We start from the raw sequence: 57671 nt of genomic DNA on the forward strand, positions 1-57671 counted from the left end.
GATAAAAATGGTGAATTTTTAGAGATAATCGAACATAAAAATGCAAGCGCAGAAGAGAAAAACATAAAGCTTTGTAATTCAGGTATTATGGCTTTCAGTAGCGAAATTTTAAATAAATACTTACCTTTATTTGCTACTAATACTAACGGTCATAAGGAAGTTTATTTAACTGAAATAGTAAAAATATGTAAAAATCACGGTGAAAAAGTTTCATATTTATTATCTACTGATCATGATTTAATTGTTGGTGTTAATACTAAAAATGAGCTAGAAGAAGCTAATAATATTTTTTCTCAGAATAAGTCTTAGCTTTGTCGTATGGATACCCGAGTCGTCATTGCAAGCGACTAAAGGCTTTGTGGCATAGATTGTTTTATGTCATTCCAGCGAGAAACCGGGAATCCAGTAAAACCTATAAAAACAAGTTTTTTATAGGTTTATTTTTTGGGATCCTCACTTCCGCTGGGATGATATCGAGTAGGCTTTTTACTCTATGCAACAACATCAATACCTTGTGAGAATGACATAGGAAGCCATACAGACAATGCTAAAAATTTGGGAGAGATGGCCGAGTGGTTTAAGGCGCACGCCTGGAAAGCGTGTTCACGGCAACGTGTCGGGGGTTCGAATCCCCCTCTCTCCGCCAGCTCAGTTTATGGTATACTCGCATGATTTCAAGAATTGAATTTGTTATCAAATGGTGAGTGTGTACAGTTTATACTTAATAAGTGAGTACGTGAATTCATGCAGATAACAAAGAGCAATTCTTAAAAGCAGAAGAGTATGTTATGCTCGTTTATTTTCTTTATAATACTTAGTATATTTATAAAGGAACATGTGCAGTTGCTGCGTCTGATTTAAAAAATTCTACGCTCTCTTTACTTAAAGAAATGGTTACTTTTACTAAATCATCTTTTAATAAAAGTTCTCTAGGGTGCGGCAAGAAATCTTTTACTATTTTTACTTCCCCTATTTCCCCATCAGTGTATTTTATTCTCTTGCTCATAAATTCTCTTACCTTTGCGCCAGTATCCTGCTCTAAAAATTCTTATATGATTATCTCGGAATGTAAAACGGACTGTTAAAATATTACCATCAACTTTACCTAAACAAAAATATCTTTTTTCTGTAATACTAACTTACCACGCTCTAGTCTGGACAGTTAGCCAATTTTTGTAGTTTATCGAACCGGAAAGCCAAATAGTAATCAAGGTTTCCACTGTCGAGTATTTAAAAGTTTCATATGCATTTGTTATTACAGTTATAAAGTCTAAAAGCTTTTTACAAAGCTTATCGTTTACTAATTACCTCATATTGATAGTCTTTTAATTTCTATTTTTACTTTTATAATAAAAATAGTTGTATATTTATATTGTTTTTTTATTACAGCTGTAATTTTATAAGTTACAATTATATACCTAAGAATCAATTAATTTATATTAAGTTATGGCTCATAAAGATTTATCACATTTAACAGAAGAACAAATCAAAGATTTAATAAAACGTTATTATAACTATGAGAAAATAGCTAATTTATTAGAAGTAATGTTAATGTATCTCCCAATAGTTTAGTTAGTTTATTTCCGCTTGTTACGCATCATAAATTATTCTGTAAATACTACCGAGATACAAATTGAGTTATTAAGCTAAAGAGTAGAAATTATTATAGCTATGTTTATGGAGAAACGAGTTTTGCTCTATTGGGTCCTATATGTAATCATAACAATAACTCTAGTTGTTCATGTGATAATTGTAAGAAATCTATAAAACAGCAAAAACAAACTGAAGAAGAAACAAAAAGACGTATTTTAATAGATACATTTTTGTATAAAAATATTAAAGCTCCGCCAATTGAAGAATTAACTCTAAAAGATGCTTTATATTTATTAAGTGTAGTAGAACATTCTGCTTCTGAAGACCTTGAATTTGTAAAGCCATATTTAAAAGGATATTCTGTACCGAGTTTAGCACCGGACGAAGATTTAAATGATCATATTGTAGGACATCTAGGTCGTAAAGATTTTGTATTATTTAACAAGCAGTCTTGATGCCTTCAAATTCAATCAAGAAAAAGCATTAACAGACTATTATCCAAACAAAGTTTTATGGGATCTTTTGCCTAATATGGATATTGAAGAAAAAAAAGAATATTTAAATTCTGTACGAAATATAGTTAAAGGCGAATGGTCTTCATCATGGAAAAAAGAAGTCAGTGATATATGGCATCAAATTGCTAAATATGAATATATTATATCTCATTGAAAGACGATGTGCAGATAACATCGTTAGTATAATTATAAATAATATACATAAAAAAGTAAGTAAAGCACTTGAGGAGAAGTGGACAATAAAAAATTCTAAAATAGAGTATTGCCATTTACAAAGTGCAGTTAGCTCTACTTTTTTTGATTTGTTTTTAGGAATAAGGGATGAATATTTTGAGCGTATTATGCCACTTGAGTAAATAATAAATTTCTTAAAAATCTTAAAGAGATCATCTTTGAGTGATAGTTTAATTCGTTGTATATCCTTTTAATTCTTCTGTAAAAATATTCCAATCCTCTTGCCAGTCTTCTAAACTAAGCGGCGATGGTAAAATCATGCTCGGCTTAATGGGAAAATACGAGAGCTTAAACCCCCATTTGATACCGTCTATAACTTTTATTGTTTTACGCTCATGATCAATTTTAATGGCATAAACGTGACCGATCCAGTAAGATAAAGGTTTAGAGAAAAGTGTGTAGTACCATAAAGGAGAATCATAAAAATCTTGTTCTAAAGTGTAAAATGGGTAATTGAGTTTTATATCACCGTCTATAAACTCTTGTAATTCCTTATCCGAGCAAATCAGTGCGAACTATGTAAAGCCAAGTATTATGTTTTGCATCTGTTTTAGTATGAATAATAGGGAAAGATGGATTAAAACAGTCTTTTTCAGCATTTGGGGTATAGGAAATATTAAATGCTATTCCCATAGAATTAACCTGTAGGCTTTTATGAGCATTTTTATATAAACAAATTCCTATATCATCAGCTACTTCATTATTTACGTCGGGATTATGCCAATGCAAAGCAAAATTTACTCCGTATAAAGTAAGTAACAATATACTAAGAAAGATTATTAATTTAAGAATGCTTTTAGGGTTTAACATTTTTAGTTATCTCTTTTGCTTCTTTCCAAAGCTTCAGCATCAATTCTACGGATTGTCCTTGCAGATTTGGCAGGTTATGCTTTTTGGTAAGCATTTTTATTGCTCTCATACGTTTCTCAAATTTTTCATTTGTCTTGCTAAGCGTTGTCTCAACATCCAACCCTGAAAAAATACACAACGAAATCGCCGTATGGAGCAAATCCCCTATTTCTTCTTGTACTCTTTCCGGTGGTTCGGCATCGTCAATAGCTTCTTTTATCTCTCTACATTCATCTATTGCCTGCTCTAAAATCATCTCATGATCCGGCCAATCAAAACCATAGCCCCCCGTGCGTCTTGCTCAAGCAGAATTAAATTTTGTAGAGGATTGTTAGATTCTAGATTCTTAACCATATACACCATATTAAATTCATAGTTTTGTGGCTTTAAATTAAATAATGGTTTAAAACCGCAAGCTTCATTGTATATTTACCGAATCCCTGGTTTTGATAAGGCCTATCTACTGCAAGTGACCTTAGTGCCAATTCATTTTCATTGAAAAATTCTATATGAGCAGTTGCAACGATTTTAACTCTTTTATATAACACAAAATGATAATGATTCTCTGCCGTTATAGTTGGATGGTTAGAATCATATTTTACGTTTATAGTATCAAAGATTTGTTCAGCTCGTATGCGATGGTATTCTTTCCACTCGCTATAATGTGTGCAACGCATAAGCCTAATGGAGTTATTACTTAAGTGCATAATATATAGTGAAGTTAAAATTTTAAATGATTTTATGAAAATATTTAATAGTTATCGTGATTCAATTTTCATCAAAGATCATGTTAAATCGAAGCATATTATAGATAAAGAAAAAGAACAATTACGTTATGAAATACTTGAAAAGAACATATTTGGCTTTTAGATAAGGAACTTGAAGAAAGATTTAAAAGTAAATAAACTACTTTGATAAGTTTATACATAAATATATTTTTTCTAAAAATTACTTGTGGGACGATTTATTATATCATAATTGAGATTAGTTAAATATGAATCAAGTTATAATAATCAACGGTCCGTCCTTCTTGTGCAGGTAAAACAACAATAGCCAAAGAAATTTGTAGACAATCTAATAATAAATTTATTCATTTACAAATTGATAAAGTCGGAGCGTTTTATAGTACGATTTTTCCTACAGAATTTAAGTTTGCAGAAAATGAAGCCGGCACTGAAAACAATGATGATAGACTAAAAGGTCGTTTTAATAATAATAGGTTAGCAAGAAGAAAAATTGTTGCGTTGATATTGCTTACAACCGCAAAAGCATTATTAGATAAAAATTTTAATATTGTAATCGATACGGCACTAGATGGTCTGGATGCTCAAGAACTTGCTAAATTTTATCTTAAATATCTACATGGTTACAAAATAACCTTTTTAAGGCATCTTGTGTCCGGTTGAAGAACGATTAAAAAGATTAAAAACTAGAACTGACAACCTCTTCTTAACGGAAGATTTTGTAAGATTACAGAGTGGACAATATGATGTTTTTGAATCTTGTAGAAACTTCTATAATACTTGGTTCGATAGCTCAAAGTTAGGGGCTATAGAAATTGCCTCTAAAATATTATCTATTTAATAGGAAAGCCCAGGACGGGTAAATATACTATAGCGAAAGAGCTTATGTTATATATGATAATAAGTTAATTAATAATCCTATTTTTGCTTTGCTTGGATATGACGGTTTTAAGAAGATTCCAGAATTTGTATGGGATACAATCGGACGTATTAGAGATCATATTTTTGAGTTTATCGTGCAAGAACCTTTTAATAGAATAGTTTGTGACAACGAGGTTGTATCAAAGAGTTGTTGCCGCTAGGCAACCATCTATGTCACTAGATGAACCTAAGAGTATGAATAAAGAGACTCAAAATGAAATATTTACCGATTGTAAGACATGTGAAAGTTAAAATGGATACTACAATATATGATCCGGCATATAAGAAATATTTTGAAAAGCGTGAACCGACTCAAAAGAAACTCATCACATGTGCATTAAGGTTTGAGCTGTGTGCGGGAAAACCAGCATACACGATTCTTAGGAGAGTGGCAATTGCTGCTTATCTGATTTTACATTTATTAGGTGTCAGAAGAGATTAACATTAGACAATATTACTATTTTCACCCTTTTCATCCTGCACGTAAAAATCGTTTTTTTCATTCAATATATCATCACGGTTTGTATATAAAGATTCAATAAATAAAATAGAGTCCTTTAAAGCTAGTTGCACAGCTATATTATCCTGATCATGTCTTTCTATAGCTTTAGAAAGCCCAAATTCTTTAACTACATTACCTAATTCTTTTATATTAGCTCTAGTAGAATCAGAATTTGATATAGGTGTTTTTGAGAGATTTATTATTTCGTTTCTACGTTCTTGTGTTTTAATAATAACTATTTTCTTTAAGTTATCGTCTAAATCTTCCATTCCAATTTTATTGCGAATAATATCGTTTATACTCATTACTTTATTTCCATGCTTTCTCTCATGCCTTGCTGCTACTATACTGCAAGCCAAATCTGTTAATATATCTATTAAGAAACTTTGCGTTATTAAATCTATACCTTTTACTAATATTTTTATTATACCCTCTTGCTTATTTTAGTTTCAGCAATACAGCAAGCATTTATGATATTTTTATATTCCAATAAAATGCATTACAGTAATCGTATAATAATGGGCTTTCTTGTACTAAACTTTCAATTTCTCTAAAGATTTCTGCTTTTTGTATTGTTCCACTATAGTGTTTTATTGTGGCTATCTATCTTAATTTCATAGGCATCTAATCTTTTATTTGCCCCGGCATCTAGTAATTTAAAATTACTGGTTTTCAACCTTATTTTTGCATCTTATTATCTGTTAACTGATTTTTTAAATAACATGCGGCTAAAAATTCTTGAATAGTTAAGTGAATAAATTGATAATTACTTCCTTTGCTTTTTAATCATCCTTGTTCTATAACTTCAGCTTCAGTTTTATTTTTATATTTTGTTTTTTTCTATATGCCTATTATTAAGCCAGTTTATTACTTCACTATATAAACGACTTATATTCAAATCTTCATCGCTGTTTTTGTGCAACTGATCCCTTATATCTTGATCACTCCAAACCAAACATATTAATGCAGTATTGATAGGAACTTCACATATTTCTTTTATTTGGCTATGAGTATCCAAAAAGCTTTTTAATTGCACTCCTAGCTCTTTATCATACTCAAAATTTTTATGTACATATTGCTCTATTCCCTCACTATCCCAGCCTGTCCTGTATTGTCTACTTTCCGCGCAAACCTGTTTTACGCATTTCTTCTACAACCACATTAGGTCTAGAACTCATTATTACGTTTTGATATTCTAATATTTTATCTATTAACTTTTTACATCTCGAGTATTTAGATGTGCTACTTCGTCATACCCGTCAAGTAATAACAACATCTTATCTTTATTTTGGATATCCATTATTTCCTTAACACTTAAGGTACTTTCACTACTGCCTAAACAATAATGGATAAAACAATTAAGCTTACTTTGAGATAAATTATTAATATCAAAATACCCACTATAACCGTCTTTCTAACTTTCATTTAATAATTCTTTTAACTCTAAAAACATAATCAAACTTATCGCTCCATAACTCCCCTTTTCCCCATTTATAAGATATATAATGCATTAACGTGGTTTTACCTATTCCTGCACTACCGAGTAACAGTACTTTACCGACATCTGCTTTTATTCTGTTTACTTGCTCAATTATATTTTTTATTTCTGATTCACTTTTATTAGGTAGATTTCTGCGAAGTATCTCAAACTTATGTTCTTCATTTATGACTTAACTATATTATCAATTTTTTCTTCTTGAACTTGATAATTTTTATTAAACAGCTCTCTTATCTTTCCGTATCTATGGCTTTAAAAATATTCTCTATTTCTATCGATCTCTTTTCTCCGACAACTTTATCGCGTAATGCTGCTTTAGCTGCTTCATCGTCTTCACTAAATAATATCTGTAATTTTACTTAATATTCATCTAAAGACCGAGCTTTTTTTTCGTATCTTCTATTAGCTTTGGTAAAGTATCGTGAGAACTATATAAGGTTCTTAACTTGTCAGTTAATGATTTTGAAGTAGAAGGCTTCATATTTTTACTTAATGGTAGAAAGTATATTTTTATTAGAAAACCTAATTAGATTAAAACAATTATAGGTGTGAGTTTAAGAATTTAATTTTATTTAAGCAATTTAAAATTGATTAACCAAAATAATTTATTTTTTTATTTATTGCAACTATTAATTATTAATGTATAAGACATTATACACTCAACAAAATTAGCACTTATAGTTATGAAATATTAGCCATAGGAATTTTAATAGCCGGTAATAATATATTTGCACAGGATACGAAGCCTGCTAAAGAATAAGAACAAAGAAGGATTATTAGAACTAAGCTGTAGAGGGCTTTAGCAACTATAGGGTTTTCAAATGCACTACGTACAATCTCATCATGTTTAGGCTTTTTTTTGTATAATATAATTTTACGAAGAAAATAATTTTAATTAGAGGTAGTATTAAAGTGCAATATTATATATAAGTTTGTTGATAAAAAATGATTTATTTACTAATATTTATATTTCCATAAATAATATTAGTTTTATATGCTACTGCTACTTCCTGAAATAACTTTGACTTTAATAGCACTTTTAGGGCAGTTTTTTGCCGTAATGATCCCAAATAAAAATAGAATTATTTCTAATATCATTATTTTACTATGCATATTATCAATTTTTCTTACCTTTAAGTACTCAAGTTATGAAGGAGTATGGTACTCATTTGCTACCGGAATAAATATCGGTATTAGTAAAAGCATAGTGCTACTATTCACTATTATCTCCATGATTATATACCGTGATTACTCTATTCTTGTTGCTGATGAATTAAAGTTTGAATTTATTACTTTAATGTTATTATCGGTTGTAGGTATTTTTGTTGCAATTTCATCACGGAATTTTCTATTATTATTCTGCGGTATGGAGCTTACTGCTTTAACTTCATATGCACTTGCAGGATTCAAATTAAATGATATGAAATCATCGGAAGGTGCTTTAAAATATTTTATCTTAGGTAGTTTAGTTAGTTGTTTATCATTATTCGGTATTTCTTTTATATACGGATTCGGCGGAAGCCTACAATTTGAGGATATCTTATATAAACTAAATGATAATTCCGGAATGAATCTTGGTTTAATAATCGGTATTATACTATTTTTAAGTAGTATTTTCTTTAAACTCTCAAGTGTTCCACTCCATTTTTGGGTCCCTGACGTATATGAAGGATCACCGATTACTTCGGTTACTTATTTCAACGCTGCCTCAAAAATAGGTATGGTTATTGTTTTATTAAATATCAGCAAATTAATTATAGGTAATTACTATCCTATTAATTATAATTTAATAAAGATAATTGCTATATTATCTATGCTGTTTGGAGCTTTTGGAGCCATTCGTCAAACTTCTCTAAAAAGATTAATGGCTTATAGTACTATTTTAAATATCGGTTATGTATTAATCGGCGTTCTTCTGCATAATCAAGAAGGATATAAAGCAGCTCTACTATATATTCTAATATATGCGGTAGGGAGTATAGGATTTTTTACTTGCTTAATTATACTGCTCGGTAAAGACGTCGATAAAGCTAGTTTTAAAACTATACAAGGAATTGCAGAGTATCATAAAACTATAGCTGCCGTAATTAGCATAGTTATGTTTTCAATGATTGGAATCCCTCCTCTTACAGGATTTTTCGGTAAATATTACCTTTTTTACCAAGCAATTAATCAAGAAGAATTCGCATTAGCTTATTGTGGTATTTTTACCAGCGTAGTTGCTGCGTTTTATTATCTTAAAGTAGTAAAAGCCATGTATTTTTCTAAAAAGATTGAGATAATTAAGCTGCCGATGCAATATGGGCTTTTACTGATTAATTACTTAGTTGTAGGCTTCTTGTTGCTTGGTTCATTTATTATCTCGTTTTAGCCGGTGTAGACTTTTTATTAACAACACTAACTGCAGTAGTTTGAGTAGGCTTCATAACCTTTTCTTTTAGATTCTTTATATGTTTTAGATTTTCTTCATCTAATTTTAATAAATCTTGGTCTTTTTGTTTAGCTTTTTTAGCTAGACCTAATTGACTTGGAGTAACACTAACAATATCATCCGTTCCAACTTCTTTCTTAAATTTTTCTAGAGCATCTACATATTCTCTGTTTGCATATATATTTGTCTTTACCAATTTTTGTTTTGGTTCTTTCTTTATTTTATCAGAAGAACCAGCTAAATTTCTTTCATCTTTAATATCTTCATTTAAACTTTTTATTGTCTTTATTAAATGTTTTTTCGCACTATCTCTAATACCAAGTATTTCTAAAATTCTTGCAAAATTAGTAGTAATTTTATTTCTTAATTTAAGTTTTTGTCCTCCTTTTTTTCTTTCTTCATAATTAAGAATTTTCGCAAAATAATCAGGATACTCTTTCATTAATGTTTTTAATCCTTGCTCTTTCACTTCGTAATAAGGAAAACTATATTTTTTAGAAATTAAACTATTTACTTTAATTTCTAAGCCGTATTCCTTTAAGGATTCTTGCCTTTTTTTCATTGTATCTATTAAACTAGCCTTAATTTCTTCAGGCGTTATTTCTTTAGATTGTTTATTATTAAATTGCTTTGGCATCGCTTGTTTTGCAAATTCTGCAATTGCTTCATTACTATAATATTTAGTTAATGCATCAAAACTTTTATCAATAGTTTTGCTTAAATCAATTTTAGAAACTGCAAGTAAGCTATCGGCAAAATTAGGATTTTTTGTTCTTAAATTAGAAGGAAATTCTCTAAAATGGTTAGTGGGACCGAATCCAGGCAAATGTTTGGCTCTTGAATGCGGACATATATTATTTGTTAAATTATCAAAACTACCAGCAAAATCAATTCTTACTAATTTAGGTAAAGTTTTTGGATTTTTTTGATCTCTGATAACTCCTATATTTCCAACATGTATATCAAAATCGCCGATCAATAAACTTGCCGGCATAATGTTTTCAAAGTTCTGATACTTAATTTCCTTAAAAGCATTTTCTAAGGTTCTAAATAATTTATTTCTAGCCCCCATAAAAAGTGGTCTACCGCCGTCCTTTCTAAACCAAGAACTCGGTTTAGTTTTAGCAGACATATGTTTATCCATGTCCACATACATATCACTACTATAATTCTCAAAAAATTCAGATTTGACATATATTTGCAAATCAACGGCTTTAGATTTATTAAAATCATCAGGAGCAATTAAATTAACCTTTGCTCCATTTCCAGGACTTATAGCTTCAAAAATTTGAGATCCTAAAAACTCGGCTATATTTTTTGAGCTTGAAGCCTCTTTTTTTATCATCGCCGTAATTTTACCGTCTAAGCTTTGATATACTCCGCCATGCTCTCCTACCTCATTAGCTCCGCCTTCTTTAGGCTTTAAAAAATTCCAACCTTTAAATACTGATTTCTTATTTTGCGTCATCTTCGCCTCTTTATAATGATTTACACCACATTGATAATTTTGATATAATTATAAAACATATTATTTATTTTATATCAGAAGCCGTTTTCTACTTAATTTTATTGTTCTTTAATATTTCAGCTACTTCAAGAGCTGCATAGGTAAATATACCTGTGGCACCGGCACGTTTAAAACTAATTAATGACTCCATCAAAGCTCTCTCCCAATCCATTGCCCCTGCTTCTGCTGCAAATTTTAACATTGCATATTCTCCACTAACCTGATATGCAAAAATTTTAGCATTTAAATTATTTGCCGCTTCACGAATAACATCCAAAAACGGCATACCAGGCTTCACCATTACCATATCGGCTCCCTCTGCTATATCATGCTCAATCTCAAGCATTGCTTCCTTAATATTACGTACATCCATTTGATAGCTTGATTTATCTAAATAATTCTTTTTATTACTCTTAACAGCATCGCGAAACGGACCGTAAAAACTTGAAGCATATTTAGCGGCATAAGCAAGAATTCCAACATTTATAAATCCCTCTTTGTCAAGATATTCCCTTATAGCCCTGATTCTTCCATCCATCATATCGGAAGGTGCAACAATATCTACTCCAGCTTTTGCTAGCACTAATGCCTGATTACACAAAGCTCTTACTGATCTATCATTATCAACTTCCCCATGATGCACAATACCATCATGACCATGTGTAGTATAAGGATCAAGTGCTACATCGCATATTATACCAATATCGATATTAGCGTTTTTGATGCTTCTAATAGTTCTACATATTAAATTATCTAAATTATAAGCCTCATCGGCATTTTCACTTTTTAGACTTTGATCAATACTCGGAAATAATGCAATAACATTAATACCCAGCTCTGCTGCTTCTTTTGCCGTTTCTACTATTTGATCAATCGATAAACGATATATACCAGGCATAGTTTTAATTTCTTGCCTTTCATTATGTCCTTCAACAACAAATAAAGGCAACACTAAATCACTAACCGATAAATTACTTTCGGATATTAACTCTCTAAGCCAAAAAGCTTTTCTATTTCTTCTAAGTCTAATATGGGGGTACATAAAATTCATATCTCATTTTAGTTAATAACTTGGATTCTAATATATAAAATATATAACCTAACTATCTTATAGTAAAAATATTGCATTACAAAAAGAAATTTTGCTTGCAATTTATAAAAAATTTAAGCAAGCTGTTTAATTATGTAAATAAACATAGGAGCTTAATATGGCACAAGATAATATTCCAAAATCAGTAAAAGATAGAATACAAGAGTGGGAAAAAAATCAAAAAATATGTCAAATAACCCACCAAAAAATACAAAACCGGCTGTTCCTCCAAAACCCACTTCTGAGCAAATAAAGGCATGGAACGAGGCACATAAAAAACAGACTGACTTAACTACACATTCCCAAGCACTTGATATATTTGTTGACACCCCATCTCCGCAAGTTGAAACCCAAAAGCCTATTATTTTTTCAAAACCGGCTCCAGAACAAACAAAAGTACCGGAAACAACACCTAAAAAACAATCCAATTTAACCGTAAAAGAGAAAATAGAGCAATTTTTTAAAGATCATAATATTGATACTAAAGATGCTTTGATTCCGGAATTTAGCCACTATATAGCATTAAGCGGTTCTATGGCAGGGAAGCGTCTTGATGTTACTATTAAAGCTTATGAACAATCATTAGGACGGCTAATAAAACAAGTAGGAGTACCTCAAAAAGAGTTTGTTTCTTTTATAGAAGATGATCTAATCAAGAATCATCCACACAAAGATAAATTTGAAAAAATCAATCAACATTATAAATTACCTGAACCACCTACACTATCTGATATAATTGATAATCTGAGAGAATTAGTAAACAATGATGATATAATAGCTCATTTGAAACAAAGTAGAAAACACATTGAATTTAAAGAAAAAGTAAATAATATTATTCAGATTTATGATGATAATAAACATAATCCAGCTGCTATAGCTAAAGTTGAAGCAAAACTGCAAGAGGTAGGTAAATGGTGTGAAGAAACTACAAAAATGGATAATAATCCTATTTGGAAAAATATTGGTAATTTTATAAAATATTCTTTTACTGGAGATAAAGCTAAAGCTGCTTTTTATAAAGATGCTATAAAAATTCTACTCAAAATACTAAAAAAGCTATAGCAGAAATACAAAAATCTCTTACCAATCCTTCTCCTCATTCATCTAATGTTCCACCGTCGAAGAATCAAGGAGAAAGATATAGAAGCTAATAAAAACTTTTAGGATCGATATCTATTTTTAGATGGCAAAAAGAAGGAATTTTTATAAGGCTTAGCCAAAATTTTAAATATTTCTGCAAATTAAATTTCTTATCGGCTATAATAAGTATTCGGTAACGATATTTACCAGCGAGCTTTGACATTAATGAGCTTGCCGGTCCTAAAATTTTCACGTTTGCTTTTGGTGCAACTCGGACCATATCCCTAGCAATTTCTAGAATTTTAGCCTCACTGGAACCTGACAAAATTACCGATGCTGTTTTGGAAAATGGCGGCATATCTGCTGATTTTCTTATTTCAAGTTCATTTGCAAAAAAACTATCTTCATCACCGGCTTTAACATAACTAAAAATTGTATTATCAGGATAATAGCTTTGTAAATATACTACACCTTTACTATCTCCTCTACCCGCTCTACCACCTACCTGATGTAGTAGCTGAAAAGTTCGCTCAGATGCTCTAAGATCGGCATTATTGCTTCCAAGATCGGCATCTATTACTCCAACTAAAGTAAGATTCGGAAAGTGATAACCTTTTGTTATTATTTGTGTGCCTATTAAAATATCAATTTCTAAATTTTCCATTTGATGTAGAAGCTGTGCTATTTTTTCCGGGCTTTTAGCATGATCTTTACTTATCACCGCAATTTTACTCTCAGGAAAAAGTGCTTTTGCTTCTTCCTCTATTCTCTCTATACCTGGACCACAGATAGTTAATGTTTCATCCTCTAGACATTCAGGACAAGAACTAAAAATTTTACTTTGATAACCGCAATGGTGACATTCAAGTTTTTTAGTCGCTTTATGTACTACCATCCAAGAAGAGCAGAATTTACAGGTCAATCTGTGACCGCAAGCTTTGCATAGCATGAGCGGAGCATAACCACGCCTATTAAGAAATAATAAGACTTGCTTTTTATTATCTAAATTACCTTTGATAGCTTCTATAAGAAGCTTGGATAAATAGGAATGCTTAGATAGCTTTTCTTTAGTCATGTCGATTATTTCTATATTTGGCAAATCGACATTTTTGTATCTATTAACCAATGTAACCAATTGATATTTACCAATTTCTATATTATGTATCGTTTCAATAGACGGTGTTGCCGAACACAAAACAATTTGTGCTTTATCAAATGTACCTCTTACGATAGCCGTATCCCTAGCATTATATAATATACCGTCATCTTGTTTATAGGAATCGTCATGTTCCTCATCTATAACTATTAAACCGAGATTTTTAAAAGGTAAAAACAAACTACTTCTAGCCCCAATTACTACTTTAACTTTATCGCTTAATATACCTCTTAAAATCATTTTCTTGTGAGCTTTGGTAACGCTTGAGTTCCATATGATAGGCTCAAAACCGAATCGCTCTATAAAACGATTAATAATTTGTGTACTTAAAGCAATTTCAGGCAACATAACAAGCACTTGTTTGCCTTTTGCTAAGTAATCTGCTATTAGATGAAAATATATTTCTGTTTTACCTGATCCCGTAACACCTTTAACAAGTGTTGGCTTATTACTTTCATTTAAAATTGTTACTGCTTGTTTCTGCTCTTCCGACAAATCAGGTAGCACAAAGTTATTATTGACTTTCTGCTCCTTAACTTTAATCGGTTTTTCAGCAATATCCATAGGTAATACTAACTTGGCTATGCTCCCAAGCTCTGACATATAGTAGCTACTCATCCATTTAATTAATTCTAAAACTTCTGAAGTAATATTTAAGTTTAACGGTACTTTCGCTCTAATAGTTTTTATTTTTTTTGCCTCGGAATTTGAAACAAGCTCCCATACTATGCCGGTTAATTCCTTATTTCTAAAAGGCACTACAACAAGGTCACCTATGTTTAGCTCTAAATCTTCAGGTATTAAATAATCTAGCGGAAATAATTTTGCTACCGGTAATAATATTTTTGCTATTCGCATATATAATGTATTTTATAATTTTTTTTTTATTATATACTAAACTGATAAATTATAGAAACCTAGATGAATAAAGAAACAAAAATTGTTATAGCAATTTCTGGAGCTTCAGGAGCAATATACGGTATTCGTTTGCTTGAAGTACTAAAGCAACAAAATATCGAAACTCATTTGGTTATTTCAGAGGGAGCAGCTCTTACTATAAAGCTCGAAACTAAATATTCTATAGATAAAGTTAAACTACTGGCTAATTATTATTATAACGATAAAGATTTAGGTGCTACTATTTCAAGCGGCTCTTTTAAAACTTCAGGCATGATAATAGCCCCTTGTAGTATGAAGACCTTAGCAAGTATTGCTCACTCAATGGAAGATAATTTAATTAGTAGAGCGGCAGGTGTTGTACTTAAAGACAGAAGGAAACTTATTTTAATGACCCGTGAAACTCCTTTGCATATCGGACATTTAGAAAATATGTTAAAAGTAGCGAGTTACGGCGGCATTATATCGCCGCCCGTGCCGGCTTTTTATAATAACCCTGTAAGTATAGATGATATAGTGAATCATTCTATTACTAGAGTTTTAGATTTTTTCGATATCGAAACTAATTTAATTAAACGCTGGGATAGTTATGAGCAATAAAGTATCAACTTTACTATTAAAACTTGCATTTAAAAAAGCCTGTAATATCATTAATAAATATTTTTCACCGGAAGAAAGTTTAGTAGATAAATTAATCGCTGAACGTAGAAATGAAGCAAAGAATGAATAATGTAAAATGTTCTGTTTTGGGCTTTGTTGTGTGGATCGGTTTTAACGTCATTGCGAGGAAATTACATAAGTAATTGACGAAGCAATCCAGTAAAAATTCTGATTTACAGAATTTTTTTATCACCACGCAGCCTACGGCTGCTTGCAATGACGACTCGGTATCCACGCAACAATACCTCGTGGGAATGACATACAGGGCTTCTTTTTTCAAACCATATAATAATTTAACAAACAACAATGGCACGTAATAAAATAAATAACGAAACAAATATATTAGCTGATAACGAAGATAATTTACCTATACCAAGGGTTTTACCTTCAAATGTTCAAGCAGAGCAAATGCTACTTGGAGCGATTTTAACCAATAACGAATTACTAAATTACGTATCGGAATTTTTACGTGATGAACATTTTTTTGAACCTATTCATCAAAAAATCTATAAGGCAATTGAGAAAATTACTGAAAAAGGGCTGACAGCTACACCTATTACTTTACGTAGTATGTTAACTCAAGATGAACTATTTCAAGAAGTAGAAGGAGCGGAGTATTTAGCAAAATTGATAACTATGTCAATGATGGTAATAAATCCGCTTGATTATGGTAAAATAATATATGATTTAGCAATAAAGCGTAATTTAATAAATATCGGTGAAGAAGTAGTAAATAATGCCTATAATTCTTCATTAGAAGTTGAAGCAAAGGAACAGATTGAACATGCCGAAGCTAAACTTTACGATTTAGCTAGCGAAGGCTTGAATGAAAAAAGTTTTACCAAAATCGGTATATCTATTTCAGAATCACTAGCTAGTATTAATAGGGCTATGAAAAATAATGATCATATAATCGGTATATCTACCGGTTTGATTGATCTAGATAATAAATTATGCGGCTTTCATAATTCCGATCTTATAATTCTTGCAGGACGTCCGTCTATGGGTAAAACGGCATTTGCTATAAATCTTGCACTTAATGCCTGTAATAATATGCGTCTTAAAAATATTAGAGATAATCAAGAAATTCAGTCAGTAGGTTTTTTCTCTTTAGAAATGTCCTCAGAACAGCTAACCACACGTCTACTTTCAATGTGTGCAGAAATTGATTCTACTTCTCTTCGTACGGGGATTCTAGGTGAAGAAAAATATAACCGTCTTCGCAAGGAAGCAAATACTTTATCGGAATTACAATTTTTTATCGATGATACCCCTGCTCTATCTATTTCCGCTATAAGAACAAGAGCTAGAAGAATGAAACGCAAGCATAATCTCGGTATATTATTTATTGATTATTTACAATTAATTAGAGGAGTAAGTAAATCCGAAAATAGAGTTAGCGAGATTTCAGAAATAACCCAAGGTTTAAAAGCAATAGCAAAAGAGTTAAATATTCCGGTTATTGCGTTATCTCAGCTTTCAAGAGCGGTAGAACTACGTGAGGACAAAAAACCTATGCTATCCGATCTTCGAGAATCGGGAACTATAGAACAGGATGCTGATATAGTAATGTTTATTTATCGTGAAGAATATTATTTAACTAGAAAAGAACCGGCAGCAGGCGATGCTAAACATGCCGCATGGTTAGATAAGCTCAACAAAGTATATAATATTGCCGATATAATTGTTGCAAAACATCGTAACGGACCAGTTGGAAATGTTCCGCTTTATTATGATAGTCAATTTTCTAAATTTGGTAATTTGGAGACAAGAACTTTTAACTCTAATTAAATCAGAATTGTTTTACGTCATTATTGCGTGGATACCAAATCGTCATTGCGAGCGAACGTTAGTGAGCGTGGCAATCTCAGGAATTTTTCCTGAGATTGCTTCGTCAGTTACTGCGTACCTTCCTCGCAATGATGATGTTTATCTTTTATTTTTTTCTGTTTATCCTATTGCTTTATCAAACACCTCATTATTATTGTTCCTATAAAGCCACATCTCATTATAAGGAATGAACTTACCGGGCTTTATTATTATAGTACCGTCACTTGATGTTAAAACTTGTATCTGTTTTCCTGCATATTTTTTCCCCACGGATATTTGCCCGTTATTTCTTACATGTTTGATTGTTTCTATATTATTTCCTATTATCATAATATTTATATTTACAAAATTCCTATTTTTCAATATTATTAGTATATTTAATAATAAATAACCTTATTATTTAGTTACTATATTAACAAGTTCATAGCCCATTATAAGCATTTCAACAATTACACATATAATAATTAGATATTGTTTTTGTAATTCAAGATAATAAATTATTTATCTTTGCTTTATATAACAGATAAACCGGTAATAAAATTGCAATAATTACGAGAATCATACCAGCAAATCCTAAAATTATAATAAAAGCATTAGGTACTACTGCTACAATATAAACTGGTAATATAGTAACGATAGAAGCGGTCATATTACGCATTACTACATTCGGTATCGAATTCATAAACATAGTTTTAAGGGAATCACATAGCCCTACTCCTACTCCGAGTATTGATGTAACGATAGCAAGAGTTGAAATTATCCAAACTAATAATTGTACGAACGGCCATTTTGCTATATTACTTAATTCCTTAAATCTCCGACTTCTACATTACTGGTAATCATTTGTTGATAAAATGTTGGATTATTATGATGTACTACAATAAGAATACTACAAGTCCAAATTATATATACTATTGCAGGAATTAAGCTTCCAAATAAAAACGCCGTCTTTAGCATTTTTGTTACAATAATTAGTTAAGGTATGGAAGATTACTTGGAAACTAAATGAAGTAAAAACTACCGGAGTGACTATACTCCATATAGATATTTCTTTTAGAGGTAATAATAATACACCATGCTCCTATATAAGTTATACTTGTATTTAAAGCTAATAACTTCTGTAATATTGAAGAGCCTCCGTATATAAATACTGCAAGTAAAGCATATGAAAGGAGCTTAAGGCTTACAGTACCGATGATTTGAGCAGTATGTCCTGAAAAATATTTTCCCAATGCCCAAGTGTTAAGCCTTTACCCGCTTGAAGATTAAGCTCTAGGTTAATTAAAGAAGTATAATAAATTATAAACCAAATTACAAACATCAATATTATACTAGAGGTATTATAACCTAATTTTGCTAATACCATGGGTAGTGCTATCATACCGCTACCTATACAAGTACCTGAAATTAACATGATTGAACCAATAAGTTTTTGCATAATTTAATGAAGTTTAGATTAAAGCAAAGGACTTAATTTTTGTTAAAAAGAAAATCAGCTAAAAAAAGACGATAAGAATTTTAAAGAATAAAAAGTTTTGATAAGTAAAATTAACATTCGTATAATTTTGTTAAAACATATGTAGCGGTATAGTATAATTATATTAATAATTTATGTAAAATTATTAATATTGCTTTTTAAGGGTATTTTTATATATTCTTATTAGACCTCTTCCCAAACCAACTTATAGAGAGGAATTTAACGGAGACACGGGACACAGCACCACAGCATATATAGAAATACGTGAAGATGCGAGTACCGAATCGACGTATAAATTATCTCTAGAAACGACGCTTGGGAAGAGGTCTATTGAAAATTACTATATTTAAAAATGCATAGATTAGCTAAAATAATTAGTAATGCAGGAGTTTGTTCTAGGCGTGATGCTGAAAAGCTAATAGTTGAAGGACAGGTAAAAGTAGACGGCATTACAATTTTATCACCAACTACAAATGTTGATATTAGTAATCAAATTGAAGTATCAGGCACATTAATCAATAATATACACAAACCAAGGCTTTGGATTTATTACAAACCTGTTGGTTTAATTACCACTCATAAAGATCCTTTATCTCGTAAAACGGTGTTTGAACAGCTAACCGGTTTACCTCGTGTTATTTCAATAGGTAGGCTGGATTTAAATAGCGAAGGTTTATTATTACTAACTAATAGCGGTGATTTAGCTCGTCAGTTTGAGCTCCCCTCAAGTAGGTTAAAGCGAGTATATCATGTTAGGGCGTATGGGAAGTCTGATATTCTACTAAAAAGCAATTATAAAAATTTAGAAATTGACGGGATATTTTATAACCCTCATTCGATAAAATTACTTAAGCAAAATAAAACTAATTGTTGGTTTGAAGTAGTTTTATTTGAAGGAAAAAATCGTGAAATTAGAAGAATATTCGAGTATTGTGGACTAAAAGTTAACAAATTAATTAGGATTCAATATGGTAGTTTTACAATAGATAATCTAAAACCCGGAGATTATAAAGAAATAAATAATAAAATACTGGAAAATAATTAGTAATGTGTTATTATTAATACATTTTAACTAATCATATAGAATACATATGACAAATCTTAATATATATAAATGTGCAGAAAAAGACCTAAACGATTACCTTGGTTATATAAAAGATACCCCTAGTGTCTCGCTAAATGATTTTATCAAAAATAAATATTTCGCTGAAGATAATGATAACATTATCATTACTAGTTTAGAAAATATGGAAATTAACGCAGATTTAGCCAATGCTAATTTCCAAGGTACAATACTAACAGATGCCGTATTTAATAATTGTGACTTAACAAATACCATATTATGTGATTCAGATTTAACAAATGTAAAATTTAATGATTGTACATTTATCGGTACCGACTTTAGAGGAGCAAATCTTCATTATACAGATTTTAATTATAAAGATTATGATTATGATAACTATAAAATCCCCAATCTCAAAGATAAAATACGAGATATAAAACTATCTTTTTCAGATCTTGAAAGATTAAATCAATATATAGATAAAGATTTAGAAAAAGAACATATCAAAGAAATAGTTATAGATGAAGCTACGAAGACAAAGAAATATATTTTGGCTGGAGAAGACGAAAAAACTTTATGGGACATCAAATCAAAAGAACTAAAGACTAAGCAAGAAGAGTTAGAAACTCTAAAGCAAAATTTAGATAATCCTGGGATTGCTACCAATCTTTTAAATGCTTTTTGGAATAGTGCAGAAACTATTGCTAGAAACCGACAAAACGAACTAAAAAAAATCAACAAGTTACAGCATGAAGTAAACAAATTAGAAACTGAAGTATATGCTTTAGATAATCTTAGAATGTTCTGCGGTAAGGGTTTAGATGGTATTTTTGAGCAGTTAAAAGACGAAGAAATACAAATAACACTAGACCCATCATATATTATAGGTTCGACTGCCACAGAACGAGATATACCGAAAGAATATATAAAATTAACTTCTGCCGAATTTGATCTATATTTAGCTAAAGCAGCAAAACAATCCAATACAAAATTATCTCTTACCGAATTTGTTAGAAAGCAAAAAAATCTTTCAGAAGATTTAAATATAGTTCCTGATCTTTCAGCGATTAATTTATCAGGTAAAACTCTTACTAATCTTAACCTGAAGAATACATTATTTGCTTCAGCCAACTTAGAGAATGTCAAAATCTCAAATTGTAATTTAGATTTTACTAATTTTGAAGGAGCTAATTTACAAAATGCCGTTTTTCAAAACGTTACGGCTCGTAACGCAGGATTTCTTTTTGCTGATCTTAAAAAGAGCAAAATTGAAAATAGTGATATGTCGAGAGCTTACATGCCTAAAGTAGATTTATCTGAAGTAGAGGTAACAAATAGCAAATTTAATGCGGTTATGATGGTTAATGCCGATGCCGAAAAGTTAATTATTAAAGATTCAGAATGGAAAAATTCTAATCTTACCGGTATATCGCTTGCCTATGCAGATATGCAAAGAGTTCAAATGCAGGGGGTAGTTTTAAATAATGCACTTCTAGATCAAGCAAATATCGTTTCTACTAATCTTGAAAATGTTTTTATGAATAAAACACATGCATTAGAAGCAAAATTTAAAGAGCAATGTAACATGCAAGGCATAACTGCAAGAAATGCCTATTTTAGCGATGCTGAGTTTGAAAATATACTATCTTTAAAAGAAGCTGACTTAAGAGAAGCTATAATGCAGCGTGTTAAACTTAAGAACGCTGATTTAACAAAAGCACAGCTTGATAAAGCAAATCTTGAATATGCCGATCTTACAAACGCTACGCTTACTAATGCAACTGCACAATTTGCTAAGTTAAGTAATGCTACTTTAGAAAAAGCAGAAGCCGAGGGATTAAATATTTCGGATGCTATTGCTAAAAATATTAATGCTAAGGAAGCTAACTTTAAAAATGCAATTATGCAGCGTGCCGATCTTACTAAAGCCAATTTCACTAAAGCAGTGTTGGAAAATGCCGATATGCAAGCAGTGGAAGCAGCCGAGGCTATATTTAAAGAAGCAAATCTAAAACAAGCGAATCTAAAAGCAGCAAATCTAGCTGGAATTAATAAAGAAGGAGCAGATTTTGATAAAGCAAAAATCAACGATGCTACAAAGATGCATGATACTAAAGGTGAGGCTAAAGGGAATTTAGATCATCAAGATAAAGACGGTAAAAAAACATCTGTCAATGTTAACGAACATGCTAAATTACAAGATAAAATTCATGCAAGAGAGAAAAGCGGTTGGTTTCTGAAAACCGGAGTAGGACAGCTTTGTACAAAACTTGCTAAAAGTACTACATCAGGAATTAGCCGCGTAACAAATTTTTTAGCAAGTAAAAAATTTTTAGTAGGACTTGCCGTAGTAGCCGGTCTTGCAGTAGCAGCTGCACCTTTCGTAGCAATGCCTGTGTTATTGGTCACCGGCACGGCCCTTACTACTAAAGCTGTCATTCTAGGAGCAGGTATTTTGGCCGGAGGGCTAGTCGCTACCGGAACTTATAAACTCACTCAAAAACCTTTACGCAATCTTCAGAAGTCATTTGAAAACTTAACTAGTAGTATAGATAAATATATCTCACCGCCTCCTAAAAATATTGATGAATTAGTAACAGCAAAACAACAAGCAAGACAAAAAGCTGAGACAGAAAAATCTAAAGAAAGGGAAGAAAATTTAAATAATGTAAATAATAATATTGATAAAGCTAAAGAACAAGATCTTTTAAAACAAGCACAAAATAATTTAAACCAAGCAACGCCAAAAGTAGAAATCAAAGAAAAGCAAGATAAAACTGTAGAAAAACAACAAGCAAAATCTAATACATTCGCAGCAAAATTTAAGCCTAACACTAAAGGCAAAGGATTTGCCACAAAAATAAAAGACGAAAAAAAATCACGCTCAATAAAAGAAGCATATAACTAAATAAGTGTTAAAAATAATATCCGGTAAATATAGAAACCAAATTATACCTACCGCTAAAAATATCAAATATCGACCTTCCACCGGTAAGCTCAAAGAGGCAATATTTAGTATATTAACCTCCGGTGAGTTTACCGGTAATAAATTATTTAACGAAAATACTCACATTCTCGATTTATTTGCCGGTAGCGGTAGCCTTGCTTTTGAGAGCCTATCAAGAGGAGCAGGTTTTGCTACCTTAATTGATATTGATACATCCTCATTAAAAATAGCAGAAGGATTTGCTAAATCTCTAAACATTGAAAATAATGTTAATTTCGTTAATATTAATGCTTTAAATCTACCGAAAGCTACTAGACATCTTTTTAAACCAGCTTATAGAGAGGGATCTAAAGGAGACACGGAACACAGCACCGCAGCGTACACACTAGTACGTGAGGATGCGAGTACCGGATCGACGTCTAAATTACCTCTAGAAGCGAAGTTTGGGAAGATATCTAATAAATCATTTGATCTTGTCTTTATAGACCCCCCTTATCATAAAAATATAGTGCCTAAAGTAATGAAACTGCTGATAAAAAATAATTGGCTCAAAGACGGTGCTATTATAGTTATTGAGATGGCTAAAACAGATGATTATATTTTAGATGAAAATATTGAAATTATACGTGAAAAACTATATGGTAAGAGTAAGCTGTTGGTTTTGAGCTTTACCGTCATTCCCGCGAAGGCGGGAATCCAGTAAAACATATAAAATATAAAAACTTGTTTTTATATTTTTATTTTATTAATAGTATGTAATTTTGTACCTGTATTAAGGTTATTTTTTCTGGATTCCCGCTTTCGTGGGAATGACATAGAACCGTGTAACAAGACATTAAAAACAAACATGACCAAAAAACATTACATATGTTCTAACTGTGGAAATATTAGTCCTAAATGGTCAGGGCAGTGCTTTGATTGCGGTGTATGGGGTAGTATTGTCGAAGAGATAATAAGTACAAATCAAGCAATTGTTAAAGTCGGTAGTAAGCAAGACTTCGATAAGCTTTCAGGGCATGTAACCGAGCAGTTACGCATCCCTACCCCTATAGGTGAATTCAATAGAGTACTAGGCGGCGGTTTAGTACTTGGTTCTGCTATATTAATAGGAGGAGACCCTGGTATAGGCAAATCTACTTTGTTACTACAGCTAGCAGCAAGTAACTTTGCATCAAAGATGAATTGCTTATATATAACGGGCGAAGAATCGTTAGACCAAATAAAATTAAGGGCCATAAGGCTAAACCTAACTAACTATAATACCGATATTTTAGCAGCTACTAATTTGGAAGATATTATTGCGAGTATAGAAGCTAATAAAAATAATATTGATTTAATAGTGATTGATTCTATTCAAACAATTACCACAAAAGAATTATCATCGCCTCCAGGCACTGTTTCGCAAATTCGTACATGTGCAAATGAGCTTGTTAATTATGCTAAGCAAAACAATATAATTATTTTATTAAGCTGTCACGTCACTAAAGACGGACAACTAGCAGGTCCTAAGATACTTGAACATTTAGTTGATACCGTGCTATATTTTGAGGGAGATCATAATAATCATTTCCGTATTTTACGCTCATATAAAAATCGTTTTGGCGGTGTGGGTGAAATAGGAGTATTTGAGATGAGCGGCAGCGGGCTTATTGAAGTAACAAACCCGTCTGAACTATTTTTAATGCAGCGAGAACAGAACGTTATAGGTACGTCTATTTTTGCAGGAATCGAAGGTTCAAGACCGTTACTTATGGAAGTACAAGCCCTTATAGTACCCTCAAATATGGTAACTCCTAGACGCTCTGCGGTGGGCTGGGATGCTAATAGGTTATCAATGATACTTGCCGTGCTTAGTAGTAGGATAGGACTGAATCTTGCTAACTATGAGGTATATTTAAGCATTGCGGGGGGACTTAAAATTGCCGATCCTGCTTCTGATTTAGCAGTAACAGCGAGCTTAATATCTGCTGCAACCGGCAACCCTGTACCCGAACATAGCGTCTTTTTCGGCGAAATAAGCTTATCGGGTGAAATAAGAAAAACCGCAAAAGCAGAAACAAGAATAAAAGAAGCCGTAAAACTTGGATTTAATAAGATTATCTGCTCTAAATTTGAAAATTTAACGTATGACTTCATATCTTCCGTCTCACATTTAAAGGACCTAAAAGAGATAATTAAATGAGTATAGTTTATGAAATAAGAAATTTGGAAGAAGCACGTAATTTTTTATCTAGTGTAGAAGAACAGCTGATATTAACAAATCATGCCTCTAGCGTAAAATATTACGGTATGCTAGCAATTGATTACATGTTTAAAACTCTAAGTAAAGAATTTCCGGAAAAAGTTTTAGATCTTACCGTAAATGTAGGAGAGGATCACGCCGCTTTATTTACTGCAATCAAACTAGGGTATAAGAATATATCATATACAGGAAATTCTGAGGAAGCTAGGGGGTTGTTGTACGGATATCAAACCGTCATTGCGAGCGACTGAAAGGAGCACGGCAATCCAGAAAATAATTAAAAAAATGCTAAAAATTAGCATTTTTAACTGGATTGCTTCGTCAATTACTCCGTAATTTTCCTTGCAATGACGAAAATTTAATAAAAAACCATGAATATCAAAGATATAGGAGTAATAATTGCTAAAAAACCTTTGAAAGAAAATACATTTATTATTACGGTTTTTACTAAAAATCATGGTTTATATTCGGGAGTTGTAAAAGAATTTTCTAAAAAAAGTAAATTTATATATCAAGAAGGGAATATTATAGATTTTCTTTGGCAGGCAAGATTACATGAACATATTGGCATGGCTAAATGTGAACTCATTAAATCTTACACCGGTTATTTTATCACAAATAAAGCTAAATTATATGCCTTTAATTCCGTTATATCTTTAATTAAAGAGTTATTTCATGAAAGAGAAGAACATTCTAAATTTTTTTCATTTCTAATTAACTATTTAGATAATTTATCAAAGAATTTTTGTTTTCGTGATTATATTAATTTTGAGCTAGCTTTACTTGCCGAGACGGGTTATAAGCTTGATCTTACCAAGTGCGGCGTGAGCCATGTTACAACTGATTTAATCTATGTATCACCTAAATCAGCTAGAGCATTATCATATGAAGTAGGAAAACCTTATAAAGATAAATTATTGATGTTACCAAGATTTTTACTTTCAGATAATAGTGAGATTACATTAGAAGAAAAACGGCAAGCTTTAGCTCTAACAAACTATTTTTTTAATAGATATTTATTTCATAATAATAGACAGGTTGAAGCACGCCAAACTTTTATTGAATATACTTTAAATAATTTTTAGAGACTATATTTTTACTTTTATTTTTCTTATTTTATGATATACTTACTTAAGTAATTACTTAAATAAGTATGTAATATGACTAGACTAAGCATAGATATACCAAACGAATTACATCATTTTCTTAAAGTTCACACTGCACATAAAAATGATACTATTATGAATTTTGTAAGAGAAGCGATATATCATAAAATAGCACAGGAAAAAGCATTAAATGCAGAATCAATAAAAATATTAGAAGAATCAGCAAAAGGTTTAAATATTAATAAATATTCTGCGTATAAAGAAATGTATAAAAAGCTTAATTTAATATGATTCTGCAAACCTCTACTATTTTATTCCATGTCATTCCTGCGAAAGCGGAAATCCAGTTGAGTAAAGCTTCTTAAAAGCTTTACTCAAGAAGAAAGTAATTTAATAAAAAAAATCTTTAAAATCAAGATTTTTTTAGCCTGGATTCCTGCTTTCGCAGGAATGACATAAGGGCTTTTCAAAAATTTCCCGGTACACTATCTATATACATACCGGTACACATAGTGACTTATTCAAATAATAATCTATGAAAATACTAGCATTTGACACAGCCAATAATACTGCATCGGTAGCAATATCCGAAAATGAGAATATCCTTGCATGTATAGAAGAATTACGTCCTTCTATGCAAGCAGAAAATCTAATGCCGATGATAGAAGACGTGATGAAATCAGCTAAATGTTCATATGATGATTTAGATTATTTAGCGGTAACTAACGGACCCGGTAGCTTTACCGGCATTAGAATAGGACTTGCTAGTGCTAAAGGTATATTATTTTCCAAGGAGAATATTAAAGCAGTAGCGGTTAGCAATTTTGAATATGCTTATTTTAGAGCCATAACTCAAGTTAAAGATTATGATAAAATATATGTCTTTTTAAACGCTTATCGCTCACAGCTTTATATGCAAGTTTTTCATAAATCAGGACAAATAGAAGAGCCGTTATTGATAGATTTCGAGTATGCTATACAACTGCTTACAGATGAGAAAGGGAATATAGTTTGTTGCGGTAGCGGACTTGAATTTATATATCACCAAATTATGCATTTGCCGAATATAATAACCTTGCCACGTTTTGCACGAGTTAAAGCTTGGGTTACCTGTAGATATATTGCTAGTAGATTGTCGAGCGATGTAAAATTAAATAGCTCTATCGAGCCACTATACATACGCCCTCCTGATGCTAAAATCGCAATCAATTATGCCATTCCTAGTTAAAAGTAGAAATCCATTTACTGGATTTCTATAATCAACGCAATGACATAAGAGCTTTATTATAAGTATACTACATCATCTTCATAATTAAAGACTCCAAAATTATAAGATAATTTCATAGTAAAATCACTATTAGAGTGTTCTACTTGATTGTCTGATACTTTTATTTCATCTTCATAATCAAAGAATCCGGAATATCACTATCAGATACTGCACCTGATTCTTGCTTTACACACTTCTTGTCGTGTATTAAGGCTATTATTTGCCCAACTAATGATTTCGATAAATCATGATTATCCGAGTTAATAATATCAATGATTCTTACTAGACTTTCATCTGAGGCGTGCGAAATTATTGGTGCTAGCTTATCATTTGAAATATGACTCATGATTCTTACTAAATTTTTATTTGGAATAATATCAAAATTTTCTGCAAGCTTTTCTTCTCCTGCTAAAATAATTATATTTTCAAGCTGTTCATCAGAAATATCCTCATCTGATAATTTTTTTAGTTCCTGCTCGGTAAGCTTTTCTAAAGAAAGGGTAGTATCCATATATGTATTTAATTTATCTAATGGAATAAATTGCATTAATTTTTCAAAATGCTCCGGCAAAATATAATGAACTAATTTTTGTGGTTGTTCATCGGAAATATTATTCATTAATTCTACCAATTTTTTATATGTTATCTTTTCAAAAACTTCATCTAATGCATTTTCAGATGTGTTTAAAATTGCTTCTACTAACTCATTATCAGGAAGAATTTCTAGTTGATCTAAGAGATTAAATGTTTCTTCAGCGTTATTATTTAAATAAGAAAAAACTTTATTACTCACAAAATTAAAAGTTTCAGCAACTTTAGAAGAAAGAATACTAGATGTATTTTTTATAATATTAAAACTCTTTACTCCGAAATCATAAACTGTTTTTAATGATGAACTAAATGTACTGAAAAAACCTTTACTTTTAGGTGTGTTAGTTACTTTTTCACTACCATCAAGCTTATTTAAAAGATCTGTAAATCTGATTTGAGAGATGCCTAGAGTATCTGGCTGACCTTTTACTGCTTCTTGGAAGATTATTTTAGAATTTAAAAAAGGATATTTAGCTTGAGCTTCTACTATTTTTTTATTACATATTTTCTTCTTGCTTAGTAGGAGAAGTTATAAACTCAAATTCATCGTTAGCAAGATAGGAGGCTGACTTTGGAGAGGTATTATTTGGGATTAAATTTTGTAACTTATTAAAAATTGATGTTATGGCCATAATTTTTCCTCATTTCTGATTATAATAATCAACATTGCATTATAATAGAAATTATGAGGAGGTCAAGATAAAGGCTAATAATTAAAGGCTAATAATTATTAACTGTTTATTATATTTTACTTAAAATTGATTAATTTATCAAAAAGGGATATTCTACTAAATGTCATGCCCGCGAAAGCAGGGCATTGTTGCGTGGTTCTAACTTTTCATCATTGCAAGGAAATTACGAAGTAATTGACGAAGCAATCTCAGGAGTTTGTTATTATTTCATGAGATTGCCATGCAGTCTACAACTACTCGCAATGACGATTTAGTAGTATCCATGCAACAATGCCGCAGTACTTGTATGATAATGTAGCCAATTTTTGAAGTTCAACGAGTATATTATAATTGTCTTTGTTCTTGAATTAGCTCAAAAACTTCAACTGTGTCTCCTTCTCTAATATCTTCGTAATTTTCAAATGCTATACCACACTCATATCCTTCTCTAACTTCTTTAACCTCATCTTTAAAGCGTTTTAAAGTTTTGAGTTTTCCTTCATGAATGACTACATTATCACGTAATAAGCGTACGCCCGCTCCTTTCTTAATAATCCCTTTAGTTACATAACTACCGGCGATTTTGCCAACTTTGGTAATATTAAATATTTGTCTAATTTCTGCGCTTCCGATATACTGCTCTCTAACGATCGGATCAAGCATACCGCTCATAATGGCTTTTATATCATCAATTAAATGATATATTATACTATAATATCTAATATCGACTTTTTCTTTTTCTGCGGCAGTTAAGGCATTTGCCCCTGCTCTAACGTTAAAGCCAACAATAATAGCCGAAGAAGCATGTGCAAGAGATACATCGGATTCCGTTATCGGACCTACGCCGCTATGAAGTATACGAAGCTTTATCTCATCACTCGGTAATTTTAATAAGCTACCTGAAATAGCTTCAACCGAGCCTTGAACATCACCTTTAATAATTAAAGGTAATTCCTTAATTTTACTATTACCGGAAGCTTTTAAAAACAAATCTTCTAAACTTGAACGCGGTGCAATAGATATTTTTTTTTCTTTAGCAAGACGCATTCTATATTCGGCTATATCTTTTGCTTGTTTCTCATTTTGTACTATGTTAAATTTATCGCCGGCAAAAGGCACTGCATTTAACCCCTGAATTTCTACAGGAACAGACGGAGTTGCTTCTACTATTTCTAGTCCCTTATCATTAGTCATCTTTTTAACTTTACCGTAAGCAGTACCAGCTATTATAATATCACTGTTTCTTAAAGTACCTCGCTGCACTAATATAGTGGTTAGCGTGCCTCTTCCTTGTTCAATTTTTGACTCGATTACAACACCGGCAGCTGAACCGAAAGGATTTGCCTTTAAATCCTGCATTTCTGCAATTAATAAAATTGCTTCTTCAAGTTTATCTAAGTTAATTTTCTTTAGTGCCGAGATAGGAATAATCATAACGTCACCACCTGCCTCTTCGCCGATAATTTCATGGACATATAATTCGTTCTTTACACGCTCAATATCAATATCAGGCTTATCAATCTTATTAATAGCTACAATTATAGGAACGCCCGCTGCTTTCGCATGATTAATTGCCTCAACCGTTTGCGTTTTGATTCCATCATCTGCTGCGACCACTATAATAACTATATCCGTTACTTTAGCACCTCTTGACCGCATTTCCGAAAAAGCTTCATGCCCCGGAGTATCAATAAAAGTAATTGCTCTACCGTCTGCAAGAGTTACTCTATAAGCCCCAATATGTTGTGTAATTCCGCCTAGCTCACCTGCAGCAATATCTGTAGACTTAAGAGCGTCAAGCAATGAGGTTTTACCATGATCGACATGACCCATTACCGTCACAACCGGAGCACGCATTCTTAAATCCTCAACCTTATCATCACTAATTAAAACATTTTCAACATCTGACTCTTGGACTCTTTTGACCGTATGCCCTAAATTTGTTGCAACTAGTTCTGCCGTATCGGCATCTATTGTTTGGCTAGCATTTGCAAGAATACCGAGTTTCATTAATTCTTTAATTACATCAGCCACTCTTTCAGACATAGCATTTGCAAGATCGCCGACTCCGATAGCTTCCGGGATCGTCACTTCTCTATATACTTTCTCAGGTGCTTGTGATACTAATTTACGCTTTTCTTTTTCTCTAGCTCTTTTTATAGAAGCAAGACTTCTAGTTCTACCGCTGCCGCTTTCGTCGTCGCTAAGCATATTGAAAAGATCGGCTTTTTTGAATTTTTTTGGCTCTTCTAGCTTAATTTTTGGTGCTATTATTTTACTATCTGCTGTTTTATCTAATTCTTTCTCTGATTCTATACCGTAACGTGTTCGCATTCCTACTAAAGGAGACTTTACAAAAGTTTCTTCTTTCTTTTTAGGTATTTGTGACGGTATATCTTCATCATCTTGAACGATTTTAGCACTAACTTCTACTTTATTTTCTTCGGTATTTTGCTGTTTTTGTTCAACTTCTTTATCAGTTTCTAGCGGTTCTATTTTTGAGTTAGCAGACTGGTTAATACTTGCAAGTTTGCTTAAAGTGCTTATTTTTGAAGGGTCATTTAATTGAGATTGCTCAGCAGCTTTTTTAAGAATAGATAAACGTCTGTTAAATTCTTCCTTATTAGCATCAATAACAGTTTGATCTAAGCTATTCCTTTCTTTATTTAATGAAAGGGTAGTAGCACTACCGGTAGAGCTTTTTCTAACTTCTACTAGCGTTTTAGATTTAGCATTAACAAAGCTTTGAGCTCCTGTAAGAGAGTCAAAAGACTTATTAAGCGATAATTTTGAATTGCCAAGTGTCAACTTTTTGGGTTTGATTTCCTGGTTATCCGTCATATTTAAAACCTTTGTGTTTCTGTTTTTTTCCGTCTACTACTTGATTATGTCATTCCTAGCTAAAAGCGGCGTTGCTCGCATGACTCGTTTATGTCATTCCCGCGAAAGCGGGAATCCACTAAAATTTATAAAAAAACTTATTTTTATAGGTTTATTTTTCAAGGACGCCCTAATTACTAAGCTATTTATTCTGGATGCCTGCTTTCGCAGGAATGACATACACCCTACATTCAACCCACTAACTATCCTTCAATGCACCATGCTGTCTAGCAGTTTTAATCAGCAATTTAATATTTTCGTCCGTTATATTAGAATTTGGAGCTAAATTTTTAAATTCATTTACACTCATCTCTCCTAAATCTTCTATGGTCTTTATACCATATTCGGCAAATTGTAATATTAATTCAAGCGATAATTCTAATATATCTATTAATTCTTGCTCAACTCCTAGATCCTCTAGCTTTTTGATAATCTTTTCATTCTTAAGGTCGACGTAATTAATAGCTCGATTTTTAATCTCTACGGCAAGTTCTTCCTCAAAGCCTTCAATTCTTGTTAAAGTACTAATCTCACTACTAGCAATTTGTTCTACTGAATTAAATCCCGTTACCGATAAAAGCTGACCTATAACTTCTTCAACATCTAAAGCTTCCATAAATAATGCCGTAGAAGTTAAGAACTCTTCATTTCTTCTTTTTGATTCTTGCTCTTCGGTCATTATATCGATATTCCAACCTGTAAGCTGAGAAGCTAAACGAACATTCTGCCCTCTTCTACCTATTGCAATACTTTGATTTTCTTGCGAAACTACTACTTCTACCTTATGCCTATCCTCATCAATCAAAATTTTTGTGATTTCCCCAGGTGCAAGCGGTGCAAGAGCATTAACTATAAACTGTGCAAGATCATTACTCCATAATACTATATCAATTTTCTCTCCGTTTAATTCATTTGTTACGGCTTTTACTCTATTACCTCTAATACCTACGCATGAGCCTACGGGATCTATACTACTATCCGAAGCAAATACCGCTATTTTTGCTTTTGAACCGGGATCACGTGCTACTGATTTTATTTGAATAATAGATTCAAGAATTTCAGGTACTTCTAGCTTAAATAGTTTAACTAGCATCTGGTTATCTACTCTAGACAAGAAAATCTGCGGTCCTTTTGTTTCTTGCCTTACATCCTGTACATATGCTTTTATACGATCATTAGGTTTAAAATTCTCACCCTTAATTAATTGATCTTTTTTTATTATTGCTTCAGCACGACTCAGGTCAACTATTATATCACCGTATTCTATTCTCTTAACTATCCCATTTATAATTTCGCCTTTTCTATCTTTAAAGTCATGATATTGTTTTTCACGTTCAGCTTCTATAACACGTTGAGTTATAACTTGTTTTGCAGCTTGAGCCGATACTCTAGCATGATCAATCGGCGGTAAATATTCATATATCCCATCACCGATTTTAGCTTCCGGATTCTTTATTAAAGCTTCTTCAAGTGAGATTTGCGTTAAGTAATCTTCTACATCTTCTACTATTTTTAAGATCCTTAAAAGATTTATCTCACCGGTTTTCCTATTTATCTGAGCTTTAATATTATATTCATTACCGTATTTTTTTCGTCCTGCTGCTTGTACCGCTTGTTCAACCGTTGAAATCAAAATTTCTTTTGATATTCCTTTCTCACGAGCTACAGAATCTATAATTTGTAAAATTTCTACATTACCTATATTAGACATACATTATCTCTTATTGCTTTAGCAATTTTTTAAATACTTCTTCAGTTAAAACTAGATTAGCATTTTTAATTAAATCATAATCAATTAGTACTTCTTGTTCTTCACATTTTAAATATATTTTATTATTTTCGGCTTTAATTATTTTACCCTGATAACGAGTTTTGCCGTTCAATAATTCTTTAAGTTTGATTTTAACTTCTCTTTCTAAAAATCTATTATAATTTTCAAACTTTACTAACGGACGTTCAAGACCGCTTGATGCTACCTCTAAAGAATATGCAGCTTCTATTAAATCTTCAACATCTAGAATAGCGGAGATAGTCCTACTTGCTTTAGTACAATCTTCCACAGATATTTTTTCGCTGTTTAAGCTATCAATCAATATCTCGACTACTTTAGGGTTAACACCTTTAAACTTCACAAGAACTAACTCAAACCCCATATCTGTCAAGGATTCTTCTATTACGTTTGCTATTTGTTGTTCAATAGTTTGCATATTTGATATTTATAACAAAAAAGGTGGGATAAACCCACCTATCTATAATTTTTATAATGCTTATCCGTAACGAAAATACACTAATTAGAATATATAAGCAATATTTAACTTTATATTTTTGTAAAACTACATATTCATAAAGGGGCAAATACTCGATAATCCCTCTGGTCTGCTTAGAGATGGGATCATAGTCTCCTCCTGATGAACAAAATGCTTCTACATGAATCTGAGTATACACATAACCCCCATTTTCGCTTCTAATATATGCTGCACATGATCGTTAAAAGAATGAGGACCACAAATTTCATCAGTTTCACCTTTTAAAAGGCCTAATAAAAATTCTTCAGCTATTCTACCGGTATGATAATGTATATTATCGTTCTCATTAATATTATTATAACTATCTTGAGTATAAAATTTATAGTGAATTTCAGTATCGCATATTGCTGCCATATCAGTTAATTTTTTTACAGCTGCATCTAATTGAAATGTATCACTGTTTTTATTTCTAGTAGAGTGAATAATGTGCATAACGGCGGAAAGCTTAACATTTTCTTCATTTGTTATACTATTAATTCTAGAAATAGAATGGCTTGCTCCCGACCCGCCGCTGATAAGAACGAGATCTTTATTGTTTTCTATATCCGATTCAATATATGAAGGGTGTACTTTTACCAGATGATTTTCAGAATCAAATAGATAATTTGTTACAGTTCCATTAGGATTTTTCTTTATTAAGTATTCATAATAATGACCTTCTTCATCATGACCGGTTTTTATAACTGTAAATTCACTACAGTAATAATTTGCCTATGTTTGTGCGGTATTACTTTTTGTTCAGCACTTTCTATTTCGATTTTTATTTTATGACTTTCAAAACTCGCTATTTTTAATTCATCATATTGCTTCTTTTCAGCACTTACAAAATGCTTTCCTACTATATTTAATATTTCCGTTACCAGCTTGTTACCCTCATCTACATTTGATATAAGCTCTTCAGCAACAGGTTGATATAACTCTGAAGGAATATTACGCCCTACATGTATACCAACAATTTTTGATACCGCCCTTTTACATTTATGATCATTCTCTAATGCTTGGATTGGATCACTTCTAAAAGATCTACTTCATCTGTTTCGCTATATGCACTTAAAACCTTTAGAATACTACTGCCGGTAAGATTTAAAAAATTTTTCATTGCATTTGGCTGTATTCCTTTCTCAGGTTTTTCAGTATTAAAACCCTTACTATTAAAAAATTCATTTACCACTGCTTCATATTTAGTTGCTAAATTTCCATAAAAATTTAAAGATTTAGTAATATCAAAATTCTTAAATAGCTCAGCAGTTTTTCTTATTTCTCTCACTATTAGTTGTTCTAGACATAATTACTCCTTTTTGAATAATATAACCTTTACTATAATATGCATTTAAAATACATATTATAGTAACTAGACTTATATAGACGTTTTTTTTGTATATTCAAGGTAAAAATAAATAAAATTTTTATGCAGTTAACAAGTTTTACCGACTACGGATTACGTAGCCTTATATATCTTGCTTCAAAACCGGAAAGAATTTGTAGTGTAAAAGAGATATCAGAGTACCATAATATTTCCCTTAATCATTTGATAAAAGTGATTCATAGATTAGCACAATTAGGATATATTAATAGTAGTAAAGGAAAAGGAGGAGGAATTAAGCTAGCATTTAACCCTTCTTCCATGAAGTTGGGAGATATAATAGAAAAATTAGAACCTAATATGGATATAGTAGAATGTTTCAATAAAAATACTAATAGCTGCAGAATTACAAATTCATGCCAATTTAAACATTTTATTAAAGAAGCAAGTGAAGCATTTATAAAAACATTGAATAATTATACATTAGAAGATGCAATGATTACTAAAACAATTCAAATTAAGGATAAACTATAGAAAAATAAGCGTTTTTCTTTTTCCGCATATTAAAAACTCTTGATTCCCCTTAGCTCCTAGTATTGGACTTGCTATTATACCGAATATTTTAAAATTATGCTCTTTCTCAAGCCAATCTTTGATTTTATCGCATACTTTTTGATGTAAGAGAGGATTTTTAATAACTCCTCCCTGCTCTACTTCATGCTTTTCGACCTCAAACTGCGGTTTTATTAAAGCAATAAGCATGCAATCTTCTTTAACTAAATTTAGTGCAGTCGGTAATATAGTAGTTAAACTAATAAAGCTGGCATCGCAAACAATTAAATCAGGCTTCGTTATTATTTGTTTATCGGTTAAATATCGTGCATTAGTCTTCTCAAGCACCTTAATGTGTGGATTGTCGCGTAATTTAGGATGAAGTTCGCCATAACCGACATCTACGGCAAAAATTAATTTTGCTTTACGCTCAAGTAACACTTCTGTAAAACCGCCGGTGCTACTACCGATATCAATACAAACTAAATTTTCGGGATCAATTTTAAAATAATCCAAAGCGGCAATTAATTTTAATGCCCCTCTTGAAACATAATTATGCTGCGGTAGCTTTACCTTAATGTCGGTGTCATTTATATTAACCTGTATCCCAGGCTTAATTAACTGCTCATGCTTATTATGTACTTTACCTTGGATAATCAAACTTCGTGCTATGGTAATATCTGTTACAAAACCTTTTTGCAGCAAATATTCATCAAGCCTTATTTTAGTCATTACTGTTTAAATTTGAATTTAACTTATGTTATAAGGGCCCATTAGATAGAAAATATACAATTTGTCTAATTGAAAGTTACAGTTTCAATTAGACATAATATATTTGAGCCATACAATAATGCTGCAACTGAAGGGAACATGGTAATCTAGAAAAATATTCAAACCCTAACCAATATATGTCTTTTCTTACCGGCAGAGAGCTTTATAACTTTTTTATCGAGTAAGAAATTAGTATTAATTATCATATTTTCATCTTCGACTAATCTATCATTTATCTTAGCACCATTCCCTCTTATAAGCTTGCGTGCTTCCGATTTAGAAGTAGCAAGCCCTGCTTCATGAAATAATTCATATGCACTAATACCTGCTTGTAATACTTCCTGCTCTAAAACAACGGTAGGTAAATTCTCATCGATTTGTCCTTCTTCAAATATCTTTACTGCAGTTTCTAGAGCTGATTTTGCTGCCTGCTCCGAGTGACAAAGCTTAGTTAGCTCATAAGCAAGCTGTTTTTTAGCTGCATTAATATCTTCTGCCGCTAAACTCTCAAACCTATTAAGCTCTTCTTGAGTGAACTCGCTATATAATTTGGCAAATCTAACTATGTCGGCATCTTCGCAGTTACGCCAATATTGGTAATAATCATACGGGCTTAGCAAATCTTCATTAAGCCATACCGCTCCCGCAGCAGTCTTGCCCATCTTAGCACCAGAGCTAGTCGTAAGTAGCGGTGTCGTCATACCGAATACTTCTTTGCCGCTTATTTTACGAATTAAATCCGCTCCCATTACGATATTGCCCCACTGATCACTACCGCCAAGCTGCAAGCTGCAATTGTAATGCTTGCTTAAATAGTAAAAATCATAGGCCTGCAATAACATATAGTTAAATTCTAAGAAGCTTAAATGCTGCTCACGCTCAAGCCTTAGTTTTACCGAATCCATAGTCAGCATACGGTTTACCGAGAAATAGCTACCGAAATCCCGTAGAAAATCTAGATAATTGAACGAATCTAACCACTCTGCGTTATCCAGCATAATAGCATCACTTTTACCGTCACCGAATTTGATAAACTTCGACAAAGATTTTTTAATACCTTCGGCATTTTTAGCTATATCTTCTTTGCTTAAAATTTTGCGCACTTCGTCTTTCCAAGTAGGATCACCGATTTTACTCGTACCGCCGCCGATAATTACAATAGGCTTATGTCCGTGCTGCTGAAGCAATCGCAGAATCATTATCTGCATTAAACTACCGATATGGAGTGATGTAGCAGTACAGTCAAAACCTATATACGCAGCTATTTTTGTTTCTTTCGTTATAGCAGTTAACCGATCCAAATCGGTACATTGATGGAAATATCCTTTATTTATAAATTCTTCTATAAAACGCATATATTATTTCTTATTTTTTAAAAATTCCTTTTTTGCTTTTCTGCTAGGAAATAAAGTGTTAAGGAAAATAGCATCTTTATCACCTTTTATATAAAGTACTGCATATACTTGCGCAATCATTTGAACATATAAAATTTTTTGACCTTTATATTTCTCTTGATTATGATGTAATTTAATATCTAATAAATTACCGTCAGCAATCGACTGTATTATTTCTTCAAAGCCTATACCACGCTCATTCAATAACTTAACGTTCTTTTCATGATTATATCTATACTAATATTTAGAGTTTAGTAGGGTCTGAATGAATTAGCATATTAAGATAGGTCTGATAAGGCAAACCATGCTTAGAAGCTTTAATTTTTATTGCTTCTATGTCATGTTCTGCAATCCTAATAGTAACAGATCTTTTTTTACTAAGATGTGCTTTTGCAAATTTTTGAAGCAAAGCTATTTCACTTCTATCATCAATTTTTTGCTGCTTTTCAAAATTATCTTCAATATCTTGTTCGTAAGAATCTAGTTTGATACTCATAATACAAACATTTTCAATGTTATAAAGAATGTAAGTACTTTGTCAATACTGGATATATTAGATTATCATGCGAATATTTGTAAAAGCAGCAATATCAACGGCTGCATGGAGATTTTATGCTCATCCTACAGTTGCTATGGGGATTTGTGTTGGAACAGCTCTTGCATATTCGCCGGAGAACACATTTGAGTTATTAAAAAATACGACTTATACAGGAATAGAAGCAGCAAAATTTGCTTATGAAAATACAGCAGGGATAGTAAACGGAATAGCCGGCTTAGCTCATCTTGTGTATGATAACTTACCAAGCTACAGCGAAACTCCTCAAGTGGATCTAGTCGGTAGCATAGAAATTTCATGGGTAGATGCTGTTGCATAAATCTCTAAAATAGCCAATAACTAAAAAAGCTGATTATGTCATTCCTGCAAACCAGGGACGTTGTTGCATAAATCGGCGTCATTCCCGCAAGACATTGTTGCATGAATCAGTAAAATCCACTGTGTCATACCGTGGTTTGACCACGGTATCCAAAAAAATAACTTAAAACACTGGGGATGCCCGCTGCTGCAGGAAGACATTGCCTGCGTAGATCGATTCCACCATTGTCACCCCGTAGCCTGTACCTGCTGGGTCCAGTTAAAAATACTAGTATTTTTTTTATCATATTTATGGATCCCGTGGTCAAGCCACGGGATGACAACAGGAAATCGATCCATACAGACAATGCCCCACGGGAATGACATAGAATAAAAACTGTCCGATTACCTTACTGATATCTGTTATATTTTATAATAACAAAATTTTATTTCGTTGTTTTTAAATGCATCTTTTTTATTCCTAAAACCCTTTTCAAAGAGCTACAGGAAAAATTAATATTACCGGCTTGAGCCGTGTCCGGTCCTTCATTTTTTATTTTCTCTATATCCTTACTACTTGGTACTACAACGGCAATATGCCCTGCTCTTTTTGGATTAGCATTGTTATATACGGATACAACACAATATCCTTGATTAGCAAATTTTTGTGCTTGAATAAAACTATCATCACGATTTCCTGCTTTAACAAAATGCCATCAGTTCTTTATTCGGTCTGTTTCAAGCCACTCAGCTTGCTTATTTGATAAAGTAAGGTATAAAAATTTTATCGCTTTCAGGATGGTAGAGACTGATTTGGAAGCCCCAAGGCTGCACTAGCAGCATACGCAAAACAACTACAATGAGTCACACGCTTTAACTTAGGAGAATTATATTTTTCTGTTTCTTCTAATAAAGTTTCTCCGGACTTACAATTTATTACATTACCTTTCTACCACTTTTCCTCAACATTTAAAGAGTTAATTACTGCTAATTTTTTTTTAGCACTTTCTGATATATTGTCTGCTTGTGCAGTCATATTAATCCAAAGTAAGTAAATTATGATTAATTTTATTTTATTCATTTTTTTCTCATATCAATTTATGAACCTCTATATACAATATATAATATGATAATTCAACTATTAATTGTAATTTTTTATATTTTATTATTCAGAGAAACATAAGAACACTCTATGTTTCTTGACAAATGCTATGCTTTTATATATGCTTCTTCGTATGTTAGCAACAAGAAATAAGGCTTAGAAATAAGTACTTCAAACTTAGGCACCCGTAGCTCAATTGGATAGAGTATATGACTACGGATCATAAGGTTAGGGGTTCGACTCCTCTCGGGTGCGCCATTCTTCAATTTCTTTCACTTTTATGAATGAATCAAACGGTGGACGCAGCATAAAATCAAGCTTTTCAGGTTTAAGTGTTAGGTTAGAAAAACTAAAGGTGGTAGAAAAACGATGCGGGCAGCATTATATATGGCAACTGTTACGTCTGTAAGATATAATTCTGCAGTTAAACCTTTTTATAAAAGACTTGTAAAAAAAGGAAAAGCCAAAAAGTTAGCTCTTATCTTGACGTCTTAAACACAATTACCTATGTAAAGGATAAAAAACTTAAAGGCTTAGTTAAATGCCGTAAGCTGGAACGGACTATATTTTGAGCGAGGTGGATTTAGCTTTACCAAGTGAGATTTAAGCAAGAAAGAAACACATTTATTCCCGGGAAATAAAGATTTTTCTTCTATATAGAGTTATCTCCCAGTTGAGATATTGCTTTTTGACTGATCGTTTAAAGCTTTCCATTGTACTTAGCAGCAATTATCTTTTGCCTAGGTTCATTTTTTGCTTCAGCTTCACTAGAAGAAGTGTCAGCAGTCAATTTCTTTTGTCTCTGTTTTTTCAAAGGTTCATGTTCTTTATCTTTGCTATGTTCTTTCTCCGGGTTTATTTTAAGCGGGGTGTCCTTAATCTTTAATTCCCCTTTGTCTATATATCTTACTATACCGTTAATTGCTATTTTCTTCTCCTGTTCTGATAAAGCGTTATATTTTTCATATGCTGTTTTACCTAGAAAATCCTCTAACCAGTCAGGATTTTTTCTTATAGCATCTATTAAATCCCATTCATATCCTACTCCATTTCCTCCGCTAGTAGTAATATTAAGCGGTATTAAGTGTTTTTGTTTACTCTTATCAGTAAAATGCAAATCTACATTTTTCGTTTCTTTATTTATAATTAAATCACAACTAATACAACAAAATTTAGACAATCCTATGTATTATATTTCTGCACTTAATTGATTATCACGATCTGGAAGTTGTGCTTTTATATACTGTATTATTCTCATTTCAGCATGAGCTTTATCGCTCAGTGGACCATCTAATACAATTTTATATGGTTGTTTTATAGCTTCAATAATTGAATGGACAAATTTTTTACTTGCATCAATAGTATCAGGGTTTAATGCATCTTCTCATTTCATCAAATCTCTTCTAGCTCTAGCTACTGCCTTCACTACTTTTGGACTTACACTGGTTACATTACAGACTTTTTGTTGAACCTCTTGATTATTATTCGGATATTTTTCTAGCTCTTGCAAAATACGTGGTAATCTATCCTTATGGTCACTATTATTTTTATAATAATATTGTGCAACATCTAGAAGTAGCGCTTTTCGTTGAGTAGATAGATTTTGTTGTTATAGAAAATTTTTTTGCTCTTCTGTAGGTAAAGCTGTGTAAGTAGCATAATCTTGTAAATATTTAAAAACTTTTGTGGTATGTGTCTCAATTTGTTCAACTTTATTTGTGTTCACACTAGAATTATGTAATTCGTTGAACGCTACTAAAATTTGTTTGCCGTCAAAACATACGGCACTACATTGGCTATTATATTGAATTAACCTACCTAAGGCATCAAAGCGTCTATTTTGTAAAGGAGTATCATTTTCTTTTATAATCTTTGAGTTAAGTCGAGTACGGAAAGCATATGCAAAATTCTGCAGATTTGAGTTGTTGTTGTCATTGAATAGCCCGTGGGTAGGATGCTCGTCAGCAAATCCAACATGAAATACCATATAAGGAACAAGTTGTTTTGGAATAATCTTTTCTGTTTTACTTACTAAAACCGCTAGAACTGCTAATTTTTCAAAACTTTCATCCAGGGCTTCACTATTATTTTTGTGTATTTTCTTATAGTGTTCAGTAAGGATTTTTAAGGCAGATATAGATTCGTTTAATATAATACTTTTTAATAAAGCCTCTCTCGATTTTTTATCTCTTATGATTCCTCTACTGTCTGACTATCTACATATTTAACACACTCTACTGTTAACCTTTCTTTCTGTGCATTTGTTAGATTTGCCATATAAATATTATTTTATAATTTTAATTATTTTCTCCTAAAGCCTCAACGCTTTTCTCAAATATTGAATTATCAATATCATTACCGTCTACTAAAATCATCATGTTACCTGGAATGCTTTTTAAGCTTTCCGCACCCAAATTGGTTATGTTATTATCTCTTAGATCTCCTAATTTAATGTTCATAAGCGCTAATTTTTTTAGAGAATTGTTTTTTTGATGTTCGCTATTGCTTCAAAACCTAGATCTCCTATTTCAATATTATTGCTTATGAGTAAAGTTTCTAACGCTTTATTTTCGGTTAATGCAGTAGTAAGTTCTTTTATATTATTATGGGTTAAATTATTGTTATTAAGATTTAGAGTTTTTAACCATGAATTTAATTTTAAAGCAGATGCTATATATTTTATTCCATCTCCTAAGTTATTTGTTTTAAATCTAAAGTATCAATAGATGTGAGGTTAAAAAACCTTCAATTACTTCTGCACTTTTTTCGGAGATTCTTGTTTCATTTAATATTAATTCTTTAATATATTGATTAGCCATTAAAGCATGCAGTAATTTTATGACTCCCTCGTTTCTAAGGTTATTATACCCTAAATTTAACGACATTAATTTTGCACTGCTAATATTTATTTGCGATAACGTCTATCCCTTCGGCAGTAATATTCATTTGTCCTATATCTAAGGATTTTAACGGTAGTTTTGAATGAAACAACTCACTAATAATTGCTGCTCCTTTATTTCCTACTTCACTACTACCTAATGCTAAAGAACTTAAATTAGGGTGGTTTTTAATAGCATCTATTAATATTCTTAAATCTTCTATTTTCAGCGCAATAGAATTTAAAGATAAATATTCAAGAGAGGTATTATCTGCTAAAGCATCAATAAGAATTTTTATTTTTTCACTATCTAAAGAAGTAGAATTCAGGTTTAAATGTGATATTTGATTTAACTTTACAATTTTACTTAGATTTTTTATATCATCGTTACTAAGGTTGCTGCCATATAAATCAATTTCTTTTACTACAGTATTTTTCTCTAAAGTTTTAATTACAATTGACAAAAAACTACTATCTTCTTCATAAGGTAGTTCTACACGAACAATTTCAGGATCATTATTCTTAATTTTCTGCAACAATAAATCATTTCGACTAAGGTCAATTTTTTGTCTTTTGGGAGACTCATCTTTCTTCACATCATCTATGCTACACAAGATATAGACATTGAAAAAGGTGGTAGTAATAATTGTTGTTTTACGTCCTATAGCGTCTCCTATCCAACCAAATATTAAAAAGCTCCAAAAGGTCTTAATAAATATGTTGAACAAAAAGCAGATGCAGAATAAATAAAAACTACTTTTGGATCAGCCTTTGGAAAAAACAATTCATTGAATACTACTACCATATGTACATAAAGCATAAGGTCAAAATATTCAAGAAATGTACCAACAGATAATAAACCTATTGCTTCTTTTTGATTACGATTTAAGCTGCTTTGTTCTTTCTCATAGCCGAGCATAATGTCTTTATAAAAAATTAAATTGTAAAGAAACTTATACTGTTTTATATAAAAGTCAATAGGAAATTTCGCTTTATACGATAAATAAGGAAACGAAGTGCAACTTAACTCACTTCATATACTAATCGTTGATCTTATATGAATATGGCATAACCTCACCGATAGTGGAAAACTAAAACCTATTAAGAACCAAGTAAAATAAAACTTATATCCCAAATATTGTTTGAATAGATAATTAATATATGCAATCAAAGCTACTGAAGCGACAATGATAGCTAAATTAATAAAACGATTTAATTTTGATTGAGGAAAATCAAAATATTTATAAAACAGCCCCCCAGAAATAGTAAAACCGAGTAATCCCCAAAATACCGTCCATACCCAAAGCAAGACAATTCACGTCAATAATTTTAAGATAAGCTACCATCGGTACGGTTAATAGCCATAAAAACGCTCCAAACATATAAGGGTATTTTTGAATAATCTCTTCTTTGGTTACACTATATATAACAGCAATAACCATTATTCCAATTGTTATAGATGCAATAATATCAACGGATAATGATAGCCCTTATAAATCAGCGAAAATCCCATACCGGTTAAAATCACTACTATTATTATTATTCTTAATAAGGAATATATAATATTTGCAAAAAACCAACCGTAAAATACTACGCCGCTGCTCATATGACCGCTAGGGAAAGCAAAACCTTTAATATTTAGAGCAGGATTCAAAGGTATTTCAAATGTATATTTTAACAATATATTTAAAATTGTAGTGAAAAGTAATACACAAATAGCTTGTGCAAATAGTTGCCTCCTAATATAGTAAATCCGAGTATTATGATAATCTCATAACACTCTTCTTGTCCAAATAACAAAAAAATTTTTGCTGAATATTGAAAAAAATATCCTTATTCATTACTTTACTTAATTTTATTTATATATAATTGAAGTTATCATAAATAATAAGCTATAGATATGAAAAATATTTTCCGCAAATTTGTATTTACTATTTTCGTATGTTTAATAAATTTACAACTAATTGCTGCAAGCTTTAACGAAAAAATACCTTTATATTTTAAATTAACTAACGAAAATCTGTTAGCAGGACAAAATGCGTTAAATATTGACCTTTGCGACTCTAGAATTAAAGAATGGTGTACAAAGCCACAAAGAGAGCTAGGGCTTAACGGAAAAAAAATAAATGATTACATATCTATTTCACCTGATATTAAAGGAGAATGGCGATTTGGCTGGTGGTATAACATAAATTTTACTCCAGAAAGCAATTTTGTAGCTCATCAAACTTATAAGATTACTATCGAAGATTATATATTCCCTAATTTTGTCGGTTTAAAAAGTAATAATATAAGTTTCAGGACTTTACCACTACTTCCTATTATTAAAGAAATGAATTATCTACAGGATAATATCGATATTTCCAAAAAATTCGTTCAAACTAAAATAGCTTTTAACTATCCTATCGATCCTAAAACTCTAGAGGAAAGAATAGAGTTTATAAAATCTTCAACTAAAGAAAAATTACCGTTTTCTATCAAATTCAATACCAATAATACGGAAGCTACGATTATTACTAATATACCACCGCTTACAGATAAAGAAGATACAATTTCCGTAATTATAAAAGACGGTGTTAAACCTCTACATGGCGGAGAAGTTTTCACATATAAAAATGTAAAAGATCAAAATAATAAGACGCCAAATAACATAAGATATTCTTATAAAGAAAATGTATTAATTCCAAGTCTATCCTCATATTTAAAAATCACTAATAGTACTGCTACAATTGTTAAAGATGATAAACTAAAACCGGAACAGATAATTATAATTACCACAAATACACCGGTGTCGGGTGAGGAAATAAAAAAACATTTAGAGTTATTTTTATTACCGCAGGATAAGCCGGCTTTCTTAGGAGTTGCAGGCAAAAAAAACTATAAATGGCAAAATCCGAAAGAAATAACCGATGATATTCTTAAATCGAGTGAAAAAATAAATTTTGAGCTTTTATCTTCCGTCCCAAGCATTACTACTATGCATAGTTTTAAAGTAGATACGTTTGCCTCAAGAGCTTTGCTTGTTAAAGTAACTCAAGGTGTTAAAACATCGGATAATTTAACACTCGGCTCAGATTATTTTCAAATCGTACAAATACCGGGTAACCCTAAAGAAGTTAAGCTAATGTCCGACGGTTCTATTCTTTCATTAGCCGGCGAAAGAAAGCTTCCCGTATATTCACTTGGCATAGATAAATTATATTTAGAAATCGATAAGATTAATCAGCAAGAAGTTAATCATTTAATCAGCCAAACAAATAGATATAATATTTTCCAAAACCCGACTTTTATAAATGAATATACCTTTAATGAGTATAATATTTCCGAGGTATTTCAAGAGGAAGTAATAGTGAACTCTCAAAATTTAAATTTACCTCATTATACCGATTTAGATTTCAGTAAATATTTTAATTTAGAAGAAGCAGGCAGCTATTCCAAGGGGTTATTTCTAGCAAAAGTTTATGCTAAAGACAATAATAACATTATATCTCAAGATAAAAGATTAATTTTAGTTACCGATCTTGGTTGTATAGTAAAAACCGATAAAACCGGAACGCATCATATCTTTGTTTCTTATATCAGTAACGGTAAACCGGCTGGAGGCGTAAAAGCAGATATTATAGGACTTAACGGTGAGGTGTTAGTAAGCAGCAAAACCGATAGTAAAGGACATGCCGTTTTATCAAATATAAATGATTTTTCAAAAGAAAAAACTCCAGTGGCTTATATATTAACTACTCAGGATGATTTTTCATTTATGCCGTATAGTAGAATTGATAGACAAGTTAATTATTCTCGGTTTGATGTAGCAGGAGCCGTTAGTTCTGATCAAGGGTTAAAAGCTTATTTATTTTCCGATCGTGGCATCTATAGACCAAGCGAGCAAGGTCACATAGGCATTATGCTCAAACAAACCGACTGGCAAGGAAAATTTGACGGCTTACCTTTAGAAATACAAGTAACTAACCCTAGAGGAAAAGTAATAGATAAAAGTAAAATAGTTCTAGATGCAGAAGGATTCGGCGAATATTTATTCTCAACGCTTGATGATGCCTTAACCGGCTTATACAATATAAGCTTATATTTAGTAGGAGATAAAGGCAGCAATAACTATCTTAATAGCGTGTCTGTCAGGGTTGGTGATTTTCAGCCTGACCGCATGAAAATAAACATAAACTTCAATAACTCACAAGATGAGCTATGGACGAATCCAAAAGATCTTAAAGCAACCGTTAATCTCATAAATCTTTACGGCACTCCTGCAGAAAATAGAAAAGTCAGCGGCTTTATTGATATTAGACCTACCGAGTTTTTCGTACCTAGATTTAAAGAATATAAATTTTATAGTAGCAAAGGAAATAAAGAGTTTTTTTACGAACGTTTAGGAGATATTACTACCGACTCTAAAGGTACGGCAAACTTTGACCTTAACATTGAGAAATATTATAACGCTACTTTTAATCTAACATTTTCAGCAGAAGGATTTGAGCCTGATTCAGGAAGAAGCGTAAACGCAAGCAAATCGCTTATAGTGTCACCTCTGCCTTATATTATAGGATTTAGAAGCGATAGCGATCTAAAATATATTAAGACAAAAACAAGCGCGGCAATAGAATTCATAGCCATATCAAATAAAGCAGAAAAAGTAGCTGCACCTAATTTAACTCTTAACTTAAAAAAGATTAATTATGTAAATAACTTAGTAGCAGATAGTAACGGTAATTATTCTTACAGTTCAGTACCTATTGAGACTAATATATCTTCTGACAAAATTAATATCACGGCAAACGAAAGTTATATTTATAAAGTGCCTACTAAAGAAGCAGGCGATTACGTTATTTACTTAACCGATAAAGAAGATACAATCTTTGCCCAAGCTGAATTTTCGGTAATAGGTGAAGGAAATGTTACGGCTAATTTAACAGACAAAGCAAATTTAAAAGTTAAACTTGATAAAGATGATTATACAGCCGGCGATACTATTCTTTTAAATATTATAACTCCTTATACAGGTTATGGGTTAATTACTATCGAGACCGATAAAGTACATAATTTTGAATGGTTTAAAGCTGATGAAAATAATAGCATTCAAGAAATAAAAATTCCTGACGGCTTTGAGGGTAAAGGATATGTAAATGTACAATTTATAAGAGACATAGAAGCTACGGAAATCTTTATATCACCGTTTAGCTATGCAGTAGTACCTTTTACTGCGGGCATTTATAAACATAAACAAGATATTGGATTAACACTTCCTGCAAAAATCAAATCGGGAGAAAAGCTAGCAATTCGTTACCGTACTACAAATCCCGGTAAAATAATAATATTTGCTGTTGATGCAGGGATATTATCATTTGCTGGTTATCAGACTCCCGACCCGCTTAATTACTTTATTAACGATAAAGCCTTGGAAGTCCAAACATCACAAATCATGGATTTAATATTACCTGAGCGTCCTTTATTAATGAAAGCTTATATGGCGGCTCCTGCCGGAGACGGTTGTATAAATGTCGCTCGAAACCTTAATCCGTTTAAAAGAAAAAGCCAACCTCCCGTAGCATTTTGGTCAGGAATTTTAGAAGCAGATCTTGATGAGAGAGAAGTCACATTTGATATACCAAGCTATTTTAACGGCACTTTAAGAGTTATAGGGGTAGCCTCAAGCCTTGACTCTATAGGAACTTCCAAAGCTGATTTATTAGTCCAATCCGATCTTATTATCAATCCAAATTTACCTTTATTTGTAGCTCCAAATGATGAATTTACAGTACCGGTAACAATATTTAATAACCTAAAAGATTCAGGAAATGCTCAGGTTTTTCTAAATATTGAAACAAGTGAAGGACTTAAAATATTAGATTATCCTAAAGAGATCCCGATAGACGAAAATAAGGAAGCTACTATTAATGTTAAATTAAAAGCGACTGATCAACTCGGTTCGGCAGATTTAAAGGTTGTGGCTTCTATAAATCACCTAAAGCCGGATATAATATCTATGGCAGTAGTACATAGCTCCGAATTAACTAGTACTACGAGCGTTCGCCCTGCTAGTCCAAGCGTTACAACAGTTAATACAGGCTTTATTACAGACAACAAGGCTAATTTAAAAATCTTACGGGATGTATATCCTGAATTTGCTAAACTACAAATTTCCGCTTCTAAATCACCGCTAGCTATTATTTCTGGCTTTAAAGATTTCCTAGATAATTATCCTTATGGTTGCACTGAACAATTAATAAGCCAAAATTTTGCCAATATTTTATTATATAATGAACAAGAACTAGTTCAGATTCTTAAAACTGATCGTAAAAAAATGGATGAATCATTATCAAAAATATTTCAAACTTTATCAGAACGTCAAAATTATGACGGTGGATTTAGATATTGGAACAATTTTAATGACGATTCCGATCCATTTATTTCCGTTTATGCTATGCATTTCTTAAGCGAGGGAGCGACTAGATATTTAGCCGTTCCAAGTGATACATTTAATCAAGGTATTTACTATTTAGAGAATATGGCTAACAGATCAATAAACTCCTTAGATGAAGCAAGAGAAAAGGCATATGCGGTTTATATCCTGACGCAAAACAGCGTTATTACTACAAGCTATATTGCAAATATTTTAAAATATTTAGACGAGTACCATAAAAATACATGGCAAGATGATTTGACTAGCGTTTATTTAGCAGCTAGCTATAAAATGCTGCAAATGAATGAAGAAGCGGAGAAATTATTAGACAGATTTACTCTAAATAAACCTATATCAAAAACAGACTATCAGTATTACAATCCTCTAATAAAATATAGTCAGTATTTATACTTAATTTCTATGCATTTTCCAGAACGGTTAAAAGACTTTGACCCAAAAATTGTACAGGATATCGCTCTTTTTGCTAAAGATAACTATAATAGCCTATCCGCAAGCTATGCTATTATGGCAAGTCTTGCCTATGCCGATAAAATAAATCATGTAGATGAGGCTACTATTAAAGTAACCTCTACAGATAAAGAAGTTACTTTAACAGGCAATAAAGTGATGATTGCTGAGCTGTCGGTAGAAAATAAGAATATCGACTTAACATCCTCAAGTAACGGCTTTTTCTATCAGCTTTTAACTTCAGGCTATGATAAGCAATTAACAGAAAATAAAGAGATCGTTAAAGGCATAGAAATAACAAAAAAATATCTCGATGACAATAATAAAGAGGTTAGCAAAGTAAAATTAGGTGATAATATTACGGTGGAAATCACCATGCGTTCAGGTAGTAATAAAACCTTGAGCAATATGGTGCTACTTGATTTATTACCGGCAGGCTTCGAGCTTTTACCGGATAACAACCACATAAATATATTAGAACGCACGCAGGAAGTAATGATATGGAAACCGATATATATAAATAATCGTGATGATAGAGTTATGATTTTCGGTACTATTTCTGATCAAAAAATAACGTATCAGTATAAAATCAAAGCAGTTAATAAGGGCATATTCTCTACTCCTGCTATTTACAGTGAAGCTATGTACGACCCTCAAACTTACTATCGTGGTGTTATAGGCAATATTATTGTGGAGTAGCATTACCCGCACGGTTTTTATGTCATTCCCGTGAAGCATTGTTGCGTGGACCGGTAAATACTCTCTATGTCATTCCTGCAAAAGCGGGAATCCAGTAAAACCTACAAAAAACTTGTTTTTTTAGGTTTATTTTGTCAATATTAAGACTACTTTTTCTGGATTCCTGCTTTCGCAGGAATGACATAGTAGGAGTTTATCCCACAATTACTTTCAGCTTCTCTATAGTTTTTGGATCTTTTACAAGTTCTAAAAATATTTCCTGCTCATAGGCAAGTAGCTCTTCTTCATTTGTTTCATTATGTGTATCAATAATATCTTGAAATTTGCTAAGCACCTTATTTTGTAGATCGTTATATTTTGATGTATCTATTGCTGTTGCTAAATTTATTTTAGGCAAAGTAATTTTATGCGGAATCGGTACTATCTTTTTAGGTAGGTTTAATTTTAAAGCTTCCTCTAAAATATAATGCTTGTTCATATTTACGTGCATATTCTCTACATCATAATCTGCTTTAAAGTAATCCGGCTGAACTTGTTTTATTCTGCTCTATAATATTGCTGATATTTCTAATTAGTTTAGTTTTATTACCATTACTTCAAGCAAACATTTCGGTAACACCGCCCCACCCGGGTATTAAACCAACACCAAGTTCTACAAGCCCTGCGTTAAGTTCTTGATTTCCTATAATAAAGCTTGAGTGCAATAACAGCTCATATCCACCTCCAAGTGCCACACCAAGACCACAAGCTAATAACATGTACAGAGGAATATTTTAAGTGGAGCATGGTTTGCTGTCCCAGCTTTAGTAAATTCTCTAGATCGTGAAAATTCTTATCTTCAATATAAGACAGAAGAAGTTTTAAATCAGCACCGGCAGAAAAATTATTTCCTTACGGATAAATATAAAGATTTTTACCGTCATTTTCGGCTTTACTTGCTGCTTCTTGTAGTAAATAAAACACCTCATGATTTAAACAATTCATTTTTATAGTAATAACAAAAATCAAAACATCTTGATAAAGTATTAATTTTGCCGAGCCATTCTCTAATACTATCTGACTTTCTTGTAAAATATCTTTGTGAGAATTAAATTTTTGTTTATCGATTTTTTGATATTCTTTATTGGCTAAATATTGCGGAAGTGGGATATGCATTAAATCGGCATTTTTAATTACCGAATTCCAACCGTTTTTAGCCGCTATAGTCAATAATTCAAATGGACCATATTTCCAGCTGTAACCAAGCTTCATAGCAGCATCGATATCATAAATATTATCCGTAACCGACGGAACTAGACCTGCTAAATAAACATAAAATTCCGTGATAATTTCAGTAAAAAATTTACCGTAAACTGAATCACTTACAAGAAGCGCATCAAGATTAAAATATCTACTTTTTGAACAGGACTATATGATAAGTCGTTTATATTGATAACTTCTTTAATCTTTTTGCCATTTGATACCGATAAACGATAAAATCCACCGTCACCTTTACGTCCAATTAACTGCTTCTCTATCATCTTATCAAGAACAGGGGTCTTTACATATTATTTTATGATAAGCATCATTTGCAGGAAGAGAGGCAAGTAATGAACTTGAAATTAACTTCATTACGTCATACCCGATTAGATCATATAAACCGAAAATTCCGGTACTCGGCAGCCCCAAAAATGTAGTAAATATTTTATCTATAGTAGCAACATCAAGATTCTGACTTATCGCTTTACGGGCTACTAATTCAAGTAAAAAATACCCTACTCTATTAGCAATAAAACCAGGCGTATCATTACATTTTACTATAATTTTACCAAGCGTTTTCGTTAAGAACTCTGATACTCTTTCTATTACTTCAGCCTTTATCATAGGGTCTATAATTAACTCAAGCAGTTCCATATTATCTTGGCGGATTGAAGAAATGCGTAATATAACGAACCTAGATTTAATATTATCTGGTAAATTCTCTTTGAGTCTTTCAAGCGGTAATGTAGAGGTATTAGAAGCAATAATTGCATCTTCTTTAAGATAAGGAATAATTTTATTATATAATTGGTGTTTGATTTCTAACTTCTCAACAATAACTTCAATCACTAAATCACATTCTTTAATTAAATCTAAATCATATTCTAAATTACCGATGGTAATGAAATTTGCTTTATCAGGAAAAGATAAAGGTGGAGGTGGAGGTTTTTGTTTATGCAAATTTTCTTTAGCGGTGTTAACTATTTTATTAGGATCATCGGAATCTTTAGCGATAATATCAAGCAGCACTACTTTAATAAGAGGAATTAGCAATTAACGCTGCAATCCCTGAACCCATTACTCCCGCACCAATAACACAAACTTTTTTTATTTCATTTTGCATAAGTTACCTTCTGTGTTACCCCATGCCTTGACCATGAGGTCCAGTTAAAAATAATAAAAATTTTTATTATTTTTTGGATCCCTTGGTCAAGCCAAGGGATGACATCGAGTGTGTTTTTCGATACACACAACCATGTCCCCTTGCAATAACGTTATGTCATAGCAACACTTAAGACTTTTACCGACGCCACCCCCGGCTTGTCGTAAAATTTTAGCACATTCATTTATAGTAACAGCAGTGGTAACGACATCATCGACTAATAAGATTTTTTTACTTACAATATTATACTTTGTGTTAAATTTGATACTACCCTTTATATTATTTTTGTGTTGTTTTCGTGAGAGAAAAGTCTGAGACTTAGTCCATTTTGCTTTAGTTAAAATCTCAGCTTTTAACATTTTATCGGTAACTTTTGCAATTTCCATAGCTAAAATATGAGCAGGATTATACATTCGTAGGTACAGGTATGATTAAATCAATATCTTTTATATCCTCGCTGCTATATCTATTATATAAAAGCTTAGCAAAGGTCTTAGCAAATATCGTCTTATCTTGATATTTAAACTGATGAACTATTTTTTTGCTATGCTCATTACACTTAAATAAGCTGCGAGCAAACTCATAATTAGGTTTGTTGCTATAACAATTTCCACAAATGCAGTTATCTAAGATTTTTATACTAAATCTTTGTCCACATATACTACAATAGGGTCTTGCTATAAACTCTAGCTTCTTCCAACAATCGCTACAAAATTCACCGCTCCCCCTAGTATTTCCGCACCGCTTAAACATCTCTGCGGCAAGATATAATCTATAAGATAATTATAAGTCTTTATTAACAATTAAAATCCTCTTGAAGATTCATGGTGTTTAGAAGCATTCGGTGTTGATTGTGATGATGGTGCGCTAGCACCATAACGAACCCCCTTGCCACGTGACAAATTTTCTTGCATATGTTGGCTTGCTCATGAGCTTTATTTTGCTCAGGTTTTACTTTATTACTAACATTTGGAGTTATAAAAGATTGAAATATTTCTTCTTTTTTACCGTATATTTCTTTTAAATCACCAAATTGCGATTCCACAAAATAACCGACTCCTACTTTTACTGCCGATTTAACTTTTTCAAAATTAGTTTTTTCAGTAGGAGGAGCAAATTCAGGTCTCGCTGCAACCTTTGCTCCAGTTACATTAAAATGCTCTCTTAGCTGCCCTTCACTTAATTGATCAATTTTAGGGGGTATAGTTAAAAATTCTTCTAATGCTTTGGTATCTATTTTTGCTTGCCTTTCTTTTTCAAGCAAGTCTTTCTTATCTTCATAATTTCCTATTGATGTTTTAAACTATTTATTTGATTTATTTTATCTTTTTTTCGCTCCATACGCACTAAATTAGCATCTCCTTCACCTATTACATTAGCTCCGCTCCTCCTCCAATAGCACCTGCTACCAAACCGCCTATAATACCGCCTACAGAGCTTGCTTGTGCTACTAAAGATACCGTCTCTAAGGTAGTATCTCGTATTGCTTTTAAAATCTCTTTAGTTCTAGTTGTATTTAATTTTTCAGATTCAACTTTTTCTTGGTAAATTTTAGCTAATTGAGTATCCAAGACATTTTTAAGTTCAGGGCTATCTTTTGCTTTATCTATTCGAGTAGTAACTACTAACTCTGCTTGCTTCACATAATTAGCTTTAATATTTTCTAAAGTTTTTTCTTTCTATCTAAACGCTTATCTTCTTTTACTTCTAAAGTTTCTTTTCCAACATTGTAAGCAACGGTTGATAAAGAAAGTGCAGCAAGCCCAACCCCGACGGGAGTGGGATTAAGGACTAACGATACTGCAACGCCGCCAATTCTAGCCGCACGTCTTACTGCTTTACTACCTAATGTTTTATATGTTTTCTCTAGAACATTTGCTGCAGTTTCACCACCGGGTAGTGTCATGATTTTATTTAATGCCTTATCGGCTAAACCGGGACTTGGGGGACCTTTTTCTTTAATTTTTGCACCTTGCTGAAGTGTATCAACCGGATCATAAGCTTTTGCTACTTTTTCTCCAACGTTAATTACTCCTTCTACTAATATGAGTAGGACTAGCGATAACTTTACTGCCCTCCTGTACCACTTCGATTGCTACTCCACTTGCAGCGATTCCGGCACGAACAACTCTAGCACCGTAAAGTGCCGTATCCTCTTGCAGCGTTCTTTTTCCTGCTGGCTTATTTTACGATTGCCGTTCTCCTGTGAAGGCTCAGAAGCTTTTGTTTGTGCTGCTTCTAAAAGCTCTACTCTTTCAGGGGTATTTATTGAAGATTTAAGCTTATTATCTTCTGCTGCATTTTTTATTCCTTCTTCAGGAGTATTAATAGATGATTTACTGCTTAAATTTTCTTTACTCATGCATATCTCATAAAATTATGTTCTATGTTATTTCACATTCTATGTCATTCCCGTGAAAGCGGGAATCCATCTTTTAAAAAGTATAAACAAACAATGCTTTTATCGATTCTTGATTACTGGATTCCCACTTTCGCGGGAATGACATCAGAACTAGCTAGAAATGATACAAAAGAACACTCACCTCTTCCCCATCGCATAGCTAGTAATCAAGTTTTTTACAGGTTTAAAATTATTGATCACCTTAAATCCTATTTGTCTTAAACATCTTAAATTTTTGGAATAATTTGAAAAAATATTATTTAACTCATCAGTCAGCTTATACATAATAAAATTATCCTCTTGCCTTAACTTTTGATATTCTTGTAATGTGCCATTATTACTAACTATCATACTCAAAATCTCTATATCCTTTATGCCCTGATTAAGCCCTTGTCCGGCTAGCGGATGTACTGTGTGGGCAGTGTCGGCAATAAGCACTATACGGTTATGAAAATATCTATTTGCTATACGGGCTTTTAGTGGAAAGCTACTAATCTCACTATCAATAGTAATTTTACCTAGGGAATTACCGGCATTTCTTTGAGTTAAAAACCTAACTTCTTCTACAGGCAAATTCACAATTAAAGCAGCCTGATCAGAAGAAGTTGACCATATTACGGATGAAGCATATTGATCTTTTAAAGGCAGCAAAGCAAAAGGACCAAGCGGCAGGAAATGCTCCATAGCACAATTTTCATGCGGCTTTTCATGCTTAATATTAAATGTAAGAGCAGTTTGATAAGGTTTCTCAATTTCATTAGCAAAGTAATGAGACCTCACTTTTGAATTTGCTCCGTCACATATAATTAATAAATTACACTTAATTTGGTTATCATCAAATTTTATAATCGAGTAGTCATTATGGCTTATAACCTCTTGATATTGATTATTATCAATTAATGTTATCAACGGATTATTAGTTATTTTTGACAATAGCATTTTTTTAAAGTCGCTATTCTTAACCACATATCCAAGTACAGCGTCAGCGTCATTTCGTAAGTCTAATATCTCTGAAGCCTTATTATCTACTACATATATGTCTTGCATTTCTGCTACAAACTTCTCAAGCTCTTCCCATATATCAATAGAGAATAAGAAATTTTTAGAATGCGGCGTTAAAGCAGTAGTTCTTATATCTTTAAAAAACTCTGGGCTTTTTACCGATTTACTCTCGAATATAGTAGTTTTTATACCCTTTTGTGCAAAAGAAAGCGCCGTTAACATGCCGCTAAGACCGCATCCTAAAATTACCGTATTAGACATCTTCCCAAACTCTTCTACTTCTAGAGGTAATTTGTGCGTCGATCCGATACTCGCATCCTCACGTACGCTTGTGTACGCTGCGATGCTGCGTTTCGTGTCTCCTACAAATTCCTCTCTATAAGTGAATTTGGCAAGATGTCTATCAATCTGTTTTGTTTTCATTCGATTCATTTATGAAATATTTTAAATATCCGTTTGTTGCTATAAAGCTTAGAAGAAAATAAATAATTGCTATATCCAAATATGAACTATTGCCTGAGTATAAACCTAAACAACAAATCAATACACTCGCTAAAGTCGTGAAGCTATTTAAAATCAATAAATTTGTAAAAATATCCGTTTTGCTGATAAATAGGTAGGTTATTAAGCAAATAAATAATGAAATAATCATTAAAAAAATGTTAAGCATAATTTTTAAAATCGGTTTTACTGTTGGATACACAATCGTCATCGTCATTGCGAGGAAATTGCGAGGAAATTACGAAGTAATTGACGAAGCAATCTCAGGAGCTTGTTATTATTTCATGAGATTGCCACGCTCCCTACGGTCGCTCGCAACGACGACTTGGATATCCTACCCCTCTCATTATATATAATCATTTATAACACTACAAACTGCAAATAAAATTAATTAAAATTCCTTAAATAATTTTAATATTATGTAATCTCAGCCAACCTTTACATTATAAATAGCTATTGTGACAAAAATGTTATAAAAAAATGTTGCTTTCTTTTACATTCGGCATTAACGTATATATTTAGGTTCTTGCGTACGATTGCTAATTGATTTAATATTTTACGATATTTTTTAGCGAAAATTAATAAGATTTTTGAAAAAATTAGTTATTCATATTTCAAAAAAAATCTTATAATTTGCAGCAAAAAATATCGTAAAATATTAAATCAATTAGCAATCGTACGCAAGAACCTAGTATTAATATTTTTAAGGTAAATTGTAATGTCACAACTAGATGTTTTAATAGTAGACGATGAAGAGAGTATACGAAATCTCATTGCTGCAAATTTGAAAGATGAAGGTTTTAACCCTAAGGTTGCCGCTAATAGTACTCAAGCCCTTAAAATACTTTCCGAAAAACCGGTCTCTGCAGTTATACTTG

67 protein-coding genes, 2 tRNA genes and 3 pseudogenes (2 of these 72 only partly in view) are annotated in these 57671 nt (G+C 31.9%); 28 read left to right on the forward strand and 44 right to left on the reverse strand.

Annotated elements, in window-relative coordinates; all coding sequences use genetic code 11:
- A protein-coding gene (locus tag RSL_RS04030; protein ID WP_004998219.1) for a sugar phosphate nucleotidyltransferase crosses the window boundary here: on the forward strand, nt 1-309 show its end. The gene continues 438 nt to the left of window position 1, outside the view; only the last 309 of its 747 coding nucleotides appear in the window; its start codon lies off the left edge, out of view; the stop codon is at nt 307-309.
- 249 nt (nt 310-558) lie between these two features.
- Nucleotides 559-646, forward strand: a tRNA-Ser gene (locus tag RSL_RS04035).
- Between the two features lie 140 nt (nt 647-786).
- Here the strand turns inward: RSL_RS04035 and RSL_RS04040 are convergent.
- A pseudogene (locus RSL_RS04040) lies at nt 787-1088 on the reverse strand (BrnT family toxin).
- A 358-nt stretch (nt 1089-1446) separates the two neighbouring features.
- On the opposite strand from RSL_RS04040, the gene RSL_RS10495 reads away from it, so the two are divergent.
- The 4 genes from RSL_RS10495 (at nt 1447) to RSL_RS04055 (ending at nt 2464) form a co-directional block, all read left to right on the forward strand.
- Nucleotides 1447-1572, forward strand: a complete 126-nt coding sequence (locus RSL_RS10495) for a hypothetical protein (protein ID WP_014419844.1) — start codon at nt 1447-1449, stop codon at nt 1570-1572.
- Nucleotides 1573-1700: 128 nt separating this feature from the next.
- Nucleotides 1701-2048: a hypothetical protein gene (locus RSL_RS04045; protein WP_014419845.1), complete on the forward strand. Its 348-nt coding sequence runs from the start codon at nt 1701-1703 to the stop codon at nt 2046-2048.
- Between the two features lie 67 nt (nt 2049-2115).
- Nucleotides 2116-2262, forward strand: a complete 147-nt coding sequence (locus RSL_RS09095; protein WP_155809233.1) for a hypothetical protein — start codon at nt 2116-2118, stop codon at nt 2260-2262.
- Nucleotides 2240-2464, forward strand: a complete 225-nt coding sequence (locus tag RSL_RS04055) for a hypothetical protein (RefSeq protein WP_014419847.1) — start codon at nt 2240-2242, stop codon at nt 2462-2464. The genes RSL_RS09095 and RSL_RS04055 overlap by 23 nt, the downstream gene beginning before the upstream one ends.
- A 370-nt stretch (nt 2465-2834) precedes the next feature.
- On the opposite strand, the gene RSL_RS04060 is transcribed toward RSL_RS04055, so the two are convergent.
- From RSL_RS04060 to RSL_RS04070, 3 genes are all read right to left on the reverse strand, one after another.
- Entirely contained in the window at nt 2835-3152 is a 318-nt protein-coding gene (locus tag RSL_RS04060) for a hypothetical protein (RefSeq protein ID WP_014273569.1), read from the reverse strand.
- On the reverse strand, nt 3139-3447 hold the full coding sequence (locus RSL_RS04065; RefSeq protein WP_014273570.1) for a MazG nucleotide pyrophosphohydrolase domain-containing protein: 309 nt from the start codon (nt 3445-3447) through the stop codon (nt 3139-3141). Before RSL_RS04065 ends, RSL_RS04060 begins: the two co-directional genes overlap by 14 nt.
- A gap of 130 nt (nt 3448-3577) precedes the next feature.
- On the reverse strand, nt 3578-3868 hold the full coding sequence (locus tag RSL_RS04070) for a GNAT family N-acetyltransferase (RefSeq protein ID WP_014419848.1): 291 nt from the start codon (nt 3866-3868) through the stop codon (nt 3578-3580).
- Nucleotides 3869-3932: 64 nt separating this feature from the next.
- Here RSL_RS04070 and RSL_RS10500 point away from each other — a divergent pair, with 64 nt between their 5' ends.
- The 3 genes from RSL_RS10500 (at nt 3933) to RSL_RS04080 (ending at nt 5297) form a co-directional block, all read left to right on the forward strand.
- Nucleotides 3933-4061: a hypothetical protein gene (locus RSL_RS10500; protein WP_267878479.1), complete on the forward strand. Its 129-nt coding sequence runs from the start codon at nt 3933-3935 to the stop codon at nt 4059-4061.
- Between the two features lie 380 nt (nt 4062-4441).
- Nucleotides 4442-4597 (forward strand): hypothetical protein, encoded by a 156-nt coding sequence (locus RSL_RS09150; RefSeq protein WP_014419849.1) that lies wholly within the window; start codon nt 4442-4444, stop codon nt 4595-4597.
- Nucleotides 4598-5069: 472 nt separating this feature from the next.
- Complete coding sequence (locus tag RSL_RS04080) at nt 5070-5297, forward strand: hypothetical protein (RefSeq protein ID WP_010977405.1); 228 nt, start codon at nt 5070-5072, stop codon at nt 5295-5297.
- 2 nt (nt 5298-5299) lie between these two features.
- Here the strand turns inward: RSL_RS04080 and RSL_RS04085 are convergent, their stop codons facing one another.
- Together RSL_RS04085 and RSL_RS10895 are read right to left on the reverse strand one after the other, a co-directional pair.
- Complete coding sequence (locus tag RSL_RS04085; RefSeq protein WP_014419850.1) at nt 5300-5716, reverse strand: hypothetical protein; 417 nt, start codon at nt 5714-5716, stop codon at nt 5300-5302.
- A 1062-nt stretch (nt 5717-6778) separates the two neighbouring features.
- Nucleotides 6779-6868, reverse strand: coding sequence for an NTPase (locus RSL_RS10895; RefSeq protein WP_231567149.1), 90 nt, complete (start codon nt 6866-6868; stop codon nt 6779-6781).
- A gap of 981 nt (nt 6869-7849) precedes the next feature.
- Here RSL_RS10895 and nuoN point away from each other — a divergent pair.
- Nucleotides 7850-9226, forward strand: coding sequence for an NADH-quinone oxidoreductase subunit NuoN (gene nuoN, locus RSL_RS04100; protein WP_012719810.1), 1377 nt, complete (start codon nt 7850-7852; stop codon nt 9224-9226).
- Here nuoN and RSL_RS04105 read toward each other — a convergent pair.
- Nucleotides 9213-10754, reverse strand: a complete 1542-nt coding sequence (locus tag RSL_RS04105) for a hypothetical protein (RefSeq protein WP_014273575.1) — start codon at nt 10752-10754, stop codon at nt 9213-9215. The two genes, nuoN and RSL_RS04105, sit on opposite strands and share 14 nt — an antisense overlap.
- Before the next feature lie 88 nt (nt 10755-10842).
- Complete coding sequence (hemB, locus tag RSL_RS04110; RefSeq protein WP_014410814.1) at nt 10843-11835, reverse strand: porphobilinogen synthase; 993 nt, start codon at nt 11833-11835, stop codon at nt 10843-10845.
- A gap of 234 nt (nt 11836-12069) precedes the next feature.
- Between hemB and RSL_RS10010 the strand changes: the two genes are divergently transcribed.
- Nucleotides 12070-12945, forward strand: a complete 876-nt coding sequence (locus tag RSL_RS10010) for a hypothetical protein (protein WP_014273577.1) — start codon at nt 12070-12072, stop codon at nt 12943-12945.
- Nucleotides 12946-13030: 85 nt separating this feature from the next.
- Here RSL_RS10010 and RSL_RS04120 read toward each other — a convergent pair whose 3' ends face one another.
- Entirely contained in the window at nt 13031-14977 is a 1947-nt protein-coding gene (locus RSL_RS04120; RefSeq protein WP_014273578.1) for a primosomal protein N', read from the reverse strand.
- Nucleotides 14978-15040: 63 nt separating this feature from the next.
- On the opposite strand from RSL_RS04120, the gene RSL_RS04125 reads away from it, so the two are divergent.
- The 3 genes from RSL_RS04125 to RSL_RS04130 all read left to right on the forward strand — a co-directional run bounded on the left by RSL_RS04125 (nt 15041) and on the right by RSL_RS04130 (nt 17467).
- Nucleotides 15041-15616: a UbiX family flavin prenyltransferase gene (locus tag RSL_RS04125; RefSeq protein ID WP_014273579.1), complete on the forward strand. Its 576-nt coding sequence runs from the start codon at nt 15041-15043 to the stop codon at nt 15614-15616.
- Nucleotides 15606-15746: a hypothetical protein gene (locus tag RSL_RS09340; RefSeq protein WP_014273580.1), complete on the forward strand. Its 141-nt coding sequence runs from the start codon at nt 15606-15608 to the stop codon at nt 15744-15746. The genes RSL_RS04125 and RSL_RS09340 overlap by 11 nt, the downstream gene beginning before the upstream one ends.
- Nucleotides 15747-15982: 236 nt before the next feature.
- Complete coding sequence (locus tag RSL_RS04130; RefSeq protein ID WP_004998193.1) at nt 15983-17467, forward strand: replicative DNA helicase; 1485 nt, start codon at nt 15983-15985, stop codon at nt 17465-17467.
- A gap of 159 nt (nt 17468-17626) precedes the next feature.
- On the opposite strand, the gene RSL_RS04135 is transcribed toward RSL_RS04130, so the two are convergent.
- From RSL_RS04135 to RSL_RS04145, 4 genes are all read right to left on the reverse strand, one after another.
- Nucleotides 17627-17836, reverse strand: a complete 210-nt coding sequence (locus RSL_RS04135) for a hypothetical protein (protein WP_014419854.1) — start codon at nt 17834-17836, stop codon at nt 17627-17629.
- A 154-nt stretch (nt 17837-17990) separates the two neighbouring features.
- Nucleotides 17991-18302: an aromatic amino acid transport family protein gene (locus RSL_RS04140; protein WP_081463616.1), complete on the reverse strand. Its 312-nt coding sequence runs from the start codon at nt 18300-18302 to the stop codon at nt 17991-17993.
- 205 nt (nt 18303-18507) lie between these two features.
- A complete protein-coding gene (locus tag RSL_RS09575; protein ID WP_081463617.1) occupies nt 18508-18738 on the reverse strand; it encodes a to amino acid permease in 231 nt (76 codons plus the stop codon).
- Complete coding sequence (locus tag RSL_RS04145) at nt 18690-18944, reverse strand: aromatic amino acid transport family protein (RefSeq protein WP_041472091.1); 255 nt, start codon at nt 18942-18944, stop codon at nt 18690-18692. The genes RSL_RS09575 and RSL_RS04145 overlap by 49 nt, the downstream gene beginning before the upstream one ends.
- A 391-nt stretch (nt 18945-19335) precedes the next feature.
- Between RSL_RS04145 and RSL_RS04150 the strand changes: the two genes are divergently transcribed.
- From RSL_RS04150 to tsaB, 8 genes are all read left to right on the forward strand, one after another.
- Nucleotides 19336-20028, forward strand: a complete 693-nt coding sequence (locus RSL_RS04150) for a pseudouridine synthase (RefSeq protein ID WP_004998185.1) — start codon at nt 19336-19338, stop codon at nt 20026-20028.
- A gap of 46 nt (nt 20029-20074) precedes the next feature.
- On the forward strand, nt 20075-22954 hold the full coding sequence (locus RSL_RS04155) for an effector protein SrfD (protein WP_014273582.1): 2880 nt from the start codon (nt 20075-20077) through the stop codon (nt 22952-22954).
- Nucleotides 22955-22958: 4 nt separating this feature from the next.
- The gene (locus RSL_RS04160; protein WP_014273583.1) at nt 22959-23696 is read left to right on the forward strand and encodes an RsmD family RNA methyltransferase; all 738 of its coding nucleotides are present in this window, start codon (nt 22959-22961) and stop codon (nt 23694-23696) included.
- A 144-nt stretch (nt 23697-23840) separates the two neighbouring features.
- Nucleotides 23841-25175: a DNA repair protein RadA gene (radA, locus tag RSL_RS04165; protein WP_014273584.1), complete on the forward strand. Its 1335-nt coding sequence runs from the start codon at nt 23841-23843 to the stop codon at nt 25173-25175.
- Nucleotides 25172-25486, forward strand: coding sequence for a hypothetical protein (locus RSL_RS04170; protein ID WP_004998178.1), 315 nt, complete (start codon nt 25172-25174; stop codon nt 25484-25486). The genes radA and RSL_RS04170 overlap by 4 nt, the downstream gene beginning before the upstream one ends.
- Nucleotides 25487-25606: 120 nt before the next feature.
- Nucleotides 25607-26320 (forward strand): DNA repair protein RecO, encoded by a 714-nt coding sequence (gene recO / locus RSL_RS04175; RefSeq protein WP_004998176.1) that lies wholly within the window; start codon nt 25607-25609, stop codon nt 26318-26320.
- Nucleotides 26321-26395: 75 nt separating this feature from the next.
- Nucleotides 26396-26632, forward strand: coding sequence for a hypothetical protein (locus RSL_RS04180; RefSeq protein ID WP_010977422.1), 237 nt, complete (start codon nt 26396-26398; stop codon nt 26630-26632).
- Nucleotides 26633-26876: 244 nt separating this feature from the next.
- Nucleotides 26877-27569, forward strand: coding sequence for a tRNA (adenosine(37)-N6)-threonylcarbamoyltransferase complex dimerization subunit type 1 TsaB (gene tsaB, locus RSL_RS04185; protein WP_014273585.1), 693 nt, complete (start codon nt 26877-26879; stop codon nt 27567-27569).
- Between the two features lie 56 nt (nt 27570-27625).
- On the opposite strand, the pseudogene RSL_RS04190 reads toward tsaB, so the two are convergent.
- The 6 genes and pseudogenes from RSL_RS04190 to RSL_RS04215 form a co-directional block, all read right to left on the reverse strand.
- Nucleotides 27626-28831: pseudogene (locus tag RSL_RS04190) on the reverse strand (hypothetical protein).
- A gap of 384 nt (nt 28832-29215) precedes the next feature.
- Nucleotides 29216-31711, reverse strand: coding sequence for a translation initiation factor IF-2 (gene infB, locus RSL_RS04195; RefSeq protein ID WP_014419857.1), 2496 nt, complete (start codon nt 31709-31711; stop codon nt 29216-29218).
- Between the two features lie 238 nt (nt 31712-31949).
- Nucleotides 31950-33461, reverse strand: a complete 1512-nt coding sequence (gene nusA, locus RSL_RS04200; protein ID WP_014273588.1) for a transcription termination factor NusA — start codon at nt 33459-33461, stop codon at nt 31950-31952.
- A 10-nt stretch (nt 33462-33471) separates the two neighbouring features.
- Entirely contained in the window at nt 33472-33957 is a 486-nt protein-coding gene (gene rimP / locus RSL_RS04205) for a ribosome maturation factor RimP (RefSeq protein WP_010977427.1), read from the reverse strand.
- A 216-nt stretch (nt 33958-34173) separates the two neighbouring features.
- On the reverse strand, nt 34174-34488 hold the full coding sequence (locus tag RSL_RS04210; protein ID WP_004998166.1) for a ferredoxin reductase domain-containing protein: 315 nt from the start codon (nt 34486-34488) through the stop codon (nt 34174-34176).
- A 559-nt stretch (nt 34489-35047) separates the two neighbouring features.
- Nucleotides 35048-35323 carry a hypothetical protein gene (locus RSL_RS04215; protein WP_014419858.1) on the reverse strand — a complete coding sequence of 92 codons (276 nt, stop codon included), beginning with the start codon at nt 35321-35323 and terminating at the stop codon, nt 35048-35050.
- 141 nt (nt 35324-35464) lie between these two features.
- Here RSL_RS04215 and RSL_RS04220 point away from each other — a divergent pair, with 141 nt between their 5' ends.
- Nucleotides 35465-35893, forward strand: coding sequence for an Rrf2 family transcriptional regulator (locus tag RSL_RS04220; protein WP_010977429.1), 429 nt, complete (start codon nt 35465-35467; stop codon nt 35891-35893).
- On the opposite strand, the gene RSL_RS04225 is transcribed toward RSL_RS04220, so the two are convergent.
- From RSL_RS04225 to RSL_RS04240, 4 genes are all read right to left on the reverse strand, one after another.
- A complete protein-coding gene (locus tag RSL_RS04225; RefSeq protein WP_014273589.1) occupies nt 35888-36643 on the reverse strand; it encodes a TlyA family RNA methyltransferase in 756 nt (251 codons plus the stop codon). The genes RSL_RS04220 and RSL_RS04225 overlap by 6 nt on opposite strands.
- A gap of 158 nt (nt 36644-36801) precedes the next feature.
- Complete coding sequence (tyrS, locus tag RSL_RS04230; RefSeq protein ID WP_014273590.1) at nt 36802-38037, reverse strand: tyrosine--tRNA ligase; 1236 nt, start codon at nt 38035-38037, stop codon at nt 36802-36804.
- A 3-nt stretch (nt 38038-38040) separates the two neighbouring features.
- Entirely contained in the window at nt 38041-38280 is a 240-nt protein-coding gene (locus RSL_RS04235; RefSeq protein ID WP_014273591.1) for a hypothetical protein, read from the reverse strand.
- A 40-nt stretch (nt 38281-38320) separates the two neighbouring features.
- A complete protein-coding gene (locus tag RSL_RS04240; protein WP_014273592.1) occupies nt 38321-38572 on the reverse strand; it encodes a CopG family antitoxin in 252 nt (83 codons plus the stop codon).
- A gap of 67 nt (nt 38573-38639) precedes the next feature.
- On the opposite strand from RSL_RS04240, the gene RSL_RS04245 reads away from it, so the two are divergent.
- Both RSL_RS04245 and RSL_RS04250 read left to right on the forward strand, forming a co-directional pair.
- The gene (locus RSL_RS04245) at nt 38640-38951 is read left to right on the forward strand and encodes a hypothetical protein (protein WP_014273593.1); all 312 of its coding nucleotides are present in this window, start codon (nt 38640-38642) and stop codon (nt 38949-38951) included.
- 1261 nt (nt 38952-40212) lie between these two features.
- Nucleotides 40213-40289, forward strand: a tRNA-Arg gene (locus tag RSL_RS04250).
- 442 nt (nt 40290-40731) lie between these two features.
- On the opposite strand, the gene RSL_RS04260 is transcribed toward RSL_RS04250, so the two are convergent.
- From RSL_RS04260 to RSL_RS09345, 3 genes are all read right to left on the reverse strand, one after another.
- Nucleotides 40732-41211 carry a hypothetical protein gene (locus RSL_RS04260; protein WP_014273597.1) on the reverse strand — a complete coding sequence of 160 codons (480 nt, stop codon included), beginning with the start codon at nt 41209-41211 and terminating at the stop codon, nt 40732-40734.
- 429 nt (nt 41212-41640) lie between these two features.
- A complete protein-coding gene (locus tag RSL_RS04265) occupies nt 41641-42018 on the reverse strand; it encodes a hypothetical protein (RefSeq protein WP_014273599.1) in 378 nt (125 codons plus the stop codon).
- 310 nt (nt 42019-42328) lie between these two features.
- The gene (locus RSL_RS09345; RefSeq protein ID WP_014410841.1) at nt 42329-42490 is read right to left on the reverse strand and encodes a hypothetical protein; all 162 of its coding nucleotides are present in this window, start codon (nt 42488-42490) and stop codon (nt 42329-42331) included.
- 84 nt (nt 42491-42574) lie between these two features.
- Here RSL_RS09345 and RSL_RS04270 point away from each other — a divergent pair, with 84 nt between their 5' ends.
- Nucleotides 42575-42757, forward strand: coding sequence for a hypothetical protein (locus tag RSL_RS04270; RefSeq protein ID WP_231287655.1), 183 nt, complete (start codon nt 42575-42577; stop codon nt 42755-42757).
- Here RSL_RS04270 and RSL_RS04275 read toward each other — a convergent pair.
- From RSL_RS04275 to RSL_RS04290, 4 genes and pseudogenes are all read right to left on the reverse strand, one after another.
- A pseudogene (locus tag RSL_RS04275) lies at nt 42743-43505 on the reverse strand (leucine-rich repeat domain-containing protein). The gene RSL_RS04270 and the pseudogene RSL_RS04275 overlap by 15 nt on opposite strands.
- Nucleotides 43506-43597: 92 nt before the next feature.
- Nucleotides 43598-43828, reverse strand: a complete 231-nt coding sequence (locus tag RSL_RS04280) for a hypothetical protein (protein WP_014273602.1) — start codon at nt 43826-43828, stop codon at nt 43598-43600.
- Between the two features lie 322 nt (nt 43829-44150).
- Nucleotides 44151-44351, reverse strand: a complete 201-nt coding sequence (locus tag RSL_RS10025; protein WP_231287656.1) for a hypothetical protein — start codon at nt 44349-44351, stop codon at nt 44151-44153.
- 11 nt (nt 44352-44362) lie between these two features.
- Nucleotides 44363-44590 carry a phosphatase PAP2 family protein gene (locus RSL_RS04290; RefSeq protein WP_041472092.1) on the reverse strand — a complete coding sequence of 76 codons (228 nt, stop codon included), beginning with the start codon at nt 44588-44590 and terminating at the stop codon, nt 44363-44365.
- Nucleotides 44591-44809: 219 nt separating this feature from the next.
- On the opposite strand from RSL_RS04290, the gene RSL_RS04295 reads away from it, so the two are divergent.
- Complete coding sequence (locus RSL_RS04295) at nt 44810-50488, forward strand: alpha-2-macroglobulin family protein (RefSeq protein ID WP_014273603.1); 5679 nt, start codon at nt 44810-44812, stop codon at nt 50486-50488.
- Between the two features lie 193 nt (nt 50489-50681).
- On the opposite strand, the gene RSL_RS08785 is transcribed toward RSL_RS04295, so the two are convergent.
- The 14 genes from RSL_RS08785 to RSL_RS04355 all read right to left on the reverse strand — a co-directional run bounded on the left by RSL_RS08785 (nt 50682) and on the right by RSL_RS04355 (nt 56962).
- Complete coding sequence (locus RSL_RS08785; RefSeq protein WP_014419861.1) at nt 50682-50966, reverse strand: hypothetical protein; 285 nt, start codon at nt 50964-50966, stop codon at nt 50682-50684.
- Nucleotides 50967-51084: 118 nt separating this feature from the next.
- Nucleotides 51085-51246 carry an enoyl-CoA hydratase/isomerase family protein gene (locus tag RSL_RS08790; RefSeq protein ID WP_014419862.1) on the reverse strand — a complete coding sequence of 54 codons (162 nt, stop codon included), beginning with the start codon at nt 51244-51246 and terminating at the stop codon, nt 51085-51087.
- A 133-nt stretch (nt 51247-51379) separates the two neighbouring features.
- Complete coding sequence (locus tag RSL_RS08795; protein ID WP_014419863.1) at nt 51380-51739, reverse strand: enoyl-CoA hydratase/isomerase family protein; 360 nt, start codon at nt 51737-51739, stop codon at nt 51380-51382.
- A gap of 110 nt (nt 51740-51849) precedes the next feature.
- On the reverse strand, nt 51850-52008 hold the full coding sequence (locus RSL_RS09350) for a hypothetical protein (protein WP_010977447.1): 159 nt from the start codon (nt 52006-52008) through the stop codon (nt 51850-51852).
- Nucleotides 52009-52012: 4 nt separating this feature from the next.
- Nucleotides 52013-52780 (reverse strand): 3-hydroxyacyl-CoA dehydrogenase family protein, encoded by a 768-nt coding sequence (locus RSL_RS10505; RefSeq protein WP_267878480.1) that lies wholly within the window; start codon nt 52778-52780, stop codon nt 52013-52015.
- The gene (locus RSL_RS10510) at nt 52761-52850 is read right to left on the reverse strand and encodes a 3-hydroxyacyl-CoA dehydrogenase NAD-binding domain-containing protein (RefSeq protein ID WP_267878481.1); all 90 of its coding nucleotides are present in this window, start codon (nt 52848-52850) and stop codon (nt 52761-52763) included. Before RSL_RS10510 ends, RSL_RS10505 begins: the two co-directional genes overlap by 20 nt.
- 86 nt (nt 52851-52936) lie before the next feature.
- Nucleotides 52937-53302, reverse strand: coding sequence for a ComF family protein (locus RSL_RS04320; RefSeq protein ID WP_014273605.1), 366 nt, complete (start codon nt 53300-53302; stop codon nt 52937-52939).
- Nucleotides 53295-53570 (reverse strand): ComF family protein, encoded by a 276-nt coding sequence (locus tag RSL_RS10030; RefSeq protein ID WP_231287785.1) that lies wholly within the window; start codon nt 53568-53570, stop codon nt 53295-53297. Before RSL_RS10030 ends, RSL_RS04320 begins: the two co-directional genes overlap by 8 nt.
- A 115-nt stretch (nt 53571-53685) precedes the next feature.
- A complete protein-coding gene (locus RSL_RS04330) occupies nt 53686-54153 on the reverse strand; it encodes a hypothetical protein (RefSeq protein WP_014419864.1) in 468 nt (155 codons plus the stop codon).
- A gap of 106 nt (nt 54154-54259) precedes the next feature.
- Entirely contained in the window at nt 54260-54532 is a 273-nt protein-coding gene (locus RSL_RS04335) for a hypothetical protein (protein ID WP_231287658.1), read from the reverse strand.
- A gap of 20 nt (nt 54533-54552) precedes the next feature.
- Nucleotides 54553-54795 carry a hypothetical protein gene (locus RSL_RS04340; protein WP_014273606.1) on the reverse strand — a complete coding sequence of 81 codons (243 nt, stop codon included), beginning with the start codon at nt 54793-54795 and terminating at the stop codon, nt 54553-54555.
- A 189-nt stretch (nt 54796-54984) separates the two neighbouring features.
- A complete protein-coding gene (locus tag RSL_RS04345) occupies nt 54985-55251 on the reverse strand; it encodes a hypothetical protein (RefSeq protein ID WP_014273607.1) in 267 nt (88 codons plus the stop codon).
- A 177-nt stretch (nt 55252-55428) separates the two neighbouring features.
- Complete coding sequence (gene ubiH / locus RSL_RS04350) at nt 55429-56715, reverse strand: 2-octaprenyl-6-methoxyphenyl hydroxylase (RefSeq protein WP_014273608.1); 1287 nt, start codon at nt 56713-56715, stop codon at nt 55429-55431.
- Nucleotides 56696-56962, reverse strand: coding sequence for a monovalent cation/H+ antiporter complex subunit F (locus tag RSL_RS04355; protein WP_014419865.1), 267 nt, complete (start codon nt 56960-56962; stop codon nt 56696-56698). The genes ubiH and RSL_RS04355 overlap by 20 nt, the downstream gene beginning before the upstream one ends.
- A gap of 549 nt (nt 56963-57511) precedes the next feature.
- Here RSL_RS04355 and RSL_RS04360 point away from each other — a divergent pair.
- Nucleotides 57512-57671, forward strand: partial view of a sigma-54-dependent transcriptional regulator gene (locus RSL_RS04360; RefSeq protein WP_012719845.1) — the start only. It continues 1265 nt past the right edge of the window; the window shows 160 of its 1425 coding nt (coding positions 1-160); the start codon lies at nt 57512-57514; its stop codon lies off the right edge, out of view.

The organism is Rickettsia slovaca 13-B, assembly GCF_000237845.1.
Lineage (GTDB): Bacteria > Pseudomonadota > Alphaproteobacteria > Rickettsiales > Rickettsiaceae > Rickettsia > Rickettsia rickettsii.

Excerpts from the sequence above, each read along its gene's own strand:
- RSL_RS10495 (WP_014419844.1), top strand. The coding sequence starts at position 1,447 with ATGGCTCATAAAGATTTATCACATTTAACAGAAGAACAAATCAAAGAT.
- tyrS (WP_014273590.1), bottom strand. The coding sequence starts at position 38,037 with ATGCGTTTTATAGAAGAATTTATAAATAAAGGATATTTCCATCAATGT.
- RSL_RS04295 (WP_014273603.1), top strand. The coding sequence starts at position 44,810 with ATGAAAAATATTTTCCGCAAATTTGTATTTACTATTTTCGTATGTTTA.
- RSL_RS04220 (WP_010977429.1), top strand. The coding sequence starts at position 35,465 with ATGCAGTTAACAAGTTTTACCGACTACGGATTACGTAGCCTTATATAT.
- recO (WP_004998176.1), top strand. The coding sequence starts at position 25,607 with ATGAATATCAAAGATATAGGAGTAATAATTGCTAAAAAACCTTTGAAA.
- RSL_RS04070 (WP_014419848.1), bottom strand. The coding sequence starts at position 3,868 with ATGCGTTGCACACATTATAGCGAGTGGAAAGAATACCATCGCATACGA.
- RSL_RS04120 (WP_014273578.1), bottom strand. The coding sequence starts at position 14,977 with ATGCGAATAGCAAAAATATTATTACCGGTAGCAAAATTATTTCCGCTA.
- rimP (WP_010977427.1), bottom strand. The coding sequence starts at position 33,957 with ATGCAAACTATTGAACAACAAATAGCAAACGTAATAGAAGAATCCTTG.
- radA (WP_014273584.1), top strand. The coding sequence starts at position 23,841 with ATGACCAAAAAACATTACATATGTTCTAACTGTGGAAATATTAGTCCT.
- RSL_RS04155 (WP_014273582.1), top strand. The coding sequence starts at position 20,075 with ATGACAAATCTTAATATATATAAATGTGCAGAAAAAGACCTAAACGAT.
- RSL_RS04145 (WP_041472091.1), bottom strand. The coding sequence starts at position 18,944 with ATGCAAAAACTTATTGGTTCAATCATGTTAATTTCAGGTACTTGTATA.
- RSL_RS04245 (WP_014273593.1), top strand. The coding sequence starts at position 38,640 with ATGCGAATATTTGTAAAAGCAGCAATATCAACGGCTGCATGGAGATTT.
- RSL_RS04130 (WP_004998193.1), top strand. The coding sequence starts at position 15,983 with ATGGCACGTAATAAAATAAATAACGAAACAAATATATTAGCTGATAAC.
- RSL_RS10895 (WP_231567149.1), bottom strand. The coding sequence starts at position 6,868 with ATGCATTATATATCTTATAAATGGGGAAAAGGGGAGTTATGGAGCGAT.
- RSL_RS04210 (WP_004998166.1), bottom strand. The coding sequence starts at position 34,488 with ATGCACATTATTCACTCTACTAGAAATAAAAACAGTGATACATTTCAA.
- nuoN (WP_012719810.1), top strand. The coding sequence starts at position 7,850 with ATGCTACTGCTACTTCCTGAAATAACTTTGACTTTAATAGCACTTTTA.
- RSL_RS04225 (WP_014273589.1), bottom strand. The coding sequence starts at position 36,643 with ATGACTAAAATAAGGCTTGATGAATATTTGCTGCAAAAAGGTTTTGTA.
- RSL_RS08795 (WP_014419863.1), bottom strand. The coding sequence starts at position 51,739 with ATGAAGCTTGGTTACAGCTGGAAATATGGTCCATTTGAATTATTGACT.
- RSL_RS04355 (WP_014419865.1), bottom strand. The coding sequence starts at position 56,962 with ATGCTTAACATTTTTTTAATGATTATTTCATTATTTATTTGCTTAATA.
- RSL_RS04170 (WP_004998178.1), top strand. The coding sequence starts at position 25,172 with ATGAGTATAGTTTATGAAATAAGAAATTTGGAAGAAGCACGTAATTTT.
- RSL_RS04135 (WP_014419854.1), bottom strand. The coding sequence starts at position 17,836 with ATGATAATAGGAAATAATATAGAAACAATCAAACATGTAAGAAATAAC.
- RSL_RS04280 (WP_014273602.1), bottom strand. The coding sequence starts at position 43,828 with ATGCTCGGCTATGAGAAAGAACAAAGCAGCTTAAATCGTAATCAAAAA.
- RSL_RS04055 (WP_014419847.1), top strand. The coding sequence starts at position 2,240 with ATGAATATATTATATCTCATTGAAAGACGATGTGCAGATAACATCGTT.
- hemB (WP_014410814.1), bottom strand. The coding sequence starts at position 11,835 with ATGTACCCCCATATTAGACTTAGAAGAAATAGAAAAGCTTTTTGGCTT.
- RSL_RS10025 (WP_231287656.1), bottom strand. The coding sequence starts at position 44,351 with ATGGTTATTGCTGTTATATATAGTGTAACCAAAGAAGAGATTATTCAA.
- RSL_RS04340 (WP_014273606.1), bottom strand. The coding sequence starts at position 54,795 with ATGACACTACCCGGTGGTGAAACTGCAGCAAATGTTCTAGAGAAAACA.
- RSL_RS04065 (WP_014273570.1), bottom strand. The coding sequence starts at position 3,447 with ATGATTTTAGAGCAGGCAATAGATGAATGTAGAGAGATAAAAGAAGCT.
- RSL_RS04125 (WP_014273579.1), top strand. The coding sequence starts at position 15,041 with ATGAATAAAGAAACAAAAATTGTTATAGCAATTTCTGGAGCTTCAGGA.
- RSL_RS09340 (WP_014273580.1), top strand. The coding sequence starts at position 15,606 with ATGAGCAATAAAGTATCAACTTTACTATTAAAACTTGCATTTAAAAAA.
- RSL_RS08785 (WP_014419861.1), bottom strand. The coding sequence starts at position 50,966 with ATGAACAAGCATTATATTTTAGAGGAAGCTTTAAAATTAAACCTACCT.
- RSL_RS10010 (WP_014273577.1), top strand. The coding sequence starts at position 12,070 with ATGTCAAATAACCCACCAAAAAATACAAAACCGGCTGTTCCTCCAAAA.
- RSL_RS04345 (WP_014273607.1), bottom strand. The coding sequence starts at position 55,251 with ATGAGTAAAGAAAATTTAAGCAGTAAATCATCTATTAATACTCCTGAA.
- RSL_RS04265 (WP_014273599.1), bottom strand. The coding sequence starts at position 42,018 with ATGGTATTTCATGTTGGATTTGCTGACGAGCATCCTACCCACGGGCTA.
- RSL_RS09350 (WP_010977447.1), bottom strand. The coding sequence starts at position 52,008 with ATGATAGAGAAGCAGTTAATTGGACGTAAAGGTGACGGTGGATTTTAT.
- nusA (WP_014273588.1), bottom strand. The coding sequence starts at position 33,461 with ATGTCTAATATAGGTAATGTAGAAATTTTACAAATTATAGATTCTGTA.
- RSL_RS10500 (WP_267878479.1), top strand. The coding sequence starts at position 3,933 with ATGAAAATATTTAATAGTTATCGTGATTCAATTTTCATCAAAGATCAT.
- tsaB (WP_014273585.1), top strand. The coding sequence starts at position 26,877 with ATGAAAATACTAGCATTTGACACAGCCAATAATACTGCATCGGTAGCA.
- RSL_RS04060 (WP_014273569.1), bottom strand. The coding sequence starts at position 3,152 with ATGTTAAACCCTAAAAGCATTCTTAAATTAATAATCTTTCTTAGTATA.
- RSL_RS04240 (WP_014273592.1), bottom strand. The coding sequence starts at position 38,572 with ATGAGTATCAAACTAGATTCTTACGAACAAGATATTGAAGATAATTTT.
- infB (WP_014419857.1), bottom strand. The coding sequence starts at position 31,711 with ATGACGGATAACCAGGAAATCAAACCCAAAAAGTTGACACTTGGCAAT.
- RSL_RS04270 (WP_231287655.1), top strand. The coding sequence starts at position 42,575 with ATGAGTAAAGTTTCTAACGCTTTATTTTCGGTTAATGCAGTAGTAAGT.
- RSL_RS04180 (WP_010977422.1), top strand. The coding sequence starts at position 26,396 with ATGACTAGACTAAGCATAGATATACCAAACGAATTACATCATTTTCTT.
- RSL_RS04150 (WP_004998185.1), top strand. The coding sequence starts at position 19,336 with ATGCATAGATTAGCTAAAATAATTAGTAATGCAGGAGTTTGTTCTAGG.
- RSL_RS04320 (WP_014273605.1), bottom strand. The coding sequence starts at position 53,302 with ATGTATAATCCTGCTCATATTTTAGCTATGGAAATTGCAAAAGTTACC.
- RSL_RS09345 (WP_014410841.1), bottom strand. The coding sequence starts at position 42,490 with ATGAACATTAAATTAGGAGATCTAAGAGATAATAACATAACCAATTTG.
- RSL_RS04105 (WP_014273575.1), bottom strand. The coding sequence starts at position 10,754 with ATGACGCAAAATAAGAAATCAGTATTTAAAGGTTGGAATTTTTTAAAG.
- RSL_RS08790 (WP_014419862.1), bottom strand. The coding sequence starts at position 51,246 with ATGTTATTAGCTTGTGGTCTTGGTGTGGCACTTGGAGGTGGATATGAG.
- ubiH (WP_014273608.1), bottom strand. The coding sequence starts at position 56,715 with ATGAAAACAAAACAGATTGATAGACATCTTGCCAAATTCACTTATAGA.
- RSL_RS10510 (WP_267878481.1), bottom strand. The coding sequence starts at position 52,850 with ATGCAAAATGAAATAAAAAAAGTTTGTGTTATTGGTGCGGGAGTAATG.
- RSL_RS04080 (WP_010977405.1), top strand. The coding sequence starts at position 5,070 with ATGAAATATTTACCGATTGTAAGACATGTGAAAGTTAAAATGGATACT.